The sequence below is a fragment of the Lacipirellula sp. genome (genome assembly GCF_965279485.1).
GTDB lineage: Bacteria > Planctomycetota > Planctomycetia > Pirellulales > Lacipirellulaceae > Lacipirellula.
Genome location: NZ_CBDIIC010000002.1, coordinates 1,897,868 through 1,954,650, shown reverse-complemented (window position 1 = coordinate 1,954,650; position 56,783 = coordinate 1,897,868). Strand labels below are relative to the sequence as shown.

The 56,783-nt window shown below is 62.9% G+C and carries 45 protein-coding genes and 1 tRNA gene (2 of these 46 running past the window's edge); 18 read left to right on the top strand and 28 right to left on the bottom strand.

Annotation, left to right across the window (positions count from 1 at the left end; translation table 11 throughout):
* On the bottom strand, window positions 1–1,186 hold the 5' portion of the coding sequence (locus ACQY7R_RS15465; protein ID WP_428306485.1) for an esterase/lipase family protein. Its footprint begins 47 nt before the window's first position; only the first 1,186 of its 1,233 coding nucleotides appear in the window; its start codon is at window positions 1,184–1,186; its stop codon lies off the left edge, out of view.
* Window positions 1,187–1,410: 224 nt separating this feature from the next.
* Between ACQY7R_RS15465 and ACQY7R_RS15460 the strand changes: the two genes are divergently transcribed.
* Window positions 1,411–1,668 (top strand): hypothetical protein, encoded by a 258-nt coding sequence (locus ACQY7R_RS15460; RefSeq protein ID WP_428306484.1) that lies wholly within the window; start codon window positions 1,411–1,413, stop codon window positions 1,666–1,668.
* Window positions 1,665–2,057 (top strand): helix-turn-helix domain-containing protein, encoded by a 393-nt coding sequence (locus tag ACQY7R_RS15455; RefSeq protein WP_428306483.1) that lies wholly within the window; start codon window positions 1,665–1,667, stop codon window positions 2,055–2,057. Before ACQY7R_RS15460 ends, ACQY7R_RS15455 begins: the two co-directional genes overlap by 4 nt.
* Here the strand turns inward: ACQY7R_RS15455 and ACQY7R_RS15450 are convergent.
* Both ACQY7R_RS15450 and ACQY7R_RS15445 read right to left on the bottom strand, forming a co-directional pair.
* Window positions 2,002–3,081 carry a tyrosine-type recombinase/integrase gene (locus ACQY7R_RS15450; protein ID WP_428306482.1) on the bottom strand — a complete coding sequence of 360 codons (1,080 nt, stop codon included), beginning with the start codon at window positions 3,079–3,081 and terminating at the stop codon, window positions 2,002–2,004. The genes ACQY7R_RS15455 and ACQY7R_RS15450 overlap by 56 nt on opposite strands.
* A 112-nt stretch (window positions 3,082–3,193) precedes the next feature.
* A tRNA-Pro gene (locus tag ACQY7R_RS15445) sits at window positions 3,194–3,268 on the bottom strand.
* Between the two features lie 219 nt (window positions 3,269–3,487).
* On the opposite strand from ACQY7R_RS15445, the gene ACQY7R_RS15440 reads away from it, so the two are divergent.
* The 4 genes from ACQY7R_RS15440 to ACQY7R_RS15425 are packed head-to-tail and all read left to right on the top strand — an operon-like array spanning window position 3,488 to window position 8,245.
* Window positions 3,488–5,350: a sigma 54-interacting transcriptional regulator gene (locus ACQY7R_RS15440; protein ID WP_428306481.1), complete on the top strand. Its 1,863-nt coding sequence runs from the start codon at window positions 3,488–3,490 to the stop codon at window positions 5,348–5,350.
* The gene (locus ACQY7R_RS15435; RefSeq protein WP_428306480.1) at window positions 5,334–6,605 is read left to right on the top strand and encodes a PQQ-binding-like beta-propeller repeat protein; all 1,272 of its coding nucleotides are present in this window, start codon (window positions 5,334–5,336) and stop codon (window positions 6,603–6,605) included. Before ACQY7R_RS15440 ends, ACQY7R_RS15435 begins: the two co-directional genes overlap by 17 nt.
* Window positions 6,606–6,632: 27 nt before the next feature.
* Window positions 6,633–7,925: a phenylacetate--CoA ligase family protein gene (locus tag ACQY7R_RS15430; RefSeq protein ID WP_428306479.1), complete on the top strand. Its 1,293-nt coding sequence runs from the start codon at window positions 6,633–6,635 to the stop codon at window positions 7,923–7,925.
* A complete protein-coding gene (locus ACQY7R_RS15425) occupies window positions 7,922–8,245 on the top strand; it encodes a DUF971 domain-containing protein (protein WP_428306478.1) in 324 nt (107 codons plus the stop codon). Before ACQY7R_RS15430 ends, ACQY7R_RS15425 begins: the two co-directional genes overlap by 4 nt.
* A 67-nt stretch (window positions 8,246–8,312) precedes the next feature.
* Here the strand turns inward: ACQY7R_RS15425 and ACQY7R_RS15420 are convergent, their stop codons facing one another.
* The 3 genes from ACQY7R_RS15420 to ACQY7R_RS15410 all read right to left on the bottom strand — a co-directional run bounded on the left by ACQY7R_RS15420 (window position 8,313) and on the right by ACQY7R_RS15410 (window position 13,881).
* Window positions 8,313–10,142, bottom strand: a complete 1,830-nt coding sequence (locus tag ACQY7R_RS15420; protein ID WP_428306477.1) for a DUF4340 domain-containing protein — start codon at window positions 10,140–10,142, stop codon at window positions 8,313–8,315.
* Window positions 10,143–10,264: 122 nt separating this feature from the next.
* A complete protein-coding gene (locus ACQY7R_RS15415) occupies window positions 10,265–13,024 on the bottom strand; it encodes a Gldg family protein (RefSeq protein WP_428306476.1) in 2,760 nt (919 codons plus the stop codon).
* Window positions 13,025–13,161: 137 nt separating this feature from the next.
* Window positions 13,162–13,881 carry an ABC transporter ATP-binding protein gene (locus ACQY7R_RS15410; protein WP_428308901.1) on the bottom strand — a complete coding sequence of 240 codons (720 nt, stop codon included), beginning with the start codon at window positions 13,879–13,881 and terminating at the stop codon, window positions 13,162–13,164.
* Window positions 13,882–14,401: 520 nt separating this feature from the next.
* Between ACQY7R_RS15410 and ACQY7R_RS15405 the strand changes: the two genes are divergently transcribed.
* A complete protein-coding gene (locus ACQY7R_RS15405) occupies window positions 14,402–15,001 on the top strand; it encodes a Uma2 family endonuclease (protein ID WP_428306475.1) in 600 nt (199 codons plus the stop codon).
* A gap of 19 nt (window positions 15,002–15,020) precedes the next feature.
* Here the strand turns inward: ACQY7R_RS15405 and nadB are convergent, their stop codons facing one another.
* A complete protein-coding gene (nadB, locus tag ACQY7R_RS15400) occupies window positions 15,021–16,628 on the bottom strand; it encodes an L-aspartate oxidase (protein WP_428306474.1) in 1,608 nt (535 codons plus the stop codon).
* A 276-nt stretch (window positions 16,629–16,904) separates the two neighbouring features.
* Here nadB and ACQY7R_RS15395 point away from each other — a divergent pair, with 276 nt between their 5' ends.
* Window positions 16,905–17,651: a TraR/DksA family transcriptional regulator gene (locus ACQY7R_RS15395; protein ID WP_428306473.1), complete on the top strand. Its 747-nt coding sequence runs from the start codon at window positions 16,905–16,907 to the stop codon at window positions 17,649–17,651.
* Between the two features lie 126 nt (window positions 17,652–17,777).
* On the opposite strand, the gene ACQY7R_RS15390 is transcribed toward ACQY7R_RS15395, so the two are convergent.
* Window positions 17,778–21,578 carry a hypothetical protein gene (locus ACQY7R_RS15390; RefSeq protein WP_428306472.1) on the bottom strand — a complete coding sequence of 1,267 codons (3,801 nt, stop codon included), beginning with the start codon at window positions 21,576–21,578 and terminating at the stop codon, window positions 17,778–17,780.
* Between the two features lie 426 nt (window positions 21,579–22,004).
* Between ACQY7R_RS15390 and lpxK the strand changes: the two genes are divergently transcribed.
* On the top strand, window positions 22,005–23,132 hold the full coding sequence (gene lpxK / locus ACQY7R_RS15385; protein ID WP_428306471.1) for a tetraacyldisaccharide 4'-kinase: 1,128 nt from the start codon (window positions 22,005–22,007) through the stop codon (window positions 23,130–23,132).
* Window positions 23,133–23,579: 447 nt separating this feature from the next.
* Here the strand turns inward: lpxK and ACQY7R_RS15380 are convergent, their stop codons facing one another.
* The 6 genes from ACQY7R_RS15380 to ACQY7R_RS15355 form a co-directional block, all read right to left on the bottom strand.
* Window positions 23,580–23,999, bottom strand: a complete 420-nt coding sequence (locus ACQY7R_RS15380) for a hypothetical protein (RefSeq protein WP_428306470.1) — start codon at window positions 23,997–23,999, stop codon at window positions 23,580–23,582.
* Window positions 24,000–24,384: 385 nt separating this feature from the next.
* Window positions 24,385–25,047 carry an adenylyl-sulfate kinase gene (gene cysC, locus ACQY7R_RS15375; RefSeq protein WP_428306469.1) on the bottom strand — a complete coding sequence of 221 codons (663 nt, stop codon included), beginning with the start codon at window positions 25,045–25,047 and terminating at the stop codon, window positions 24,385–24,387.
* 280 nt (window positions 25,048–25,327) lie between these two features.
* Window positions 25,328–26,419, bottom strand: coding sequence for an acyl-CoA dehydrogenase family protein (locus tag ACQY7R_RS15370; protein WP_428306468.1), 1,092 nt, complete (start codon window positions 26,417–26,419; stop codon window positions 25,328–25,330).
* Between the two features lie 193 nt (window positions 26,420–26,612).
* Window positions 26,613–28,817 (bottom strand): alpha-glucan family phosphorylase, encoded by a 2,205-nt coding sequence (gene glgP / locus ACQY7R_RS15365; protein ID WP_428306467.1) that lies wholly within the window; start codon window positions 28,815–28,817, stop codon window positions 26,613–26,615.
* A 341-nt stretch (window positions 28,818–29,158) separates the two neighbouring features.
* Window positions 29,159–30,511 (bottom strand): DUF1552 domain-containing protein, encoded by a 1,353-nt coding sequence (locus tag ACQY7R_RS15360; protein ID WP_428306466.1) that lies wholly within the window; start codon window positions 30,509–30,511, stop codon window positions 29,159–29,161.
* A 104-nt stretch (window positions 30,512–30,615) separates the two neighbouring features.
* Entirely contained in the window at window positions 30,616–33,051 is a 2,436-nt protein-coding gene (locus tag ACQY7R_RS15355) for a DUF1592 domain-containing protein (protein WP_428306465.1), read from the bottom strand.
* A 331-nt stretch (window positions 33,052–33,382) separates the two neighbouring features.
* Here ACQY7R_RS15355 and metF point away from each other — a divergent pair, with 331 nt between their 5' ends.
* From metF to ACQY7R_RS15335, 4 genes are all read left to right on the top strand, one after another.
* A complete protein-coding gene (gene metF, locus ACQY7R_RS15350; protein ID WP_428306464.1) occupies window positions 33,383–34,261 on the top strand; it encodes a methylenetetrahydrofolate reductase [NAD(P)H] in 879 nt (292 codons plus the stop codon).
* Window positions 34,262–34,420: 159 nt separating this feature from the next.
* A complete protein-coding gene (locus ACQY7R_RS15345) occupies window positions 34,421–35,932 on the top strand; it encodes a protein kinase domain-containing protein (RefSeq protein ID WP_428306463.1) in 1,512 nt (503 codons plus the stop codon).
* 404 nt (window positions 35,933–36,336) lie between these two features.
* Window positions 36,337–36,567 (top strand): hypothetical protein, encoded by a 231-nt coding sequence (locus ACQY7R_RS15340; protein ID WP_428306462.1) that lies wholly within the window; start codon window positions 36,337–36,339, stop codon window positions 36,565–36,567.
* Between the two features lie 74 nt (window positions 36,568–36,641).
* Window positions 36,642–36,968 (top strand): helix-turn-helix domain-containing protein, encoded by a 327-nt coding sequence (locus ACQY7R_RS15335; protein WP_428306461.1) that lies wholly within the window; start codon window positions 36,642–36,644, stop codon window positions 36,966–36,968.
* A 17-nt stretch (window positions 36,969–36,985) separates the two neighbouring features.
* Here the strand turns inward: ACQY7R_RS15335 and ACQY7R_RS15330 are convergent, their stop codons facing one another.
* The 4 genes from ACQY7R_RS15330 to ACQY7R_RS15315 all read right to left on the bottom strand — a co-directional run bounded on the left by ACQY7R_RS15330 (window position 36,986) and on the right by ACQY7R_RS15315 (window position 40,938).
* Window positions 36,986–37,636: a bifunctional 4-hydroxy-2-oxoglutarate aldolase/2-dehydro-3-deoxy-phosphogluconate aldolase gene (locus ACQY7R_RS15330; RefSeq protein WP_428306460.1), complete on the bottom strand. Its 651-nt coding sequence runs from the start codon at window positions 37,634–37,636 to the stop codon at window positions 36,986–36,988.
* A gap of 127 nt (window positions 37,637–37,763) precedes the next feature.
* Window positions 37,764–38,546, bottom strand: coding sequence for a 3-ketoacyl-ACP reductase (locus ACQY7R_RS15325; RefSeq protein WP_428306459.1), 783 nt, complete (start codon window positions 38,544–38,546; stop codon window positions 37,764–37,766).
* Window positions 38,547–38,672: 126 nt separating this feature from the next.
* The gene (locus ACQY7R_RS15320; protein ID WP_428306458.1) at window positions 38,673–40,118 is read right to left on the bottom strand and encodes a glycosyl hydrolase; all 1,446 of its coding nucleotides are present in this window, start codon (window positions 40,116–40,118) and stop codon (window positions 38,673–38,675) included.
* A gap of 4 nt (window positions 40,119–40,122) precedes the next feature.
* Window positions 40,123–40,938, bottom strand: a complete 816-nt coding sequence (locus ACQY7R_RS15315) for a formylmethanofuran dehydrogenase subunit C (RefSeq protein ID WP_428306457.1) — start codon at window positions 40,936–40,938, stop codon at window positions 40,123–40,125.
* Between ACQY7R_RS15315 and mobA the strand changes: the two genes are divergently transcribed.
* Complete coding sequence (gene mobA, locus ACQY7R_RS15310) at window positions 40,937–41,653, top strand: molybdenum cofactor guanylyltransferase (protein ID WP_428306456.1); 717 nt, start codon at window positions 40,937–40,939, stop codon at window positions 41,651–41,653. The genes ACQY7R_RS15315 and mobA overlap by 2 nt on opposite strands.
* 19 nt (window positions 41,654–41,672) lie before the next feature.
* Here the strand turns inward: mobA and ACQY7R_RS15305 are convergent, their stop codons facing one another.
* The 5 genes from ACQY7R_RS15305 to ACQY7R_RS15285 form a co-directional block, all read right to left on the bottom strand.
* The gene (locus ACQY7R_RS15305; protein ID WP_428306455.1) at window positions 41,673–42,527 is read right to left on the bottom strand and encodes an anti-sigma factor domain-containing protein; all 855 of its coding nucleotides are present in this window, start codon (window positions 42,525–42,527) and stop codon (window positions 41,673–41,675) included.
* Complete coding sequence (locus ACQY7R_RS15300; protein WP_428306454.1) at window positions 42,524–43,075, bottom strand: sigma-70 family RNA polymerase sigma factor; 552 nt, start codon at window positions 43,073–43,075, stop codon at window positions 42,524–42,526. Before ACQY7R_RS15300 ends, ACQY7R_RS15305 begins: the two co-directional genes overlap by 4 nt.
* A 105-nt stretch (window positions 43,076–43,180) precedes the next feature.
* Entirely contained in the window at window positions 43,181–43,723 is a 543-nt protein-coding gene (locus ACQY7R_RS15295; RefSeq protein ID WP_428306453.1) for a fasciclin domain-containing protein, read from the bottom strand.
* A 273-nt stretch (window positions 43,724–43,996) separates the two neighbouring features.
* Complete coding sequence (locus ACQY7R_RS15290; RefSeq protein ID WP_428306452.1) at window positions 43,997–45,616, bottom strand: formylmethanofuran dehydrogenase subunit A; 1,620 nt, start codon at window positions 45,614–45,616, stop codon at window positions 43,997–43,999.
* A 436-nt stretch (window positions 45,617–46,052) separates the two neighbouring features.
* Entirely contained in the window at window positions 46,053–47,453 is a 1,401-nt protein-coding gene (locus ACQY7R_RS15285; protein WP_428306451.1) for a cytochrome B6, read from the bottom strand.
* Window positions 47,454–47,926: 473 nt separating this feature from the next.
* Here ACQY7R_RS15285 and ACQY7R_RS15280 point away from each other — a divergent pair, with 473 nt between their 5' ends.
* Complete coding sequence (locus ACQY7R_RS15280) at window positions 47,927–48,682, top strand: phosphatase PAP2 family protein (protein ID WP_428306450.1); 756 nt, start codon at window positions 47,927–47,929, stop codon at window positions 48,680–48,682.
* Between the two features lie 155 nt (window positions 48,683–48,837).
* Window positions 48,838–50,610: a DUF885 domain-containing protein gene (locus ACQY7R_RS15275; protein ID WP_428306449.1), complete on the top strand. Its 1,773-nt coding sequence runs from the start codon at window positions 48,838–48,840 to the stop codon at window positions 50,608–50,610.
* Window positions 50,611–50,717: 107 nt separating this feature from the next.
* Here the strand turns inward: ACQY7R_RS15275 and ACQY7R_RS15270 are convergent, their stop codons facing one another.
* Both ACQY7R_RS15270 and ACQY7R_RS15265 read right to left on the bottom strand, forming a co-directional pair.
* A complete protein-coding gene (locus ACQY7R_RS15270) occupies window positions 50,718–52,070 on the bottom strand; it encodes a hypothetical protein (protein ID WP_428306448.1) in 1,353 nt (450 codons plus the stop codon).
* 28 nt (window positions 52,071–52,098) lie between these two features.
* Window positions 52,099–52,872, bottom strand: a complete 774-nt coding sequence (locus ACQY7R_RS15265) for a hypothetical protein (protein WP_428306447.1) — start codon at window positions 52,870–52,872, stop codon at window positions 52,099–52,101.
* Window positions 52,873–53,152: 280 nt separating this feature from the next.
* Here ACQY7R_RS15265 and ACQY7R_RS15260 point away from each other — a divergent pair, with 280 nt between their 5' ends.
* A complete protein-coding gene (locus ACQY7R_RS15260) occupies window positions 53,153–54,412 on the top strand; it encodes a glycosyltransferase (RefSeq protein ID WP_428306446.1) in 1,260 nt (419 codons plus the stop codon).
* A 91-nt stretch (window positions 54,413–54,503) separates the two neighbouring features.
* Here ACQY7R_RS15260 and ACQY7R_RS15255 read toward each other — a convergent pair whose 3' ends face one another.
* On the bottom strand, window positions 54,504–55,250 hold the full coding sequence (locus tag ACQY7R_RS15255) for a tetratricopeptide repeat protein (protein WP_428306445.1): 747 nt from the start codon (window positions 55,248–55,250) through the stop codon (window positions 54,504–54,506).
* Between the two features lie 497 nt (window positions 55,251–55,747).
* Here ACQY7R_RS15255 and ACQY7R_RS15250 point away from each other — a divergent pair, with 497 nt between their 5' ends.
* Window positions 55,748–56,218: a hypothetical protein gene (locus ACQY7R_RS15250; RefSeq protein ID WP_428306444.1), complete on the top strand. Its 471-nt coding sequence runs from the start codon at window positions 55,748–55,750 to the stop codon at window positions 56,216–56,218.
* Between the two features lie 143 nt (window positions 56,219–56,361).
* Here ACQY7R_RS15250 and ACQY7R_RS15245 read toward each other — a convergent pair whose 3' ends face one another.
* The gene (locus ACQY7R_RS15245; RefSeq protein WP_428306443.1) at window positions 56,362–56,616 is read right to left on the bottom strand and encodes a hypothetical protein; all 255 of its coding nucleotides are present in this window, start codon (window positions 56,614–56,616) and stop codon (window positions 56,362–56,364) included.
* Between the two features lie 146 nt (window positions 56,617–56,762).
* On the bottom strand, window positions 56,763–56,783 hold the 3' end of the coding sequence (locus ACQY7R_RS15240) for an FHA domain-containing protein (protein ID WP_428306442.1). It continues 666 nt past the right edge of the window; the window shows 21 of its 687 coding nt (coding positions 667–687); its start codon lies beyond the right edge, outside the window — the gene reads right to left on this strand; the stop codon is at window positions 56,763–56,765.

Here is a 56,783-nt window from a genome sequence, read left to right as displayed (position 1 = left end):
TTAGAATTGCGCCTTGACGATTCGTGCGCTCGGAAATTGTGCCTTCGAGTTTGACGCTGCTGCCGATTGGCAATGAGTTGTTGAACTCGATGGGGCTGAAGCTCGCCATGACTCGGTCGAGCATCGGCGTGTCATTATCAGGGGCGATTGAATAAGCAGGTGCTTCTTTATCCGGCACTATGTCGCGAATGACAGCATCCCAAGTCACAGTCTTGTTGACATACTCCTTCTTGAACTCGACAAGTAAGCCGTTACGCTTTTCGTTAAAGTCGTCGACGAATTGCGGGAAAGAAATGTCGATCCTCTCTCTCGCGATCAAGTGCTCGTTCGCGAAATCTTGCACGGACATGTAAATTTGATCTGTCCGGGCGCCGGGCTTGCAAATCGATCGATGATCGCCGTCAAGTCGAATGGGAGTGACATCATTTATACCTGGATCAGAACTCCCTTCATCAACGATCAGCCCGATGCCAATGATGGGTTTATTCTCGAAGAAGACGAGTGTCTGTATATCGTGATCAGGGATATTATTGCGGTACCAGGTGTTTAGCTTCCTTAACATCGGGGCGTTTTGCTCAAGCTGTTCACCCTGAACTGACTCGTTATAGAGTGGGCCCAGAAGTTTAAGAAACTTCTCCGCGCCGGAGCCCGAATTTGGAGTGGCTATAAAAACTACTCCCTTAGTGTTATCCGCGATCGCTTCCCAACGCTCATTGTCCTGTGTTAGTGCGTCATTGAGCATCTGCTTTACTACTAATCCTCCCATACTATGGGTAACGAAAAGTAGTGGCCGTTTGCCGATCCCGCGAAGTCTCAATTCTTCCAATAGCGTCGTTGCGCGATCTTGAATGGGCATGGAACTGCCAAACCAGTTCGAACTACTCGCTTCGTAATTAACAGACCAAATACCCAAGTCTGGATTGTCGTCGCTCAGCCACTTGGGCCAGTAGTTAGACGAGTCGCTGTCCTTTTGCCAAGTTTCTTGGAAATCTCCTTGCAGCCCGTGCACGAACACCACGTCGGCACGTCTCCGCTCATTTTCTGTTCCGCCTATCGCATTGACTGCTTCAATAGCCTTGACGGGGGGCGATGGCTTGGCGTTCGGCTTCTCCTTGGAGCAGCCACCAATTAGTGCCATTGCTATTAACGCAATAGTTGGTACTGGACTTAACGAACTGTTGACCATGGTCGCGTGCTCCTCGGCGAGAAAAGGTGATCGCGAGAATTGTATACTGAATATGTAGATTGCAATACAGGTGCTGGAGATTTGGGCGGTTGCGTAAGCTGGTCCGGCTTTTACGCATCGTTAACCGATTGATACGGCCCAAAGTTCGTCACATTTTCATTGACAGACTCTTGATCCAGAAAATGCTGGTAGTAGGTCCACTATTCCATTTCTGGAGACTCGCTATGTATACGCTCGTCAAACGTCTCGTCGCTACCCACCCCGCCGCCATCGCCGAAGTCGCCCTGTTTTGCCGCGAGAAGGCCGACACGATCCTGAGTCCAGGCCGCATCCCCAATGTTCGTTGGGGTTCTAACCGGCGTCACCCTGCTGACGAACTGCTGCTGATCACGAACCAGCTCGACGCCCATCAGTTGATTGAGCTGGCGGAATACATCGAAGGCCAGTTGCCGCCCGCGGTCGCCATGAGGGTAATCGCATGAACTTTCACAAGCTCTTAGCCAAGCTTGAAGGCCTCGACGATCGCTGCGCGGAGTTTGTCGCCGCCGGTATCGTCAACGAGGTCAGCGAATGGGCGGCTAAGAATGGCTACCCTGATCTGGTCAGAGAATGGACTCCGGCGGCTCAACCTATCGAAGTGAGGCGATACCTTGCCGCTGCCATCGCTGCGACCAAAACGCAAGTTCCCGAGCCATCAACAGAGGATTATTTCACCGTTAAGCAGGTAGCGGAGAAGCTGCAGATCAGCGAGCGGTCCGTCGCTCGCATGATCGACAAAGGCCTGACCACAGTGAAAGTCGGTAAGTCTATTCGAATCAAGCCAGCGGACTTGGAGCAATTCCTGTCAGACCAAGAGACGGTATTTGATTAGCCGCGCCAGACATGAAGTCGACGTTTGCGTCCAAGTGGCCGTAACGGGTGGCCAGCATTCGCGTGTCGACATGCCCGCATAGCTTACTGACGGTAAGCGCATCCTGTCCGCTCGTCAGGCGGTGATGGGCAAAGCTGTGCCGCAACACCGTGGCGCAAATCTGTGGCATTTTCAGAACCGTCTTCAGACGGCGGAATCGGCAGTTGATGCTGTCGCGATTCCAGGGATTGCCTTCCGAATTGCGGAAGAGCTTGCCTTCGGGCCATTGTTTCGCGAGTCGGTTTACGATTTCCATGGCATCGTCCGGAACGTAGACCACTCGCGCCTTCTTGCGGCCCTTGCTTTGGGTGACCGGCAGAATGAAGCGGCTGCCATTCAAGTGCTGCAATTCAAATCTGACGATCTCTTCCGCCCGAGCGCCTGTCGCGACCATGAATCCCAGGTAGTCCTTGAACTCCTGATCGGTCGCCGCTTCAAACACCTTGGGCCATAGTTCGACCGGAATGAAGAACTCCCGGACTCGGCGGGCGGGCTTGGGCATGTCTGCGATGGGATTGTGGTCGACGTAACCCATGCCCTTCGCCCACGACATGACGCCTTTCACCAGTGCGATGTAATCGCTCGCTGTCGTGGGGCTAATCGGAGTCTCGCTAGACTGCCGTTTGCCCTTGTTTCCCTTGCCCTTTACCGGCACCTTCTTGGTGTCGTTGGCGTCAATCCATTTTTGAACATGAAGCGCCCGAAGCTGCTCCGCCTTCAGGGGTGCCGGGATAGCCTTGCTGAACGATTGCAGCATCGGCTGGCGTCGCTTGCACGTCGACTCGGCGAGGTTCTTCTTGGCCCACTTCCAGTAGGCTTGCAGCACTTGGCGGACGGTGTGGTCGCCCGTGATGCCACGATTCATCAGGGCCTTGAACTTGTCGTGGGCCTTCTTCTCGTTCTTCCCGAGATTGTGTTGTTTGCCGTCAAGACAGACGTACCACGTCTGATTGGCTGATCGGAACCAAGGTTTTGGCGTGCGCATGAAATGGGCCTCCTGGAAAACATAGGTTTCCTAGAAGGCCCGGTACTGTGCACGAACCGTGCAAAAATGCACAGATTCGGAATGTGGGTATCGAAAGAGTCGGTTTTTCTAGTCGGGCTGAGAGGATTTGAACCTCCGACCTCTGCGTCCCGAACGCAGCGCTCTAGCCAAGCTGAGCTACAGCCCGATCCTGGTTTGCCGTGGCGAACCGTAGGGAAGCTACCGAGTTTACTGGAGACGCCCCGCTCCCACAAGGCGGGCTGAGCTGGTCGATTCGGTGAATTTCCGTGGCTCCGCGGCTGCCGTTCCGCCCGCGATTTTGGCGGCTCCGCAGCGGTTCGCTGCGTTTCCAACGCCCTCACGGTGGGTTACGATTGACGCAGGCAATCCCTTCCCGCCGCACGGAATGCGTGGCTTCGCTGTGTACGCTTATCTGACCATCCTTACGGGCAAGCATTCGGGGACGAATTTCCCGCTCGATCCCTCGCGCGACACGCTCCTCGGCCGCGGCACCGATTGCCATATCTCGCTCACCGATCCCCTCTGCTCGCGAGTCCACGCCATCATCCACTACGAGGATGGCGAACGGTGGGTGATCGACGACCAAGGCAGCCGCAACGGCACGATGGTCAACGGGCAGAAGATCTCCGACGCCACGCTCGCGGATGGGAATCAGATCAAGCTCGGCAGCAACGAGTTCGAGTTCCGCCTCTCCGACGAACCGGCTACGGCGCAGGGTGATGGCGGCGGGCAGACGCAGACGATCGTGCAAGATCTGCCGATTGCCGTGCGGCAGAGCAATGAGGAAGTGCTCGCCGCGCTGCCGACGCCTGAGCAGGTGCAGGAGCTGATGCTGCTCTACCAGCTTTCGATTCGCTTGCTCGGCTGCGACGATCCCGATGAAGTGATTCGCGTTTCGCTCGAACTGCTCAAGGTGCGCACGCAGGCGGCGGTCGTCGGGTTCCTGTGGGTCGACGATGAAGATCAGCTCAAGCCGAAGCTGGTGATTCCGGTCGGCGCGGCCGATCGCGTGACGCTTAACAAGAACCTCACTGAGTTGGTGTTGAGCCAGGGCCATGCCGTGTGGGTCGCCAACCAGGCGGCGGGCGGCGAGGCGAAGAAGGTCGAGCACTTCGCCGACGCCGTGTGCGCGCCGCTCGTACGAAAGAGCCGCGACGGCGAACGGCAGACAGTTGGCGCGATTCACGTCTACCTCGAGGCGGGCCGATTCCGGCAGTCGGATTTTGATTTCATCATCGCCGTCGCGAATCTGGTGGTGATCGCACTCGTCCGAGCGCGGGCCCACATTTCGCTGCAGAGCGATTACAAGCAACTTGTACGGGCGTCGCCGGGCTACGACGAACTCATCGGCGAGAGCAAGCCGATGCGGACGCTCAAGAGCAAAATTGAGCGTGTCAGTCGGGCGCCTGGCTGTGTGTTGGTGCGTGGCGAGAGCGGCTCCGGCAAAGAACTCGTCGCGCGGGCGATTCATCGCGGTAGCCATCGCGCCGATCGGCAGATGATTTCGGTGAACTGTGCTGCGATTCCCGCCGACCTGATGGAGAGTCAACTCTTCGGGCACAAGGCGGGTTCGTTCACCAGCGCCGACCGCGACCACATCGGCTTCTTTCAACAGGCCGACCTAGGGACGCTGTTTCTTGACGAAGTTGGCGAACTGCCGCTCGAAGGGCAAGCGAAACTACTACGTATTCTAGAAGGCCATCCCTTCCTACCGGTTGGCGCTACGCAGGAAGTTCGCGTCGACGTTCGTGTGATCGCGGCGACGAATCAGGATCTGCAGACGTACGTCCGCGAGAAAAAATTCCGCGAGGATCTTTACTATCGGCTCAGCGTCTTCGAACTCTACATCCCGCCGCTGCGGGATCGCGAGGGAGACATCGAACTGTTGATCGATTTCTTCCTCAGCTACTATCGTCGAGAGCGCGGCCGCCCGCAGTTGCAGATGAGCGACGCAGCGCGAGCGAAGTTGCTAAGCTACCGCTGGCCGGGCAATGTCCGCCAATTGCGGAACGTGCTTGATAGCGCCGTCGTGCTTGCCGACGAAGATGAAATTCTGCCCCGCGACCTCGGCCTCCGCGATTCGGGGGGCGATCAGCTCGATTCACTGCAGATCGACGTTTGGGAGAAGAAGTTGATTCTTGAGGCGCTCCGCCGCTGCGACGGCAACGTTCCCGATGCAGCCAAGTTGCTCGCGATTGGTCGGGCCACGCTTTACCGAAAGATCGAACTCTATGGGATCGAAAGATAGCTGGAGTCGTCGGTTCGGCCGAGCCGTTGCAACGATCGCGCTCGGCGTGGCGGTTTTCGATCTGCTTGGCGGCAACGTGCACGCTGGCGAGAACTGGACGCGGTTCCGCGGGCCGAATGGATCGGGCGTGGCCGCCGATGTGACGTTCCCCGTCGAGTGGAGCGATGAAGCCTACCTTTGGCGCGTCGATCTGCCGGGGAAGGGGCACAGCAGCCCTGTTGGCTGGGGCGACAAGATCTTTGTCACATCCGGCGATACGACGAGCGGCGCGATGACGCTGCTGGCGATCGACGCGGCGAGCGGCAAGACGCTGTGGAAGCGAGAGTACGCCGCGTCGCCCCACTCGCTACACGCGGCGAATAGCTACGCCTCGGGGACGCCGACCGTCGACGACGAGCGGGTTTACGTTACCTGGACCGCCGACGGCGTGCTGCACGCGGCCGCCGTGACTCACGCGGGCGACGAGGCGTGGCATCGCGAGCTTGGGCCCGCCGACTACAAGCACGGCTCGGGCAACTCGCCGATCTTGCTCGGTGATTTGCTCATCGTCGCGAACGATCACACCGGCGAAAGTTTCATCGCGGGGCTCGATGCGGCGACAGGCGACGAACGCTGGCGGCGACCGCGACAAGCGGGCACTGAATCCTACGCCACGCCGCTCGTGTATGAAGCGGCGAACGGTGAGCCGCAGATCGTCGTTTGCAGTTCGGCCGAGGGGATTGCCGCGCTCGCGCCGGCCGACGGCGCCGTGCTGTGGCAGCTGCCGGGAGTCTACGAAGCCCGCTGCGTCAATTCGCCGTTCCTTGCCGAGGGGTTGATTCTGAGCGGCAGCGGGGAAGGGGGGAACGGCAAACAGCTCACCGCCGTTCGACCGGCGGCCAGCGCCGGCGGCCAGCCGGAGATTGCGTACGAGCTCAAGAAGAGTTTGCCGCAAGTGCCGACGCCGCTCGCCATTGGCGATAAGCTTTTTGTGTGGAGCGACCGCGGCGTCGTGGCGTGTTACTCCGCCGCCGACGGGAAGCCGCAGTGGACCAAACGGATCGGTGGCAACTTCTACGGCTCGCCCGTTGCGGCGGGCGAACGCATTTACTGCATCGACGCTGAAGGAGATGTGGTCTGCATCGCGGCCGCGGACGAATACGAGCTGCTTGGACGTTCTCCGTTGGGGCAGGCATCTCATGCGACGCCGGCGATCCATCAGGGTAAGATGTTTCTGCGGACTGAATCTTCGCTCGCCTGCTTGCCGGCGGAGTGACACGCCGACCTCTGCCGTGTTGGAGCCATGGAATTGAACGTTGACGAACGGCGGAAGTTGGAGTCGCTTGATCGCGCGTCGCTAGAACGGCGGCAACTTGAGCGGCTGAATGCGACGCTCGGTCGTGCCGCGGCGGAGAATCCGTTTTACGCGCGTAAGCTAACGGGCGTTACGCTTCCGCTCGCCTCGCTAGCGGATCTGGCGACGCTGCCGACGACGGCGAAAGCGGAGCTGACCGCGGACTGCGAACCTGCGGACCTGCCGGCCAATCGCACCTGGCCGATCGAACGCTACGTCCGCTTTCACCAAACGTCGGGAACGCACGGCCGGCCGATGCCGGTGTACGACACGGCTGAGGATTGGCAGTGGTGGATCGGCTGCTGGCAGTTCGTGCTCGACGCCGCGGAGACGACCGCCGCCGACCGCGCGATGCTGGCGTTTTCGTTCGGGCCGTTCATCGGATTTTGGAGCGCCCATGATGCGCTCGTCGCGCGCGGAGCGCTTGTCATTCCCGGCGGCGGGATGAACTCGCGGGCGCGGCTCGATCTCATTGAACGCACGCGGCCGACGATTCTGCTCTGCACGCCGACGTATGCGCTGCATCTCGTCGAAGTCGCCGCCGAGTGCGGGTTTGACTTGGCGTCTTCCTCGGTGACGCGGGTCATTGTCGCCGGCGAACCGGGAGGATCGATTCCGGCAGTTCGCGAGCGAATTGAATCAGCTTGGCAGGCGCGCGTCGTCGATCATGCTGGCGCGAGCGAAGTCGGCCCGTGGGGCTACGCTGACGTAGAGCGCCGCGGCGTCCATGTGCTCGAAAGCGAGTTCATCGCCGAGTTCCAATCGGTCGAAACGGGACGGCCAGCTGGTGAGGGCGAGCTGTCCCACCTATTGCTCACGTCGCTCGGGCGGTACGGCTTGCCGATCATTCGCTACCAGACGGGCGACTTGGTTCGACCCTCGTGGCGCGGCAGCGGCGGCAATCGGTTCGTACTGCTTGAAGGCGGGGTGCTCGGTCGGGCGGATCAGATGATGATCATCCGCGGCGTGAATATCTTTCCGTCGGCAGTCGAAGAGATCCTCCGGAGTTTCCCCGACGTGGTCGAGTATCGGCTCACGGCTCGCAAGCGGGGCGCCATGGACGAACTGCTCGTCGAAGTGGAAGATCAGCGATCGGCCCCGGAGCGCATCGCGGAAGCGATGTCGTTGCGATTGGGACTGAAGATTGAAGTGGCATTGGCGCCGCCGGCGTCGTTGCCGCGGTTTGAAGGGAAAGGGCGACGCTTCATTGACGAGCGTCGCAGAGATGAGGAACCAGCGTGACGATTCATCCGACCGAACTGAAACTAACGTCGCCTGAGCGACTGCGAATCGTCTGGAGCGACGGGCAAGTCCGAGAGTACACCATTCGCGAACTTCGCGAAGGCTGCCCCTGCGCCTCGTGCCGCGAAAAGCAGTCAGCGGAGCCGCCGCCAGCGACCACGCTGACGGTCCTCAGCCCTGCTGAAATCCGCCCGCTACGGATCGCCTCGATGGAGCCGGCTGGTCGCTATGCCTACGGCATCGACTTCAGCGACGGGCACGATACGGGGATTTATACGCTGGAACTGCTGCGAGAGTTGGGGACGCAGGTCTCCGGCTAAAAATGTTGAGGGCCACTGGCAAGATCCCAGTGGCCCTCATTTGATGCTCGCTTGAAGCTTGCGACACTTACTCCGCCGGCGGTGCACCGATCGGCAGGTTCGGCAACCCTTGCAGCGGGTTCGCGTCGTCGGCCGGCGCTCCCTCGCCTTCGGCGCCCTTCTTCTTGAAGACCTGATCGCGGCTTAGATGGATCTGCTTGTAGACGTCGTTTGAAATAACGTAGTACCAATCGCCGAACCGTTGGTTCAGCTGGGCGACGCGCTGCTTGCCCTTCTCGACAGTCTCGTTGTACTCGTCTTGCAGCCGTTGATTCTCTTGCTCGATGGCTGCACGCTCGGCAGCGGCAGTATCTTCGCCAGGTTGAGCGGCTGGTTTCTCGGCGGCGGCTGGCGCTTCGTCGGTCGGTTCCGCTGCAACTGCTGGAGCTTCCGCGGGAGTTTCTTCCGCAGGCTTCTTCGCTTCAGTTTCAGCGGCTGCGTCGGCCGGATCGGTTTCGTCGGTCGGTTCATCGTTCTGCAACGACTCCGCCTGATCGCCGCCCGCCCCTTCGGGGTTCGGCTCCGCGGCAGGTTTGGCCTCTTCCGCCGGCGCTGCTTCTTCCTTCGTTCCCTCCGAGTCGGCCGCCGCCGGCAACTCCTTGAGTTGCGGCTTCGGGATCGCGTCTTCGTTGAACCGGGCCATCACGAACAAGTAACGGCGAAGATCCTTGCCATCGCGAGAGGCGGCAGCCTTGGCCGCCTCTTCGACCGCCGTCGGGTCGACCGGGACTTCGCCGTCGGCGCTGTCGGTTTGCACCTGTAGTTGGCCGAACCGCAATACATACTCAACGCCGTCGCGTTGGGTGGCGATCAACTCGCCTTCGCTAGAGAGGATTTCCGGCGGAGCGCCCGCCTTCAATGGCACGGGCGAGAACCCCTTGGCGATCAAGTCCTGGAACGCCTCCTGGTTGGTCATGAAGTCGTTGCCGGCCTTCAGGTCGTCGCTGAGGCCGCCCGGCTTCTTGGCGATGTCGACGATCAGCAGATCGTCGAGGCCAGTGCGAAGCTGATTGATCGCTTCTTGATTGATCTCTTCGTCTTCGGGCAAGGTCTGCTCGACCATCTGCTTCGTCGCCTTGTCGTAGCCTTTGAGATCGCCCAAGTTCCACTTGGCGCCCTCGGCGTCGTAGTCGAGCTTGATCTCGCTGCGGCGATCCCAGCTCACTTGCGGCACGATGCGACCATCTTGCGACATCGCGAAGCCAAGGTCGGCGGAATAGTCGTTGATGTACAGTTGCTGCAAGTCGAACGGCGCCAGTTGCAACAGGTCGTCTTCGATCCAGTCGTCGAAGTTCGTCGACAGGCTCGCCGGGTCGAGTTCAACGATGTAGACGACGTCTTGATTGCTGTTGCGAACGTAACGTTGACCTTCGGCGTCTTTTACCTTCTTGCCGATGATCATGTCGACCAGCGTTTTCCCTTCGGCGTCGCTCATCACGACGCGGGTCCCGACGCCTTCGCTGTTCGAGTCGAGCTTCGCCGACTGCGGGTCGATGACTCCGAGGGCCTCGTGGTCCTGGGCCGTTTGGGCCGCGACGCGGAGAACCTTGCGATCGACGAGCGCATTCGCGGCGGTCGCCATTTGCTGGGCGGCGTCGGCCGGATAATCCTGTTTCGACGGAATCCGCCAAACGCCGTCGGTCGACGCGACTTCGAATTGCTTTGTCTTCGCCGTCGGCTTGTCGAATTTCACAATCTGCAGCCGCTTCGGTTCGTCGACTTCGAAGCCGGTGTTGATCGACGAGCCGACGAGCGTGTTGACGTTAACCGCTTCCGTGGGGCGGTCGATGAAGTAAGCGGCCCCAACGGCGACGACGCCGAGCACGACGAAGGCGATGGTTTTGGCGGATTCAGACATGAAAGACTCCGAGAGTCGATGAATGCGAGTTTTAAGTTGCGAGTCGCGAGCGGCGAGTTACGAGACAAGCAGGGTGGCGGTCTTCTGACTCGCTACCCGCAACTCGTAACTCGCAACTACCTCTACCTCAGCCGTTCGCGGGACACGCCTTGGCGTTCGAGTTCGCGGCGGCGGAAGAAGACCGCCAGCGCCAATAGCAACGGCGGGATCGGCGGGATCAGGATCGCGTACAGCTTGTAGCGATCCTGGACCGTGCGAATCTCCTGATCGAGTTTGTAGTCAATTTCCTTCACCTGACGCCGGCGTTGGCTTTCCAAAGCGCGGACTTCCGAGTCGAGCTTGTTTTGAGCTCGCATCCGGACCTGTTCGACCAGCACGTCTTGCTCCATGCGGTTGATGTCGGTGCGACTGCTGACTCGTTCGATTTCGTCGGCCATCGTCTTGCGGGCCGCATCGAGTTTTTTGTTGATGTCCTCGATGAACGCTTCTTGCTCTTTGCTCGCCTCGGCACGGCTGGCGGCGGTCGCTTCGTCGATCTTGGCGAGCGTGCGATGGACGCGGGTCCGCTTGCGGATGTCCATAAAGCGATCGACGCCGGCGAGCTCGTCGATGATGTTGAGGATGAACGTGACGTTCTGCGTCGCGGGAAGGAACGTTTCCTCGCCCCCTTCGCGAATGAAGAAGAAGCTCGGGATGATCCAGTCGATGTCGGTGACGACGATGACGTTCATGTCGCGCTGCTGCGCCTTCTTCGCCTTGCGGCTTTCTTCTGCGTTTTCCGGAGCGTCGGCCGGGTCGGCGCCTGCCTTCGCGGAGGCAGTGAGCGCCGAGTCGTCTTCCGGAGCTGGGCCGCGAATATGGGCGGCTAGGATGTAGCCATCCTTGGTGGGCGAGCGCGGGATGTTATCAGCGATCGGCGAACGTTGACTCTGCTCCATACGCTGCAGCAGACGGGCCGGCGCTGGGCCCGAGTTGCCGACGCCCGACGCGACGATCTGCTCGAACTTGAGTTTCGAATCATCGACTCGCGTGATGGCGCCTGGGTACAGGAACAGCAGCTGATTGAGCGCGGACGAAACTTCCAAGTTCTCGTTGAACGCCTGCTTGTTGCCGTTCCCCTTGTCGATGAAGACCCACTGCGGATCTTGCATTGAGCGGACGCTCGCCTCGGGAGCGTAATCTTGCCAGATGACTTCCATCGGGTTGACGCGAATGCCAAGGAGTCGCCAGAGCTGATCGATGTCGCCCTTTGGTTCCGTTTGGCCTCCGCCGAACATTCCCATGCCGCCCATCATCGATTGCTTCTCTTCCCCAGTTCCCGGCATCGATGACGGGTAGAAGTAAGGAAAGGGATCTTCGAGAACTGCGGTCGGAATGCCAGAGCGAATCGCGTCGACCACGTGATCAAACGCATCGGGGCTGAGCATCGACGGCTGCACTGCCAGCAGCACGTCGTAGGTGCCGCGGATTGGCTGCGCGGGGTCGACGCTCACGACTTCGTATTGCTTGCGTAGCTCGGTAATCAGCGGCCAATCGCCGCGAAGCGAGCCGTCGGGGTTCATAATGTTGATCCCCGTGTTGATAATGCCAAGCTTGGGGCGTTGCTTCTCGGCGACCGTCATGATCGAGCGAATCAACTCGTACTCGACCGGAATACCCTTGTTGACGAAGGGGGTGACGACCTTATCGAGCCCCGACGTGACGGCGATCCCCATGAAGAACTCTTCGTTCTTATATTCACCGCCGGAAGCGATCGTTTGCTCGCGCGGCACGATGCCGAAGTTCTTCTCGGCCAACTCCGCCTCGGGGCCAAAGTTGGGGATTTCGTGAAGCGCGACCTCAATTTTGCCTCCGCCGAGGGCTTTGAATTCCTCGAGCGTGTTGGTCAGGTTCAACTTGATCGCAGTGTAGTCGGTGGGAACCTGCGGGCTGACGTAGGCGTCGATCTTGATCGATTTGACGTCCTTGTTGTCTCGCAGCTCGCCAAGGAGTTCCCGCGTGTTGGGCGAGAGCGTGCTTAGCTTCTCCCAGCTGACGTCGGCCCGCAGTGAGTTGCGATCTTGAACGATCACGGTCACGCCGATCGCGATGGCCAGCAATGCAACCGCTCGCGTGAGGAAGTGGGCCAACAAATACTTACCGTCGTCGCGCGACTGCCAGTGACGGCGGCCGATGAGGATCATGCTGATGTAAATCATCACCGCGGCGATCGACAGGAAGTAGGCCATGCCGCCGAGGCTGAGGACGCCCCGCTTGAAGTCGCCGAACTGATAGACGGCGCTCCAGCGGCGGATCGTATCGGCCCAGGCAGGGTCCTTCACGAACCAGTTGGCGACGCCGAACAACGCCAGCGGCATATTGAACAACATGCCGGCGATGAAGCCGACGGTGAGATTCGAGGTGAGGAACGATGCGACCATGCCGATGGCGATCATCGCGATGCCCATGAACCAGTACCCAAGGTAGGTGCTGACAAACAGACCGATGTCGGGGTCGCCGAGGCCGTACTGGAACACCGTGTAAATCGACACGCCCGAGAAGAGGAGCGACACGGTAAAGATCGCCACGCCGGCCAAGTACTTGCCGAGCACGACGTCGAAATCGCTCGCCGGCAGCGTGAGCAACAGTTCGTCGGTGCCCTGGCGGCGCTCTTCGGCCCACGCGCTCATCGTGATCGCCGGAATGAAGACCAGCATGATGAACGGCAGCCATTGGCTGAGCTGATCGACGTTCGCCAAGTTGTTGGCGAAAAACTCCGGCGGCCAGAAGGTCGCCAGGGCGCTGAGCACCACGAAAACGCAGATAAACACGTATCCCGTCGGGCTCGAAAAGTAGCTGACGAAATCGCGCTTAAAGATCGCGGAGAGAACGTTCCACTTCATGATATTTGATCGGCCTGGGCCAATGATGGACAGGATAACAGGATGAAATGGATTGACAGGATCATCGTTTCGTAGACACGCATCCTGTCGATCCGCGAAATCCTGTGATCCTGTCGATGATTTATTGAGATTGCCTACTAAGTCCGCCGTGCGTCGCGAGTCAACTCGTGGAAACGCTCGTCAAAGTCGCTCTGATCGGCCGCCAATTGCTGTGGCGTGCCATCGAACACTAGGCGTCCTTCGTTAATGAACAGAACGCGGTTACACATCGCCTCGACCTCTTGCAGAATATGGGTCGAGAGGAGAATCGTTTTCGTTTCACCGAGTTCGCGGATCAATTTGCGAACTTCGCGAATCTGGTTCGGATCGAGACCGGCGGTCGGTTCGTCGAGAATCAGCACGTCGGGGTTGTGAAGTAGCGCCTGGGCCATGCCGACGCGTTGGCGATAACCCTTCGACAGCTTGCCGATCGGCTTGCCGATTACTGCTTCGAGGTTGCAGCGGCTGACGACTTCTTCAATCCGCTTGCGAAGTGCCATCCCCGACATGCCGCGAGCATTGCCGAAGAAGGTGAGCAGGCTCCGCGGCGACATATCGGGGTAGAGGGGGCCGTTTTCCGGCAGGTAACCGAGTCGTTCGGCGCCGAGCAGCCGTTCGCTGCCCATGTTGAAGCCGGCGATCTTCGCCGTGCCGGCCGACGGGGCGAGGTAGCCGGTGAGCAGCTTCATCGTCGTGCTTTTGCCGGCGCCGTTCGGGCCGAGGAAGGCGGCGACCTCGCCCTTATTGATCGAGAACGTCACATCGCGCGACGCGGCGAAGTTGCCGTAGTACTTGGAGAGCCCGATCGCTTCGATCATCGGCTCGCCCGTGGGCTCAACGGGGATAAACTCGGCGACACGCGGTCGGTCGGTCGGCAGTGAACTCATACGACGGCTCGACTCCATGCTAACTTCGTGGACGACGGTGGTTCCGTCGCCGGCCTCGGCAAATCGTTCGCGGTTCCGCCGTCGCGGGAGGGCGGTACGGGGGCGACCGAATCGCGGCCCCTTCACGCTTCCCAGCAGCCGACGGCGAAGCGGCGTCATCCTCCAGGAACGGAGGAACTTGCGGGGCAGGGGAGAGTAGCCCGACAAGCGGTAAGTCGCCGCAGGCGCGACAGTTGCGGCGAACTGAGCGGGGCAATGGCCAAATCGCCCCACGGTCCGCCCAGGGTAGGCTGGCAAGCCTAACCCGGCAGTTTTCGCCTGTCTATACCAGGGGCTACGCCCTGGTGAGGGGCAAGGTTCGGCTGCGGGGTGGAATTTGTAGGTTGCTGGGGGAGCAAGGCGGGGAAAGCTCAGTTTGTGACGGTTGTCGATTCACTCTAAAATGCGAGCTATGAGCAGCGCTTATTCCACCTTTGTCGGACCGCCTGGAGTCGGGGACATTCGCCTACCCGTGGCGCCGCTGTCGACCGAGCAATATCTCCGCATGATCGAAGCGGGGGTTTTTGATTCGTCGGACAAGGTGGAGTTAATCGGAGGGTTCATCACGCCTATGGCCCCCGTAGGACCCGAGCACAATGGCTCGCTCTTAAAGCTGACGAAGCGTTTTGCGGTTGTGGCTGATCGGTTCGAGATCGCCGTGCAAGCGACGGTCTCAATCTCTGCGGGGGAAGTCTTAGAACCCGATTTCGCTTTGCTGACGGAACGCGCGGACGGATACATGAGCGCGCTCCCGCGGGCTGCTGATGTGCGGTTGCTGGTCGAGTCGGCTGCGTCGTCCCTCAAGCACGATCGCCAAGTGAAGCTATCGATTTACGCCGCAGCTGGGATACCTGAGTATTGGATCGTTGATCTCAAGGCGAAAGCGCTGGAAGTCCACCGTGATCCAGTTGGCGATTCCTACCAATCGATTCAGGTTTTCTCGGGCGATGACGTAGTAAGCCCGCTGGCTTGCCCTGAAGTTTCGCTGCGAGTTGGGAGCTTGTTCAGTTAGGCGACTTGGTTGCACCGATCTAGGTTAGGCGTCGATCGCCCAAGCGCACCTTCCAGTGGACGTCGTCCTGCTCCGGAAAATCGCTTCGCAAATGCACGCCGCGGGATTCTTCGCGCCGTAGCGCCGCGCCGATGAGCACGCGCGCGACAGTCAGCATGTTCTGCAGTTCCCAGCCGGCCGGATCGGGGAACTGCTGGGCGAGGGCAAACCGCTGCCACTGCTCGATCGACTTCGCGGCGCTCCGTAATCCTTCGCCGTCGCGGCGGACGCCGGCGGCCCGCCAGACGAGGCTCTTGAGCGCATTGCGCACGTCTTGCAGATCGAGGTGTTCGGTCGCGTGCGCGATGGGCTGGTTTTCGAGCGGAATCGCTTCGAACGAGTCGGGCATTTCAAGCGCCGCCGCGGAGGCCGCATCGCCCGCGCGGGCGCCGAAGACGAGCCCTTCAAGCAAGCTGTTCGACGCGAGCCGATTGGCGCCATGCAGGCCGCTGCTGGTGACTTCGCCGGCGGCGAAGAGGCCGTCGAGCGTCGTGCGACCGTCGTGGTCGACCTTCACGCCGCCGATCATGTAGTGGGCGCCGGGACGAACGGGGATGCGATCAACCGCGATGTCGAGGCCGAACTCGCGGCAACGTTGGGCGATACCCGGGAAGCGGGCTCGCATTGTCTCGGCGTCGAGGTGGCTCAGATCAAGATAGACGCACGAGTGCTTCGTCTTTTCCATCTGATCGGCGATCGCCTGGCTGACGACGTCGCGCGGGGCGAGCTCGGCGCGGGGGTCGTAGTCGGGCATGAAGCGATGACCGAGCACGTTCACCAGGATCGCCCCTTCGCCGCGGACCGCTTCGCTGATGAGGCTGCGGCTGCTGCCGGCGATGTAGAGCACCGTCGGGTGGAACTGCATGAACTCCATGTCGGCGAGTTCGGCGCCCGCGCGGTACGCGGCGGCGTGGCCGTCGCCGGTTGCCACGGGCGGGTTGGTCGTTTCGCGGAAGATCTGCCCCGCGCCGCCGGTGGCGAGGATCGTTTGCTTCGCCCAGACGAAGGTCTTGCCGTGGCGCTCGTTCCAGACGAGCGCGCCACGGCAGCGGTCGTCGCTCGTGAGCAGATCGATCGTGAAGGTGTTCTGCCAGAACTGGGCGCGGAGCACGTCGCGAGCCCGCGCGATCATCGCCCGCATAATCTCCTGGCCGGTCGCGTCGCCGAGCGCGTGGACAATGCGGTTGTGGCTGTGGCCCCCTTCGCGACCGAGTAGCAGTTCGCCTTCGAGCTTGTCGAACGAGGTGCCCCACTCGATAAGCTGGCGGATATGTTCGGGCGCCTCGCGGACGACCATCTCGACCACTTCGCGATCGCACAAGCCGGCGCCGGCGACGAGCGTGTCCTCGACGTGGTTTTCGAATTTGTCATCTGCCCCCAGCACGCCGGCGATGCCGCCTTGGGCGTAGGCGCTGTTCGACTCTTGCAGCTTGTCTTTGGTCACCACGAGCGTGGAAAGCCGCGGATCGATCCCCATCGTCGCCCGCAGCCCCGCGATGCCGCCGCCGATGACGAGCACGTCGACGAAGTGGTGCGAGACGCGCTTGGGGTGAAAGGCGACGAGATACCGAGGAACCACGGGCTGCATACTAACCAACGGCGGAGAAGGTGGTGATAATAAATGAAGCAGGCGGGCGCGCAACTAGCCAACGGTTTGGCAAACGACGCATCGCCCGCGGCCAACGCTCGCGAACTGAGCGAAGGGGGATGGCTCACTATTCCAGCGTAACAGATGGGATGCGACGCCACAAAAGCGCGACCGTTGCTGGCGTGCACCAGCGGCGTCACGGCATAGGGTTTGCAACCGAACTTTCCGGAATCGACGGCCGTCGCGGCCGCCAGTCGTTGCCACGAGGTTCATGCCATGAAGTCCATTGAGAAAGATCGTTACCGTCGGGCACTCGAAGCGCTGCTTGAGCGGATGCGGCCCGACGCCGATTCGATTCACGACCAAACGCGCACCTCCGTCGGGGGCGATGCAAGCCAAGAGCTATCGAACGCGCCGTTCCATCTCGGCGATCGCGGAACCGATGAGTTCCTCTTTGATATGAATACAACGCTCCTCGAAAATGAGGAGTATCTGGTGAATGAAGTTCGCGCGGCGCTCGTGCGAATTAACGGCGGCGATGATGGCTACGGCCAGTGCGAGCATTGCAGCCGATCGATCGCGAAGGAGCGGCTCGAAGCGATCCCCTACGTGCGGTACTGCGTGAAGTGCGCTGACGCTGCCGGCAGCGGCGCCGCGGCGAACTATAACGTGGGCCGTCCGCGCTCGCCGAGCGATACGCTTGCTCCCGAAGGGGAAATGAACGAGTTCCGCGGCCGCGATCTCGATGCACCGTTCACTGATTTGGAAACCGATCGCGATCGCCGCCGTTCGCGGAGCGATCAGCATGCGGCTGGCACGCCCGGCGGCGGCGGAGCGCATGGCGGGCTGGCGGGCAGCAACGACGGCAACGGCGATCCGAACATCTCGGAGCTTGAAGATGAGATGGCGAGCGGGTCGAGCGATCTGTTCGATGCGCGGGATGATAATCCCGATGAGCCGAAGTCGGGGCGGTCCGGCGGGGCCGTTGGGGGGACGCCGGCGAATAAGCGGGCGCGGTCGTGAGCCTTCGCGAGGTGCGAAATTAGCCCCCGGCACTTTATGCCGGGGGGTTTTTGTTTCGTGCCGCAATATTGGCAGCGCCGTTCGCCCCCGGTTTGAAGAACCGGGGGCTAAGTAGCACGCTTCGAATCAATCCTTACGCTGGGACGAAATCCCCTTCGTGTACTCGCGGACGCGGTCGGCGTATTCCGACGGAGGCTTCACGCGTAGCGCGTCGTTCGCCCGCAAGTCATCGGCTTTCGCCTGGCCGCGGAATTTCAGCGGGCCGTTGCTGCGCGGCAGTAGATTGCGGAGTGTGTCGTCCAGTTCTTGCTTCGCTTCGTTGGCCGCCTCGCCTTCGCCGGCGGCGCTCGCCTTGAGGTTCTTCCAGCGATCGACGAAGCGTTGCAATTCATCCTCGGTCCAGCCGAGTTTCTTCAGTAGCGTTGGATCGACCTGCTTCTTCGCGAGTTGTTCGTCGAGCCGTTCGAGCACGAGGTCGGTTTGCTTCTTGGCGTAGTCAAGGTTCGGATCGTCGGCGCCGAGTTGGCCGCTCTCGGTCGAGGGCGAGCTCATGGCGTTCGAACCGGTGCCGCCGCCGATCGGTTGTGAGCCGCCAGTTGCCGTGGAGTTGTTCGACTGTTGCTTGTCAGCGGGATCGCCCGACTTCTCGCCCTCGGACTTTGATTCGTTGGACGACTGCTGCCCGCCGCCGCCCGATTGCCCGCCAGGCTGCTGGTCTCCTTGCGGTTGCTCGCTGCCAGGCTGTTCGTTCGGTTGTGGTTGCTGCTCGCCAGGTTGGCCGGAATTTTGCTGTCCGCCAGTTGAAGGCGACTGCCCCCCTTGCTCGCCGGGTTGCTGTCCCCCTTCGCTCGGTTGGCTCTCGCCCGTCTCGCCTTGTTGGCTGCCGTTGCCGGGTTGGTCGCCGCTCGATTGGCCCGTCTTGCCGTCGGCCTGTTGTTGGTCTCCGGCGTTGGCGCCGGTCTCGCCTTCGCCTTGCTCTTCGGCTTTGCCGGCGCCTTGGTCGGCGGCTTCGTGTTGACCCGCGCCTCCCTTGCCGGCGGCGTCGGCCTTTTGACCGGCGCCTTGCTTCCCGCCGCCCGATTGCTCGCCACTCTGGCCGCCCTTTGAATTGCTTTCCTTCTTGTCCCCTGAACCCGACGGCGGTTCCTGGTCGTCTTGACCTTGGCGATTGTCTTCGTCTTGTTTGTCGCGGCCCTGGCGCATCGATTGGTCGTTGCCGGGGGCGCCCTCTTTTTCGCCGGCGCTGTGACCTGACCCCGAGTTGCCGTTGTTGCGATTCATTTCGCTGTCGGAGCCGGGCTCTTCGCCTGCCTGCTGATCTTCCGGATTGCCGTCGCCCGGCTTCGCTTCTTCCGGGATGTTGGCGCCTTCGCGTTTGCTCGGGTTGTCGCCCGCGTTGCTTGTCTTCTGCTCGGTGTCGGTCGCCTTCTGGTTGGCGCCTTGAGGTTGCGCGCCGTCGGCTTGCGGCTTTTGGTTGGAACCCTTTTGGCTTCCCTTCGCACTGCCAGTCGACGACTGCTCGGGCGATTCGCCGTTTTGCTCGCCTTGGTTCGTTTGTTCGCCAGCGTCTTGCGCTTCGTCGGCCGTGGCGCCTTCTTGCTGTTTGCCTGTAGCGCCAGCCTGCGGCTTTTGCTGGTCCCCTTGGCCGTTGGTTTGCTGGGCGCTCTCGGCTCCTTGTTGCGGCGTGTCGTTCTGCTTGCCTTGTTCGCCGGCGCTTTCGCCTGCTTGGGCCTGCTCGGTTTGCTGGCCTTGGCCTTGCTGCGAGGGGTTCGGCTTCCCTTCGCCGGCGCCCTCTTGCTCGCCCATGTGTTCGGCCATGCGTTGGAAGGCGGTGCCGTCGTCCTCGCCGCCGGAAGCGACCTTCGACTGTTCGCCGCCCGCTTCGCCTTGCTCGCTGTTTTCGCCTGGCTTCGATTCGCCGTTCGACGATTGTTGCTCTTTGCCGCCCGATTGGCCGCTATTGTTTCCCTGCGAGTTGCCTTGCGACGATTGGTTGTCGGGTGATTGCTCGCCCTCGCCGCCGGAGCCGCCGCCGTTCTCTCCCGCTTTGTCTGACGGCTCTTGCGATTCACCCGATTCGTTCTCGCCGCTGCCGCTGCCAGCGCCCCCTTGGCCTTCTTGCTTTTCGCCTTGCGACTCGCCTGATTCGCCTTGCCCGCCGCTGGAACCGCCTTCGCCAGCCTGCGCTTCGCCTTCGCCGCCGCTTTCGCCACCTTGGCCGCCGGCGCCGCCTTGGCCACCTTGTTCGCCGTTCTCGCCGCCTTGCTTGTTGTCGGGCTGCTGTTGGCCGCCGTTCTTCGGCGGCTGCTGGCCTGCCGGCGGTTTGTCGGGACCGAGGATCTTCAAGCGGTAGTGATCGGTGAACGCCGTGTTCGCTTCGGGCCGCGAATCTTCCGCAACGGCCCAGTACTCGAGGACGTCGCCTGGCTTGAGGCCGAGTTCACCCGGCGTGTAGGTCTTGATGGCGCCGAAGCGGCCGGTGTGAATCTTGTCGAGCATCTCGAACAGCGGCTGCTCGGGCTTGTCGTTCACCTTGCCGATGATGGCGACGCGCTTCAGGCCGTAATCGGGATCACGGGCCTCGACGCCGACGGTCAGCAGATCGCTGACGCGCGCGACCTGCTCCTTCTCCTCGGGATCGGTGATCGAAATCTCTGGTCCCAAGTCGCGAGTGACTTCGATCGAGTGGACCGTCGGATCGGCGTTCGTGCGGCCGTCGGCGGTGGTGAAGCGAAGAGCATATTTCGGGTGGAGCGGCGTCGGGCTGTTCTCGCGGAAGCCGAGCTTGAACTTGGCCGTCGCGCGGTCGCCGTTGAACGTCATCGTCAAATCGTTCGTGCCGTCGGCTTCGAAATCGACAGATGCGGTTTTGATCGGCTGGCTCGCGAGGGCGTCGATCGTCACCTCGGTCCCGTCGAGGCCTTTGACGTCGCCGTTCTGCACCGACTCCTTCGGCGGCAAGCCGGTGTAGCGCGGGTAGTCGTAGTGAATCTTCTGCACGACGATGGTCGGCCGTTCGAAGACCGAGAGCTTGAACTTCTCGGTGCGGGCGTCGCCCGCTTCAAGCCAGTAGGTGAGATCTTGCATCACGCCCGAGTCGGTTCCGCGCGGCAAGAACCCCGTGAAGCGGCGGGCTTCGGGCGAGGGACGCTCCATGCGGATCGATTCGTCGACGGTCTGCTCGTCGGCGGTCGAGTAGCGGAGCCGCACCGGTTCGTTGCCGCTCAGGCCGTCGATCTGCGCGGAGATTTCGACGCGCTCGCCGCGGGCGACCGAGATGCTGCCCGGCTTCACGTCGAGGATTTGCACACGGCTCGGGGGCGTCACGTCGGACCATGGCGCGAGGACGCGCACGGTCGAAAGACCGAGGCTCTTCGGCGAGAGGAGGGCGTAGAGCGCGCAGACGGTGATGACCGCGAGCAACACGTAGCCGAGTCGCAGCAGGGCGGAGCGGTCGATCGACGCCTCAAGCGAGGCTTTCGAAAGCTTGGCGGCCGTTTGCTGTTCGAGGGCGTGGTAGACGCGGGCCGAGAGGTAGTTGCGGTGGCTGCGAAAGAGCAGCAGGTTGAGCAGGCTGTTCTTAAGCGACGGGGCGTTTTGCTCGATCGTTTGCGCGGCGTAGACGGGGTTGATCGGCTTGAGCAGCGGAATGAACTGCCGCCAGCCGTACCAGGCAAGGCCGGCGACCATCACGACGAAGAGCGTCGCGCGGCCGGCGACGTTCAGGCCGCCGGGGATGATCCAGTGGTCGAGCAGGGCGCCAACGAGGACGAATGCGAGCAGGCCGATGGTGAGCGTGAGGAGGCCGGCGCCGAGGTCGAGGAGTTTGAGCGCCCGGCGGGTGCGGCGGATTTGCTCGTCGATATACCCTTCGCTGTTGGCGAGGGCGGGGTTCGGCGGCAGCGGCGGCGGTGCGATCGTCGACATAAACCTGAGCAATCCCACGACGGGGAGCGGAGGCCAAGCGGGGCGTTGAGTTTCATTATAGGAGCGGCGCCCTGAAGTTGAGACGCACCTGGGGGAGAAAAGGTCCATCCGGCCTAGTGGATGGGGCTGAAATTCCGGAGAATCGCGAGATTGCCGTTAAATTGAACCGCCAAGGACGCCAAGGAGAGGGTGTCTTTCAATTGCTTCGTGCCTTTGCGTGAAGCAATTTCCCTCTTAGAAATCTCTCGCAAAGGCGCAGAGGCGCAAAGTAAAGACAAATGCAAATAAAAGGGTGGACTGGCGTCTTTCCGTCGTGCCGTCGTGGTTCAGTCTTTCCCCGCATTTCTTTGGTGAACCTTGGCGTCCTTGGCGGTTAATCTTTCAAACTTCACGGTTCTCTGAGTTTCCGAGCAAGCAGCTGCACTGATGATTTCGCCTTCGACATTTCGTGATTTGATTAGCGGGCGGCGGCGCGGGGTGGCGGCGGCGGCGGTGCGGTTGGTGTTTGGGGCGGTGAGCGTGCCCTATGGCTGGGCGATTCGCGTTCGCAACCGCGGGTACGATCGGGGCTCGAAGGAAGCCTACCGGCCGAGCGTGCCGGTGATCAGCGTGGGGAATCTCACCGTCGGCGGGACGGGGAAGACGCCGATGGTCGAGTGGCTCGCGCGGCACCTGCGGGAGCAAGAGGTGCGGGTGGCGATCCTCAGCCGCGGCTACGGGGCGGAGCAGGGGGGGCTGAACGACGAAGCCCTCGAGCTGGAACTGTCACTTCCCGATGTACCGCATTTGCAGAACCCCGATCGTGCGGCGTCGGCGGAGATCGCGATCGACGAGCTCGCGGCCCAGTTGCTGCTGCTCGACGATGGGTTTCAACATCGGCGATTGGAGCGTGATCTCGACTTGGTGCTACTCGATGCGACTGAGCCGTTTGGGTTCGATCGGCTGTTGCCGCGGGGAACGCTGCGGGAGCCGGTGGCGGGATTGCGGCGGGCACAGGGGGTGGTGTTGAGCCGGGCCGACATGATTCCGCCGGCGGCGCGGGAGCAAGTGCGGGCCCGGGTGGCGCAGCTCGCCCCGACGGCGGCGTGGGCGGAGGTGGAGCATCGGCCGGCGGCGCTGCTCGATTCGAACGGCGGGACGTCGCCGTTGGAAACGGTGCGCGATCAGCCGGTGGTCGCGTGCTGCGGCATCGGCAACCCGGCGGGATTTCGGCACACGCTCGAAGGGCTCGGTTGCCGCGTCGAGCGGTGGCGAGAGTTTCCCGACCACCACGACTTCACTCGCGAGGATGTCGATGAACTAGCGAAGCTGGCCCGCGAGGCGAATGCGCGGTTCATCGTCTGCACGCGCAAGGATCTGGTGAAGCTGCGGGTGCCGAGCATCGACGGCGTGTCGCTGCGGGCGGTAGGCGTCGAGCTGAATTTCCTGCGCGGCGAGGCGGAGCTGGCGGCGGTGATCGCGCCGCTCGTGGAGCGGGCGCGGGCGGAGAACAACGCGATGTTCGACGAGGATGCCGGCGACGGCGCGGATGGCGAACTGGGCGGCGACGCGTAGATGTCGCATTGGCTCCAACTGCGCGAATCGCATTTTAGGCGACACTAAGGATCTTCTCTAAGTCGCCTTCTCGAAACGGCTTGCGGCTTAATGTCGCTTTTTGATGTCGCATTTGAGGCGACATCAAAAAGCGACATCAGCAGCGATGGCTGCGTTTTGGGAGCAAGGCTCGCTTGATTGTTGGCGCAGCGTGAACGGGCGTCGGCGGCTTGCAGGGCCGGTCGCTGAGCTGGCGGCGGGTTGCCAAAGAACGAATGGTGGTCGGGTGTTCAGTGTAGGCGAACGGGCGGCCAAAAGCAAGTTGATTTGTGGATTAATGCGAGGGGGCGAGTTGCAGAGACGCGCAATCGCTCGGCGGGGCTGGACTGGTCGCTGAAGCGATCAGTCCGACGTGCTGGCGGGGAAGCCTGAAGAGGGGGCTTGGGCGATTTGCTTGGGCCGCGGGGCTTAGCGGACTGAGTGAACTTCGATTTCGTTCACCAAGCGGCCTAAGAGAATTGTATCCATCGCGGTCATCGCCAGGTGTTGGGCGATTTGCTTCACGTGGTACGAGCGCGAAATGCCGCGGAGGACGAATTGGCCCTCTTCGACGCTGACCGAAAGGTCCCGAATGCGGCCGGTGAGTTGCGATTCGACGACGTCGGCGATTTCGGCGGCGACGGCGTCGAGCTGCGATTTGGCCGGTTGGCGGACGGTCAGGCGGGGCTTGGTGCGGCGTTTCATGGAGGGGCCCGTTGCCTCGGCGTCGCCGATCGTGGTGCTCAGGGTGGCCGCGACGCGGGATTCGTCGTCGCGGAGCGCGGCTTTACGCGTGAGCAGCTCGTCGCTGCCGATCCGATTCACACTACGATCGCTGATTTTGATCATCGACAGAACCTCCTTGCGATCGCGCAGACGCGTTCAACGTCTGGGGCCGACTACTCTGTTCGTTCCAACGGGCAGAGAACTAGTCCTGCGTGCCGCGCGGATGACGCATCCTTGCGCCGCAGATTGCAGAAACCAGCTAATTCCAGCAGAAGGGCGGACGGCAGGTAGGATCTCAGGTGGGCTGTCTTCGGAAGCGGCCGTCGCCCGCCGGATCAATCTATCTTCCTCGATAGAGCGAGGTCAACAGAAGTTCGGACGTTTTGAGAATGCTTGCAGTGATGAAATGCGGCGCGGGAAGGGGTCGGGTTCCTTTTGCCACTGGAGAGAAAACCTCCAGTGGGACGCCGCGAGTGGCAAAAGGAACCCGACCCCATTTTACGCAACCTTACGTAACGTTCAGCTTGCCGGCTTCGGTGAGATAGCGGAGGACTTCTTCCGCGAGGGCCTCGGGGCTGAACTCGGCCGACTTGAGGACGAGCTGCGGCTCGATCGGCGGCTCGTACGGGGCGTCGATGCCGGTGAAGTCTTTGATCTGCCCGGCGCGGGCCTTTTTGTAGAGCCCCTTCGGATCGCGGGCTTCACAAACCTCAAGCGGGGCGTCGACGAAGATCTCGATGAAGTCGCCGGGCGCCAGCGTCGCGCGGACGGCGTCGCGATCGGCGCGGTAAGGGCTGACGAACGCGGTGAGCGTCACGAGGCCGGCGTCGCACATCAGCTGCGAGACGGCGCCGACGCGGCGGATGTTTTCTTCGCGATCTTGTTGGCCGAAGCCGAGGCCGAACCGCTTGCCGAATTCGTCGCCGTAGCGTTCGGCGAGCATCGCCGGCGTGGCGTTGAGGCCGTGGCGGACGTTGTCGCCGTCGAGCAGGTAGGTGCGAACGCCGCGCTCGTAGAGCTTGTGGTCGACGACGTTAGCGACGGTGCTCTTGCCGCAGCCGCTGAGGCCGGTGAACCAGACGACGCAGCCGCGGTGGCCGTTTTGGCGTTCGCGGTCAGCGCGGGAGACGGATTGATTGTGCCAGACGACGATGGGATCGGTTGGGTTCATCTAGGAATTCTAACCACGAAGGCAGGAAGGTACGAAGGGGGCACGAAGGGAGAGGATTAACTGTTCAGGACGCCTGGGTTCGCCAAGGCAAGGGGCATCTTTCAATTCCCTTTGCGCCTCTGCGCCTTTGCGTGAGACATGTATTTCTTAAGAAGATCTCTCGCAAAGGCGCAGAGGCGCAAAGGAATACAAAGACAGGGGGGGTAATGCCCGTTATGCCGCCGTGGTTCCTCTTCGTGAATCCTTTGTGCCTTCGCGTCTTAGTGGCGAGGCATTTAAGTTAGTCGAGGATGCCCGCCAGTTCGCAGAGGTGGGCGGAGACGACTGGTTGGGGGCAGCTCCAGACGAGGAAGAAGAGGGCCTCGCGGCACCAGCGGCCGGCCGGGTGGCCAACGACGAAGCCGGCGCCTTTGGCGGCGACGAGCGCGGCCTGGGTGGCCCGCATGACGATGCTGTTGGCGCCGCCGCGGAGCTCGTCGTTCGTGCAGGTCGGTTCCTGGCGCACCGCGGCGAAGAGGGCGGCTTCGAGTTCCTTGTACTCGCGGAGCAGGCCGTCGCGCGGGGGCAGCAGCTCGAGTCGTTTGTTCGCTTCGGCGGAGATGAAATCGATCGCCGCTTTCGCGAGGCCGAGCGCGAGCGTCGACGTGCCGAGGCCGCCCGTGCCGGCGCCGCTGCCGGAGGACATCACGTTTTCGACGGGGCCGGCGATGAGCCATTCTTCGCTGACGAAGACATTGTCCAGTTTGAACTGGCCGGTGTGGCTGGCGGAGAGGCTCACCAGTTGAGCAGGCGGCGGCGTGCTGACGCCGGGGAGCGTCCGCGGTACGGCGGCGAGGAGTTGCTCGCTCGTTGCCGCGTCGCCATCCATGAGCGTGGCGCCGAGGACGACGTAGTCGGCGTGGTCGGCCCCGGTGACCCACGGACTAAAACCGTCGAGGCGGAAGCCGCCGGCGACGCGGCGGGCTTGCAGCACCGGCTTGGCAATGTGACGACTGCTGGTGGTGAGATGCGAGATGCCGACCGTGGCGAAGAGTTCGCCGCTGGTGAGGCCGGGCAGCAGCCGCTGCTTCAGTTCTTCGTTCGCGGACGATTCGATTCGCCGGCAGGCGCCGTCGCGTTGCGTTTGGATGAACGTCGTCGTCAGGCAGGCGCCGCTGAGGGCGAGGTAGCCGCGGAGGATTGATTCCTGGTCCCAAGATTGGCCGCCCCACTCAGGGCCGGCGAACCACTCGTAGACGCCGTAGTCGGCGAACAGTTGCAACTGCTCGGCGGGCCAATCGCCGGAGGCGTCGAGACCTTCGGCGCGGGCGGCGAGTTTGCGGCAGAGCTCGGCGAGGGCTGCGTCGTCGGGGGAGCGGATGATGGCGGGCATGGCGCTGCGCGGTGAGCAAATACGACAACTAGCCGGAAGGCGGTGGCCTTCCGGCTAGTGTTGTCTGAGTCTCTCTGGCTCCCTCCCCCTTGAGGGGAGGGCTGGGGAGGGGGGAGAAGCCTGGTACACGCTTCAATCACCCCTCCCTATCCCTCCCCGTCGAGGGGAGGGGACCAGAAGGATCATATCGCGGTTAGCGGACGCTCATGTCGCTGCTCACGCCGCCAGCGGCGACGAGGTACGCCTTTTGGACGTAGTCGGTCACCATGCGGTGGGCGCTAAAGCGAGCGGCAAGCGTCGCGATCGAGTTGGTCATCCGGGCGATCCACTCGTGCGGCAGGCCGTCGGCGTCGCGGAGGTAGAACAGCGGGATCACCTCTTCGGCCAGCACGCGGACGAGGTCTTCGCCGTCGCGGGCGTCGTTCTTCTCGACGTCGGTGTGGGCAACGTTGCTGCCGATCGAGAAGCCGTTCATGCCGTTGTAGGCTTCGGCCCACCAACCATCGAGAATCGACATGTTGAGGCCGCCGTTGAGCACCGCCTTCTGACCGCTCGTGCCCGAGGCTTCCAGTGGACGCCGCGGGTTGTTGAGCCAGACGTCGACGCCTTGCACCATGTGACGGGCGACGTTGATGTCGTAGTCTTCAATGAAGACGACGCGACCGGCGAACCGCGGGTCGTGCCGCAAGTTGGCGATCTTCTGAATCAGCTTCTTGCCTGGTTCGTCGGCGGGATGGGCCTTGCCGGCGAACACGAACTGCACGGGGCGGTTCGGATCGTCGAGCAGGTCGACCATCATTTCCATGTTGCGAAGGAACAGGTCGGCTCGCTTGTAGGTGGCGAACCGGCGGGCGAAGCCGATCGTCAGCGCGTTCGGGTCGAGCACGGTGCGCGCGGCTTCGATGATCGCGGGATCTTCGTTGCGGCGGCGCGATTGGCGGCTGACGCGACGGCGGACGAATTCGAGCAAGCGGCTCTTGAGCGCGTTGTGCGTTTCCCAGAGTTCGCCCGGATCGACGGCGTAGATCTTCTGCCAGATATCGGGCTCGCCCATGCGGGTGTGCCACTCGGTACCGAGGTATTTGTCGTAGAGCTGCACCATCGGATAGGCGAGCCACGTCGGAATGTGGACGCCGTTGGTGATGTGGCCGATCGGGATTTCCTCTTCGACGCGCCATGGCCAGAGGTGGGCCCACATACGGCGCGAAACGTGGCCGTGGAGCGAGCTCACGGCGTTGGCGCGGCGGGAGAGCTTCAGACCGATGACGGTCATGCAGAACGATTCGCCTTCGTTCTGCGGTTCGACGCGGCCGAGGCCCATCAGTTGCTCGTACGAGATGCCGAGCTTCTGGCGGAGCGGGCCCAAGTGCTCTTCGATCATGCCGCCGTCGAAGCGGTCGTGACCGGCGGGGACCGGCGTGTGGGTGGTGAAGACGGTGTGGGCGGCGACTTCGCGAAGGGCTTCGTCGAACGACATGCCGTCGTCTTGCATCCGCTCGCGGATGACTTCCAGCGGCGCAAAGCCGCTGTGGCCTTCGTTGAGGTGGTAGACGCCTGGCTTGATGCCGAGGGCGCGGAGGGCTTTGACGCCGCCGACGCCGAGCACCAGTTCCTGGCGGATGCGGGTGCGGACGTCGCCGCCGTAGAGCCGCGAGGTGAGGCGGCGATCTTCCTGGCTGTTGCCTTCGACGTCGCAGTCGAGCAGGTAGAGCGGCACGCGGCCGACGTGCATCAGCCAGACCTTGGCGAGCAGCTTGCCGTGGGTCGTCTCGATTTCGACGGTGATCGGCTTGCCGTTGGGGTCGCGGGCGGGCTCCATTGGCAAATTCTCGACCTTGGTGTCGAGATATTCTTCGTTCTGCCAACCTTCGTCGTTGAGGTGTTGCTTGAAGTAGCCTTGATCGTAGAACAGGCCGATGGCGATGAGCGGTACGCCGAGGCCGCTAGCGCTTTTAATATGATCGCCGGAGAGGACGCCGAGGCCGCCGCTGTAGATCGGCACCGATTCGTGGATGCCGAACTCAGCGGAGAAGTAGGCGACCGGCAGGGCGCCGAGGACGCCGGCTTCACGCGCGCCCCAGGTGGTGCGGGTGTTCGCCATGTACTCCTTCAACCGGCGATGGGCCTGGTTGATGCGAGTGTAGAGGACCATCTCCGAGGCGCGCTCGGCGACTTGGTCGGGCGTCATCTCGGCGAGGAGCGCGATCGGGTTGTGGTCGATCTGCCGCCAGCGGACCGGATCGAGGTCGCGGAACAAGTTCACGACTTCTGGGTGCCAGCTCCACCAGAGATTGCGAGCCAGTGCCATGCACTTGTCGTACAAGTGCTGGGGAGTGATCTCCGACCAGTTGGCCCGAGTGATGTTGGCCGCGGAGCTAGGAATCTCGGTTTGGCTCATGGGGGGCGTTTTCCTTCGTGGAGTAGCCGCCAGTTCGGGTGGGAAATCGCAACGTGCTTGCAGGCCGCCGCTGCCCGCAATCGCGGATTATACCGCAGAGTGCGAGCGATGCGACTGAATTTCACGACGGCTGCGAGAACGCCTCCCTATCAAAGTAGGGAAGGTTTATCGGCCAGGAGGCGGGGCGGCTTCCATGAAAAACCGCGACGAACTGCTAGCCGGCATGGCCGTTTAGATAAAAGCCGCGGGCTTTGCCGGTCGGCCGCAGCGGGGCGACGGTTATCCGTACGTCGTCCACCGGCGGAGCCGGTGGCTCTCATTCTCAAATGGCGTCGAGCTTCTTAGGCGACGTCGATGCGGTCGAGCTGGCCGGTGCTGTCGCCCACGGCGTCGACCCGCACGTCGGCGGCGTGGAGCATCTTGAGATAGAGGTTCATTAGCGGCGTGCCGTTCTCGTACCGCAGGTGGCGGCCGCCGACGATGCCGGCCGAGGCGCCGCCGGCGAGGATGATCGGCAGGTCGTCGTGGTTGTGGGCGTTGCCGTCGCTGATGCCGCTGCCGTAGACGATCATCGTGTTGTCGAGGAGCGTGCCGTCGCCTTCACGCACCGAATCGAGCCGTTCGAGGAAGTGAGCGAACTGCTGCATGTGGTAGTGATTGATCTTGGCGATCTTCGCTTGCTTCTCGGCTTCGTTCTGATGGTGCGAGAGGGAGTGGTGCCCCTCGGCGACGTCGATCATTTGGTAGGAACGATCGCTCCCCTCGTTGGCGAACATCCACGAGGCGACGCGGGTCATGTCGCTCTGCAGCGCGACGGCGAGCAGGTCGCCCATCAGGCGCGAATGCTTTGCATATTCCTGCGGCGTGCCGCGGGGACGCGTCATTTGGTCGTCGATGTAGAGCTCGTCGCTGGGGGCGTTCATCCGCTTTTCGATCTCGCGAACGCCGGCGAGGTATTCGTCGAGTTTCTGGGCGTCGCTTTTAGCGAGCTGGCGTCGCAGGCCGCGGGCGTCTTGCTGGACAAGGTCGAGGATGCTTTTGCGTTCGAGATCGCGCTTGGCCCGCGATTGGGTGCGATCTTCCTCGCTGCCGCCGCCGAAGAGGCGATCGAACAGTTGGCGGGGATTTGTCTCTTTGCCCGTGGGGCTCGTTTCCGAACGCCAGGAGATATTGTTCGAGTAAGCACAGCTGTAGCCACTGTCGCAGCCGCCGGCGAGGCGGCCTTCTTCGATGCCGAGTTCAAGCGACGCGAAGCGGGTCGACTTGCCGAGCTTTTCGGCCGCGACCTGGTCGACCGAGATGCCGGCTCTGATTCCCTTGCCGTCGGTCTTCACCGGGTGGGCGCCAGTGAGGAACGTGGCGGCTGAGCGGGCATGATCGCCGGCGCCGTCGCCGAGAGCGAATCCGTTGGCGTGGGTAAGGCCGCTGAGGACTTGGATCTTTTGTTGGACCTTTGCGAGCGGTTCGAGCGTTTTCGGCAGGACGAAGTTGGCGCCTTCGGTGGTTGGCGTCCAATCGGGCATGTGGGCGCCGTTCGGGATGAACAAGAACGCCATCCGCAGCGGCGCCTTGCCGGCGTTGGCGGCCGAGGCCCAGGCCGAGCGAGGGAGCGCGCTTTCCATGAACGGCAGCGCCATCGCGGCGCCGAGACCGCGGAGGAAGGTGCGTCGCTGGAATGATGGGAGTTGCGTCATACCGTTTTTCTCCGAGCGGAGCTGTCAGCGATCAGCCGTCAGCTTTCAGCCAGGCATGCAAATTGTCGTCTGCGCTTGGTTCAATTGAAAAACTACTCACTCACTCACTCGCCTTCGCCGCTGCCTCGCTGCTGGAACGGCGTCGACTTCGCGACCGCGCGCACCATGCTGGCGAAGGTGTCGCCGTTGGCTTCCGCCGCGGCGACGACTTCGTTCACCGCACAAGTATCATACGGCTCCAGCCCGCGGCCCAGGCTGAAGATGAGCAGTCTTTCAGCCAAACTGCGTCGCACGCGGCCGTAATCGGCGAGCAGCACGTCGCGCAAACTGGCAGGACCGTCAAGCTTTCGCCCATCGGGTAGTTCGCCCGAGGCGTCGATCGGCTGACCGGCGTCGGTATCGCGCCAACGGCCGACGGCGTCGAAGTTTTCCATCGCGAGGCCGATGGGATCCATTCGCTTGTGGCAGGACGCGCAGGTGGGATCGGCGCGATGCATCTCCAAGCGTTCGCGGAGCGTTTTGTGCGAAAGGTCGCCGCTCGCGTCGGGCAGGCTGCCGGCGTCTGGCGGCGGGGGAGGCGGCGGATCGGCGAGCAGGTGATCGAGCACCCACTTGCCGCGGAGGACCGGCGAGGTGCGATCTTCGAACGCGGTGACCGACAGGACGCTGCCGTGGGCGAGGATGCCGGCCTGCCGTTCTTTGGGGAGTGTGACGCGGACGAACTCGTCGCCGGTTGGCTCGGCCATACCGTAATGTTTGGCGAGTCGGCCGTTCACGAAGCTGTAGTCGGCCGAGAGGAGCGTCGGCAGCGGCAGGTTGTTCCGCACGACGTCTTGCACGAGGCGGAAGGTTTCTTCGCGGAAGGCGTCGCGGAGGGCGACGTCGAATTCGGGGAAGTGTTGCGGGCTGCGCTGCATCGTTTCGAGCTTCCGCGTTTCGAGCCACTGTTCGCTGAAGTTGCGGATCAGCTGATCGGCCCGCGGGCTGTTGAGCAGGCGTTCGATTTGCGTGTCCAGCTTTTCGCGGAGTCGGCCCTCGGCGGCGAGCGCGAGCAACTCGTCGTCGGGCATCGAGCTCCAGAGGAAGTAGCTGAGCCGCGAGGCGAGTTCGTATTCGCCGACCGGTTGGCCGTTGGCGTCGGCCGCGATGCGTGGGGCGTCTGCGGCGGATGGCTCTTCCACGGGGAGCGATTCGTCACCGATGAACAGGAACTGCGGCGAGACGAGCACCGCCTGCACGGCGAGCTGCATCGCCCGCTCGAGCGAATCGCCGCGATCGTGGGCGCCGGCGACCAGGCTGAAGATGCGGTCGATTTCTTCCTTCGTGGCGGGGCGGCGGTAACCGCGGCCGAGTAGCCTGGCGACGAGTCCGCGAGTGGCGTCGGCCCATTCTTCGGCCGTCCGCCATTGCTGCAACGTCGGGCCGCCGTCGAGCAGTTGGCGCTGGGCGGCGGACAAATGCTCGGGTTTGAGGGCTTCGGTGGGGCCGACGACGTCGATGCTCAGGATGTAGAGATTGCGGTCGCGGCGGTTCGGGTCGGTCGCCATCGGTTCCCACGCGTCGTTCGTCATTTCGACGCCGAGCTTCGCGACGCCTTGTTCCGCTTCGAACTGAGCGACGTAGGTTTGCGGGTCTTCTTTCAGTTCGGCCGTGACGTCGACGTGGGCGAGTTCGTGGTCGTCGAATAAGATTCGCATCTTGGTCGCTTCGGCGCCGCACTGCGAGGCGAAGGCTTTGACGCGGACGAGATACGTGCCGGCGCCTTGCAGCGGGGTTTCGGCGTGGATGCGTCCGCCGGAGAAGAGGCCGCGCACGCCGCGGGCCGCAGAGCCGCCGTGCAGGTCGCCCCAGGTGAACGATTGCATCGGCTCGGCAATCAACTCGGGCGAGACGATCGCTTTGAGTGAGATTTCTTCAGCGGCCTGCAGATACTTTTCCAGCAGCACGGGCGGCAGCGAGAGGATGTCGCCGTTGTTGTCGAACCCGTAGCCGAGCTCGTCGCGGGGGAAGGTTTTGTGGGCGTCAAATTCGACGCCCAGCAGGTCGCGAACCGTGTTCTGGTATTCGGTGCGGTTCAGCCGGCGGAGGGTTGGCCGGCCGGGGTTTTGCGGCTGCGAGCAATCGGGATCGGCGAGTTCCTCGCGGAGCCAAGCGAGGGCGGCGTCGCGTTCCGCGGCTTCGGGTTGGCCCATGTCGGCGGGGGGCATTTCGCCCGCTGCGATTCGCTCGACGGCCCGCTGCCATTGGAGCCGGCGATGTGGAACGCTGGGGGCGGCCAGCAACTTGTCGAAGTCGAGGCCCGCTTCTGCGCTGTCGCCACTGTGGCAGTCGACGCAGTAGGCCTGCACGAACGGGCCGATGGCGTGTTCCATCGTCGGCCGCGGCGCGAGGTCGGCTTCGGCAGCGGAGGACTCGGCGGCAGCTGGTTCCTCAGCGAGGGCTGGGCGTGGCCCGACAAACATGCCGCCGACGCCGCACGCCATCGCGACCGCGGAGTAGGCGCGAAGGAGGAAGCCGGCGTTGGTCGCGTGGTAGGTCAAGTCGACGTCCGCGGGCGAGGCAGGGGAGCGTGAGGCAGGATGTTCATTATACCCCAATGGCGCCCCTGGCCGCCAACGCCGATCGGGGCGAACTTAGGCGATTGCTCGATTGCGGGACACCGTTGCGGCGCTTAGAGTTAAGTAGGCAAACGGCGCGGCTTGGCGGCGGTTGGTCCGCTCCCTTGATTTGCGCGGGATCGACGCCCCGAGCTCCGCGCGGCCTATAGAATTTGTTCAAACAGTTACAGGATTTAACGCCGAGGTTCGCGACGCGGAGCGTCGGGGACGGCGTCGCCACGCGGAGCGTGGGACGAGGATACAGACCACGCCTATGACACTTCGTGACGCTTACGGTTCGAATCGCTTTGGGCTCTCGTTCGAGCTCTTCCCTCCCAAGACGGCCGAGGGGATGACGAGCCTGTTCCAACACGTCGACGAACTGGTGAAGTTCGAACCGAGCTACATCACCTGCACCTACGGGGCAGGGGGCTCGACTCAAGACCGCACGCTCGACGTCATTTCCGGGGTGCGGGACAAATACGGGCTGCCGGTGGCGACCCACCTCACCTGCGTTGGGCTGACCGAGCCAGAGATTGGGGCGTACCTTGCGCGGGCGCTGGAACGGGGCGTCGAGAATGTCGTCGCGCTGCGCGGCGACCCGCCGAAGGGCGAAACCACGTTCACCGCGACCGCAGGTGGCTTCTCCTACGCGAATGAACTCGTCGGCTTCATCCGACGCGACTATCCGCAGATGGGGATCGCCGTGGGGGGCTACCCCGAGAAGCATCAGGAAGCGGCAAGCTTGGCGGTTGACTTGGAAAATCTCAAGCGGAAGGTCGACGCCGGCGCCGACGTGATCATCACGCAGCTCTTTTACAACAACGACGATTACTTCCGCTTCCGCGATGCGTGCCGCAATTTGGGGATCGAGATTCCGATCGTCCCGGGGCTGCTACCGGTGACGAACCTCGCCCAAATCCAGCGGATCGCCTCGCTGTGCGGCGCCAAGCTGCCGCAGCGGTTTGTGGCGGCGCTCGAACAGCATGCCGACGATCCGGCGGGGCAGTTCTCGGCCGGCGTCGACTTTGCGATTGAACAGGCGCTCGGGCTGTTGGAGGGCGACATCCCGGGGATTCACTTCTACGTGCTGAACAAGTCGGAAGCGACCAGCCGCGTGCTGAGCGCCTTGCCGCAGTTTGCCGAAGATTGATGCGATCAATCGGGGCCCGAGCAGCGTATCCATAGCGGCACAATACCTACCGGCCCTGCGATTGGGCGGGCCGCCAAAAGCTGAAGCGTCAACTTACCCGCCGCAGCGACGGCGGCCGTCATGCTCTGGACGTCTCCTGCACCTCACTAGCCCTTTCGCATGAGCAACGATCCCCAGGCCAGCGCTGATTTGACGGATCGCGAGATCGGCGACTATCGAATCTTGCGGCGGCTGGGCGCCGGCGGTATGGCGGAAGTGTACCTGGCCGAGCAACGCTCGCTGGGGCGGCAAGTGGCGTTCAAAGTGCTGCAGCCGGTGCTGGCCCGCGATGCGAGTTACGTCGCGCGGTTTCAGTACGAAGCCCGCGCGGCGGCGGCGCTCGTGCATGCGAACATTGTGCAAATCTTTGAAGTCGGGCATGTGGGCGGCGTGCACTTCATCGCCCAGGAGTATGTGCGCGGCAGGAACTTGGGCGAGGTGCTCAAGCGAGACGCAGCGCTCAACCCGCGACTCGTGCTCGACGTGCTACGGCAGGTGACCGCGGCGCTGTGCAAAGCGGCCGAGGCGGGGATCGTGCATCGCGATCTGAAGCCGGAAAACATTCTGCTCGGCAATTCCGGCGAGGTGAAAGTCGCCGACTTCGGCCTCGCGCGGATGGAGAGCACCGACGCGAAGACGCTCACGCAAGTCGGCGTCGCGATGGGGACGCCGCTATACATGAGCCCCGAGCAGATTGAGGGGCGGGCGGTCGACGCGCGGAGCGACGTTTACTCGTTGGGGATTACAAGTTACCACTTGCTTGCCGGGACGCCGCCGTATAACGGCGAGACGGCGCTCGCGATCGCGCTGCAGCATCTTAATTCTTCGCCGCGGGCGATCGAGAACGTGCGGGCCGATGTGCCAAGCGGGCTGGCGCGAATCATTCACCGCATGATTGCCAAGCGGCCCGAGCAGCGACACCAAAATGCGGCGGAACTGCTGGCCGATTTGCGGAAACTCGCGGGTGAGGCTGCGGCGCAAGGCTGGGGCGAAGGGCTCGAAGATTGGCCGCTGGCCGATCTCATTGCTTCGGCCGATTCACGCAGTCGCGCGGCCGCGGAGTTGGGGCGGTTGATGAAGGAGAGCGCGAACCTGGAGCCGCGGCGTTGGCGGCCGAGTCGCGCACTGCTGGTACTGTTTGGCGCCGTGGCATTGGGGCTCTTAGGCGCGTTTCTGTTCCGCTCACGCGGTTATCTCGACGGCCGGCGAGTGGCGAACGTCGAGCGGCGCGATTCGGCGTGGGCGCAGCTGTTCCAAGCGAACATCGCGCCGAGCGAAGAGGCGTGGCGGGCCGTGCGGCGCTATTTCCCCGGTCAGGATCAATATATCTACGATTTGGCCGACGTGGGGCTCGTGCGATATTACCTCTTTTACTCGCAGTCGCCCGACTATCGCGACGCGCTGCCGGTGTTGCAATCGCTGTCGCAGACCAGCGAGGCGCAGTCGCCGAATTCTTCGCTGCGGCCATTCGTCTACGCGGGGCTGTGCGTCGTCAATCAACAGCTTGGTCGCGACGACGAAGCGCTCGCCGCGGCGAATGAATTGAACGGCGCCATGCGCGACGAACTGCGGCGGACCGATGCCCGCATGTACGACATGCTGCGCGAGTCGCTCGATGAGTTAGGGCAGTAGGTCGCTCTATCTCAATTGGTTGCCGTTGTATTCCTAGCCCCGGGCTCCGCCCTAGGGTGGCGTAACGTTACGAACGACGGAGCCCACCGGAATGGTGGCCGACCCCCGGGCGGAGCCCGGGCTAGGGGAAGCGTTGCGACGATCTCGGCAGCGCATCATTCGCGATCGCGAGACGCGATTTCTTTACTGCGCAGAGCGGCTAATTCCGCGGCCATGCGCGCTCACTTTTTCGACAACAGAGGGCGAAAAATCGGCCATTTAGAGGGGTACAAAAAACCCACAGGAATAGTGAACAAGTGTATAGTTTTCGGCCGCGCGGTTTGTTAGGTTTTTGCTCAGCGACGCAGCGCTGCTGGCGCTCGCTTTGAAGACCTTTTCAAACCTGTTTTTCCTGGAGCCGAACCATGCCACGCCCCGATTTTTCCGCCGACGATGATGCGATTTTCCCCTTCGATGACGGGGCGAATTTTGACGACGAGCAGATGGAGTCGTTACTCCATCCGACTTTCGACGAGGTCGACGACGAGACGCTGTTGGAGTTCGACGACGAGTACTGGGAGGCGCTCTTGCCCGACGACGACTACGAGACGCTCCCGGACGAGCGCGACTTCTGGACCGACCAGGAGGCGGCGTAGCGGCGCGAGTGGGCAGAGCGAGCCGTCCGTCGTCTTTCCTTTAGTCGTACGTCCCTCGAAGAAAGGTCGAACTCATGCTGCCTACCGTGCTGATTTTGGAAGTCCGCCGCCTGCTTGATGCGGGAGGAATGTCCCACCGCGCGATCGCCCGCAAAGTCGGGGTGAGTCGCGGGACGGTGGCCGACATGGCGCACCACCGCCGCGGCAATCATGGCCAGGATCCGGAAGAGCGTAAGATGCCAGGGATTCGCGCGCGGACGATTCCCGTGCGTTGCCCCGACTGCGGGGGCCTGGTCTACGCGCCGTGTCGGTTGTGTGATGCGCGCGAATATCGGGAGCGGATTCTGCAGTTTAGACGCGAGGAGTCAGAGCCGTCGCGCGGACCACGCCGCGCGGCGTGAGCCTGCAGTGTTGCGGACTAGCCGCGACGGGCGGCGGCAACGATGTCGACGTACTGCTTCGCAAGCGATGACAGGCCGTCCCAGTTGGCGGCGTTGATGAGCTCTTTCTTTACCAGCGATGAGCCGACGCCGATTGCGACGGCGCCTGCCTTGATCCAGTCGGCGGCGGTGTTGAGGTCGACGCCGCCGGTGGGGGTGAGTTTTACCTGGGGGAGCGGGCCGTGGATGTCGCGGAGATATTGGGGGCCGAAGTGGTTGGCGGGAAAGACTTTCACGACGTCGGCGCCGGCGGTCCAGGCGGTGGCGATTTCGGTCGGCGTCATGGCGCCGGGGACGGCGACGCAATCGTAGCGGTGGGCCATCGCGATGACGTCTAGGTTCAAGATCGGCGAGAAGATGAAGCGGGCGCCGGCGAGGATTGCTGCGCGGGCGGTCTCGGCGTCGAGCACCGAGCCGGCGCCGATGAGGGCCGACTTGCCAAGTTCGCGGCTCGCTTGGGCGATGGCGTCGAGCGCTCCGGGGGTTGTCATCGTAATTTCGCACGCCTGGACGCCGCCAGCGGAGAGCGCGCGGCAGACGTTCACCAGTTGATCGCCCGAGTCGGCGCGGATGACGGCGATGACGCCGGTGTCGATGAGTTTTTGAAGTGTAGTAAGTCGATCAGCCACGAGTTGCTCCGATCAGTGCATAATAATTGGGTGCCACTGGCATCTTGCCAGTGCAGACGTGGGTACTCGCTTGGCACTTCTCACTGGCAAGATGCCAGTGGCACCCACAAATAAATTCTCGAGGCAGCTAGAGCCGGCCGATCGTCATGCCGCCATCGATGTGGATGACTTGCCCCGTCGCGTAGCTGAATTCGCCTCGCGCGAGAGCGGCGACGGCGAGGCCGACATCTTGCGGTTCCCCCTGCCGCGGTTCGAGCGTCAGGCCGTCGGCGATCAGGCGATCAAATTTTTCTTGGGAGTCAGCCGTTATGTCGGTCGCGATCATTCCAGGCCGAATTTCGTAAACATGAATGCCAAACTCGGCGAGCCGGACAGCCCACAGCTTGGTCGCCATGCCGATCCCTGCGCGGGCCATTGAGTCGTCGCCGCGGTTCACCGGTGCGAGGTCGGCGGAACTTGGGGAGATGTTGACGATGGCGCCGCGGAACGTCGCGTCGGCTTGGCGTTGCTCGACCATCCACTTCGCCACGGCCTGCGTCAGAAAGTATGGGCCTTTTAGGTTGGCGTCGATCATTTCACTCAACGACTCCTCCGTCGCTGCGAGGAGGTCGGCGTCTGCACGAGGGGCGATGCGGGCGTTGTTCACGAGCAGATGGAGTTGGCCAAATGCCGAGCGAATTTGCTGAAGGCACGCGGTGCGATCGGCGCTACTGGACACGTCGCCGCGGACGTAGATCACTTCGGGCGATGATTTGCGGAGCAGCGCGAGCGGTTCTTGCACGTCGCTTTCGGGGCGCATGCCGTTGATCGCGAGTCGCCACCCTTCGGCGGCGAGCGACTGGGCAATGCCGAAGCCGATGCCGCGACTGCCCCCGGTGACGAACGCTGTCCTATTGTGCGAGGTCGTCATTGTTTTCGAATTCTGTTGTTTCTCGCAAAGACGCTAAGACGCTAAGACGCTAAGACGCAAAGGGAACGCAAAGAAGAAGGGCGTGCGACTGGCGTCTTCGGCGTGTCGCTAAGCCTGTGCTGAAAGTCAGTTGGCATTTAGAGGAAGATGGAACGCATAGTACGGTTGAGCCTGGGCCAAACGTGATACGTAAAGCGCCGCTTCCAATAAATGATAATCGCCCCACATGCAGGCTTCGCCGTGCGGCACGCGGGAGTCAGGGGGCGTGTAGTCCCAGTTGCGGGGGCGGTGGTAGATTGTGTGGAGGAGCAGGCCGTCGTGTTGCGGATCGGTGGCGAGGTAGGGCTCTTGGAGGAGTGACCGCAGCGTGGTGAGGCCAGCCGACCAGTAGCGATCGCCAGCGTCGCCCTCGCCCGCTTGCTGCAACCGGCGGCCCAAGCGGAGCAGGCCCTGGCAGGCGATGGCGGATGCGGAGCTATCGACCGGTTCGTAGGCGTTGAACGGATCGGCTGGGTGATCGAGATAACTGCCGAGTTCAACGAGCCCAGGGGCGCCGGTATCCCAGTACGCGACGCCGTCGGTTGGGGTCTGCTCGATGAAAAAGTCGCACGTCGCCCGCGCGGCGTCAAGCATCATCGCTTCTATCGCTACGCGGCCGCCGTGCGGTGCGAGGTCGGCGTCGCTGAGCACGTCGAGAAATTCGAGCTGTTCGGCGTAGCCGAGCATCACCCATGCCAGACCGCGGGTCCAGGTGGTAAACGGCGAGTAGCCTTGTTGCGTGCTCGGGCAACGGTAGCGGCCGTCGTTGACGTTGAAGATGCTCTCGTGAACGACGCGGCCGCGGATGTCGTAGGCGTCGCGACCATCGCCGAAATAAATGTTGTAGGTCGCGTTTGCTTGGGCGTGCTTCACGAGCCGATCGAGCATGTTGATCGGCGCGTCGTTCTCGCCAAGGGCTTGGGCGCCGACGAGATGCCCGATGGCCAGCACGCGGAGCGAACGCATCGTGTCGCTGAACAACGAATGGGGGCCGTTGAACGAATAGATGTGGCCGCCGCCGTTTTCGATTCGGCTCCACCGCGACGCCTGCACGGCGGCTGACGCCTTCAGTGCGAGGTCGTAATATTCCAGCTGATTCGCGTCGCCCGGCAGCTGGCCCTCCAAAATAAGGCGCCGCATGTTGCCGTAGGTGCTGACGTTATTAAACCCGTGGTCGTGGACGCCGAAGTGGGTGACGTGCGAAGCCATATCGCGGCGGGTGCCGTCGCGGCCGATGGCGAGCAGCGATTCATCGCCCGTGGCGTCGAACGCGAGTAGCGCCGAGCCATATTGAAAGCCGCGGGTCCATTCGGTCCAGCCTTGCGGTTCGTAACGGCCTGCCTTCGTGATGACGGGCGACGGCGCTGCGTGCGGGAAGCGTTCGGCGATGCGGCGGATCTTCGGCGCGGCCACTTGCCAGAGGCGTTCGGTCTGCGGGAGGAGCTTTGCTGGCGAGAGAGAAGAGTCGATCGTGATCATCGCTGAATGATGTCTGCCGCGGTTGGGGATGTCTAGGGCGAGTCGGTTCCTCATTCGATCAGCTCAGCAGCAATTCGCCGCGGCCGCTGTGGAGGAAGTCGCCGTGGAAGAGTTCGACCGCGGCGGCGAGTTGCGGCAGACGATCGACGGCGAACGATTCCGCGGCGAGTTGCGATTCGAGCAATCGCAGCATTGGCAGCGGCCCGCGGTAGCCCGATTTGAACGTCGGCAGCGGCGCGGGGCGGGGGCTTCCGAAAATGCCAATCGTGCCGCGCCGCATCGCCGTGCCGGGGGCGCCGTCGCAACGGCCGAAGACGAGGATCGTGCCGGCGAGCATTTGGTAGCCAAGGTTGGCGCCAGCCGAGCCAGCGATGGCGAGGAGTCCGCGCCGCATGCGGAGGCCAGCTTCGCTGCCGACGTTGCCGTCGATAAGAATCGTGCCGCCGCTCATGCCCCGCTTGGCCCCGGCGGTTGCGGCGCTGACGTGGGAGCCGGCGTTGCCGCGAACGCGGATGAGCCCGCCGCGCATTTCGGCGCCGAGCCAATCGCCGGCGTCGCCGCGGATTTCGAGTCGGCCGCGTTGCATCTCCTGCCCGGCGCGCGGGCCGACCGATCCTTCAACGGTGAGCGTGCCGGCCGTCAGGCCAGTTCCGAGGCCGTGCAAATTTCGGCACTCGCCCGCGAAGGTCCAGTGGTCGCCAGCGGGATCGCCCTCGACGCGGAAGAGCTCGCCGAGCGGAAGCTTTCGATTGCCGTGGAGTAAGGAGTGGCGGAGCAGGGCGTCGCGCGATTGTCCTGCAAACGCCGCGGGCGCGAGGCCGGCGCACTCGATCGGGATTTGATCGTCGGTGAGGTTGGTCAAACAGAGCGTCATGGCACACAATGGCGATGGAGGAGCGACTCGATCGGGCGTCGCTCTAGTGTACCGACTCTGGCGACGGGTGGCGCGGGTGAGCGATTCCGACGAAACAAACCGAGCGACGCGCGGCGCCCTCATTCTGTGCGGCGGCGGCAGCCGGCGGATGGGGCGCGATAAGGCGTCGCTGCCGTTCGGCACCGAGACGATGCTCGCCCGCGTCATTCGCATCGTAGGCGAGGCCGTTCCGCGGGAGCAGATCGTCGTGGCAGCTGGCGCTGATCAGGCGCTGCCGCCGTTGCCGTGGGCAGCCATGGTCGTTCGCGACAGGGACGCCGACCGAGGGCCGCTGCCGGCGCTGGTTGACGGACTCAAGTCGCTGCCAACGAATGTCTCCGCAGTGTTCGTCACGGCATGCGACGCACCGTTGCTGGAGTTGGCGTTTGTCGAAGCGCTGTTTGCGGCGTTGGAGCCCAGAATTGATGCTGCAGTTCCCAGCGATGGCGAACGGCTCTATCCACTGACGGCCGTCTACCGGCCGAGCTGCGTGGCGGCGTTGCAAGCCGCGCTCGAAGAGGGGGACTCATCGCTGCAGCGGGCGTTGCGGTCGTCAACGTTTAGGCTTAAATCGTTGCCGCTTGAGCAGCTTCGCAGCGTTGATGCGGAGTTGCGGTCGCTAGTTAACTGCAACACGCCGGAAGAGTATCAAGCGGCGTTGGGGCTGTTTCGATGATTTGAACGAGGTCACGCCATTACTTGGCTTCGTCTGCCTTCACCGCCTCATCCTTGAGCTTCGGCACGGGCGCCAATAGCGGTAGCCGTTTGCGGTCGGAGACGACGACGCCTCCTGGCTTCTCCACTGTGATGGCGAAGAGAGTCGCCTGCTTGATCGGCAGCCGAGCGTCGACTGGAATCAGCACTTCTTTCTTGCCGGCGGGAATATCGAACACGCCGCCGTCGACCGGCGTCGCTTCGGGGCGATCGGCGTCGAAGATCCAGAGCTGGTACTGGTTCTGCTTGGGGTCGTTTGGCTCGAGCCCGGCGAACTCCATCACGCCGCGCTGCAGTCGGTCGGACCATAGCACTTGACCGCTCGCGTTTTTCGACGTTGGATCTTCGCCCTTCGTCCAGACAACGTTCACGACGCTCGTCGGATCAAGCTTCGCTTCGCGGAGCAGTTCAGCGCGCCACTCGATCGGCGACGACTCGCTCAAACTAGGCTGACGAGTGAACGAGAACGCGGCCACGGCAATCGCCGCCGCGGCGACGGCCCAGCCGAGCCAATCGCGGCGTGTCGTTTCGGACGCGGTGCGGCGTTCCAGCGAGCCTGGCGACACGGGCGGGGCCAACTTGCGGTCTTCTTCGGCCGTTGTTCGCACCGCGTCGAGCGTCGCCTGCCGTAGGCCGGGAGGCAGCGCTTCGTGGGCCATCGCATCGCCATGCAACCCGAGGTCGAGCGCCGCGGCGGTGATCGCCAACTCGTCGCCCGGCATGTTGTGACCGCCCAGCATCGAGAGCTCGTGCGATTCTTCCGGCGTCAGGCCGAAGATGGCTCGATCGGCGAGCAGTTCCTGGCGGCGGCGTGGAGAGGAAGGTGCGTCGCTCATGCTACGCCTCCTTTCCCGGTAAGCTTACCGGCGCTGGCGGTCAGCAATTCGCGCAGTTTCATGAGCCCGCGTCGTGCGTGCGTTTTGACGGTGCCGAGCGGAAGTTGCAGTCGCTCGGCGATTTCGGATTGCGAGCAACCTCCCTCAAGCGCGAGCGTCAGCACTCGCTGTTGTTCATCGGAGAGCTCCGACATCTTCTCACGCGCCAGCTGCGCATCGTCGCAGACTTGCAACCATTCAGCGGGATCGCGGTTCTCCTCGGGGAGGACGCTTTCATCCCAGGCGCTAGTGCGCGGCTGAGCATCGCGGCGGCGTTGCCGATCGATGAGTCGGCGACGAGCAATCATCGCGATGAACGTCGGTTCCGACGCGATCGACTTGTCGTAGCGCTCGGCATGACGCCAGACCTCGATGAAGACTTCCTGAACGGCGTCTTCCGCGTCGGCGTTGGTCGGCGAGAAGCGGCGCGCGAGCGACCAAACCAGCCCGCCGTAGCGGTCGAGGCATTCGCCCATCGCGGCCGGGTCTCCGGCGGCGATACGAGTCATCACGCTATTTTCGGACGCGGCCAACGGCTTTCTCTGGAACGGACTGGCGGCCCAATTGCGGAGCGAGCGAAATAGTCTCTCGCCCCGCAACGGCCGCTGCGCAATCTATTTCGGCATGAGGACCGAGTCAATGACGTGGATCACGCCGTTGGAGCATTCGACGTCAGTCTTCACGACTTTGGCGTCGTTGATCATCACTTCATCATCTTTGACGGTGACTGCGACCTTACCCCCCTGAGCTGTTTTGGCTTCCTTAATCTTCACCACGTCTGCGGCTAGCACTTTGCCGGGGACGACATGGTACGTGAGGATGGCGATCAGCTTCTTCTTGTTTTCTGGCTTGAGCAGCTCTTCGACCGTCCCCTTCGGGAGCTTGGCAAACGCTTCGTTCGTGGGAGCGAAGACCGTGAACGGCCCCTTGCCTGAAAGGGTTTTCACGAGGTCGCCCGCTTTTACGGCAGCGACGAGCGTACTGAAATCTTCGATGCCAGCGGCTGTTTCGACGATCGTCTTCGGCTTCTCGGCCTCGGTGGCGACGAACGACTTCGAGATTTGAGCGACGCGGTTGCTCGCGCATTCGGCAGCTGCGGCTTGGTACGCAGCGCTGGCGCAGAACGCGAGCGCTAGCATGTTGATGCCAAGTTTCATGGTAAAGTCCATAACGGTGATTGCGGTCGGAAAGTTGCGAACGCCGCGGTCGGCGGCTCGCCTACGACGAAACAGGGCCCTGCGTTGAAGAGTTCGGCGGGGCTGGGGGCGCGGATTCGCGCCGGGGAGAAATTAATCGCGCCTGCCGGTTTTCGTGGGCTAGGCATTCAGCCTGACGGGCCTGTCGAACGATGGCCGACCACTGCGAATGGTGGCGGCGAACTGCTGCGTGGCGCTGTCTGGCTGGTGGCGCTGTCGGACTGAAAGCCCAACCTACGTGAGCGCGTAATGCTTGAAGCGTAGCGAGTAGTGGCTCTCGAACCACTTTTCAACTTCCGGTAGACGTTCGACGTCGAACGCAGGAGCGTTGTGCAGCGCGACCCCCGCAGGCGTCGCGCGGATTTCGCCTTGGTCGACGATCGTCTCGCCCGCTTTGAGCACCATGCGAGGGAGCTCGAACATCTCCTGGTAGTTCTCGTTCGGCGTGTAAATCGTCACGTCGGCGTCGGCGCCGGGGCCGAGATGGCCTTTTTGCTTGAGGCCTAACGCTCGCGCGGGGCCGGAGCGGGTGATGATCGCGATTTCGCCCAGCGTGTACTCGCGGTCGAGGTCGCCGAGGATGCAGCGTTCGCGGACGGTGCCGGGGCAGCGAGCGACCGTTTCGCGGCGGAACTCGCGGTCCATCAGCAGGCGGATGATTTGCGGATACGCGAGGAACGAGCCGCCGTTGGGGTGGTCGGTGCTCATCATCACTTGCCACGGATTGTCGACGAGCAGATACCATTCGAGGCCGATCGCCCATTGCAGCGCGTGGACGACCGACTTGCGGCGGTACTCGATCGGCGTCACTCCGCAGCCGGCTTCGACTTCGACGTCGCAGTTGAACCAGCGGTTGCCGTAGAGCTTGTGGAGGAAGTAGCCCGCGGCGCCGTCGCCGGTCATCGCCACTGCGTCGCCGAACATTACCTGGCCAACGTCGACGGTGAGATTGGGATGGGCGTTCACATAGTCGGCCAAGTCGCGGACGCGGCTCGACATGCTGAACTCGTCACCCTCGCCGCCGCCGTAGCTGTGGAACTGGATGTGAGCGAAGTGGGCGCGGCGGCTTTCAACCGCTTCCATCGTCGCGAGCGTCGTGCGCCAGTTGCCCGGCATGCCGAGCTGATTGCAGTGGATGTGCGAGGGGTGAGGGAGGCCGAGGTCGTTGGCCGCGGCGACGATCTCGCGGATGACGGCTCGCGGGGTGATCGCGTAGCCCGGAATCGGATCGTCGAGTCCGTGACCGCGGGCGGTCGACGATTGCTTCCAAACTTCGACGCCGCCGGGGTTCACGAGCTTGGGGGCGTACCCCTTTGTGGCGCCGAGGAGCCAGGCGATGAACATCCGCAGCCGCTCGGGATCGTTCGCTTCGATCGCTTCGAGGGCGTACTGGTTGTTCCCCATGAGGATGAAACAACCTTTGTCGATGCACGGCGTGTCGGCAAACTCGAGGTGGGCGTGCCGCGAGCCGAGCGGGGCGATCGCGGCGTCGAACGCGGTGGTGTAACCGAGGCCAGCGTACTTGTAGCCCGTGGCGAACGTACTGGGGACCGAGCCGAGCGTGCCGCTGCGGGTGAATTCCGTACGCGGCAGGACGTTGCCAGCGCCGCGGCGTTGGTCGGGGGTGATGATTCGCGCGGCGTTTGTGGCGGGGCCGGCGATGTGGCAGTGAATGTCGACGCCGCCCGGCATGACGACGAGGCCCGTGGCGTCAATCGTCTTGGCCGCACGGAGCGCGGGGTTGGCCGGCGCGGCGATGATTCGGCCATCCTCGATCCAGAGATCGCCGACTTCACCGTCGACGCCATTGGCGGGGTCGTAGATCGTGCCGTTGGCGATTTTAGTGAGGGGCATTGCGGCGGGCGTCAGTTGTCAGTGGTCCGTTGTCAGTTGCTGGCGATGGGGTGAGCGTAGCTGATTTTTGAGGAGATTTGAACTGCCAAGGACGCCAAGAGCGCCAAGGGGGAAATGCATTTTTGCCACGAAACACACGAAAGGAACGAAAAGAGTTCTTGTTAAGTCCGCTCTATCCATCCTCCTCTGCGTCTCCGCGCCTCTGCGAGAGGCTTCGTCTTGAGGGAGTTTTCTCGCAGAGGCGCGGAGACGCAGAGAGACGATGGCAGACCGTTTTCTACTTTCGTCCTTTTCGTGTGTTTCGTGGTTAATATCCTCGCTCCCGTATTTCCTTGGCGCTCTTGGCGGTTCAAAAAGGGAGTAAAAAAAGAGCCTGCGATGCGCTGGGCATCGCAGGCTCTACTAAGTGTCGCTCCGGCGGGTCGTTGACCCGCGGCTACAGGGCTCGCATGAAGGCGGTGAGGTCGGTTTTTTCTTGCTGGTTCAACTTGAGGCCGAGGATCAGGTTGAAGTATTCGACCGTGTCTTCGAGCGTTAGCAGGCGGTCGTCGTGGAGGTAGGGCGGCGAGTCCTTGATGCCCCGCAACGGGAAGGTTTTGATCGGGCCGTCGGCGGATGCTTTGCGGCCGTTGATCATCACTTCTTTGAAGAACCGTTCCGTCTGCAGATTGTGCATCAGGTTGTCGGTGTAGTATGGCGGGATGTGGCAGGTGGCGCACTGGCCCTTGCCGAAGAAAATTTCTTGGCCGCGGAGTTCACTCTCGGTCGCCTTCGCGGGATCGAGCTTGCCGAGCAAGTTCAACTTTGGGGCCGGCGGGAAGTCGAGCAGTTCTTGGAACTCGGCCATGAACTGCACTTGGCTGCCGCGCTCGAGCGGGTTGACGCCCTTCTTCGCGGCCATCGCGATGTCGCCGTCGAAGTAGGCGGCCCGCTGTTCGAACTCGGTAAAATCTTCCACCGTCTTCATCGCACGTTGCGAACCGAACAGTCGTTGGATGTTCAGTCCGCGAAGCGTCGGCGTGTCGATGCGGTGGCGATGTTCGTTGGGGCGAATGTCGCCAACGGTGTGCGTCGACGAATTCGTGTGGCCGTTGGCGTGACAGTCGAAGCAGCTCACCCCTTCGTGCGGGTGGAGACTGCGGCGGTCATCGGTGGCGTTGAATTGCTGCTGCGGGAAGGGTGTGACGAGCAACCGCAGGCCGTCGAGTTGTTTGGGGTTAAGGCAATCCTTGAACAGCTCGTAGTAGTTAGCGAGCGTGACGAGCTGCCCCTTCGAGACGTCGCCGAGGTCGGGCCGCGTCGTGAGGTAGATCGGCGCCGGGAATTCGGGGAGGAAGTGCTGTGGCAGGTCGTAGTCGAGATCGAAGCGGGTAAGATCGCGGCCCGTTTGCCGCTTCAATTCGTCGATCTGCACCTTCGTGAAGACCATGCCGCCAGTTTCGTGATGCGGATGGGGCAGGGGGTAGAATCCGGGCGGCCAAAGCGTTTTGGCTTTGATTTCTTCGGGCGTCAGGCTCGCGAGTTTGTCCCAAGTAAGGCCTTCGGGAAGCTTGGCCCGCACGCCCGTTTGGATCGGCTTGCCAAGCGACATCTTCACGTCGGGCGAGGGCCGATCGGCGAGGTCATAGCGGTACTCGAGCAGCCGTTGCTGGCGTTCGGCAAACTTCGGCTTCTCCGCTTCGGTTTGCTTGATCACCGCGGCCGTGTCGACGGGCGGGAGTTGAGCTTGGGCGACGGAGGCAAGCTGTGCGGCGAGGGCTCCGAGTGATAAGAAAGTGGCCAGCGCGGCTGCAGAATTAGCAACGCCGCGCAGCGGGGAGACAAATTTGAGTGACATCGGAACGCTCCTGGCTGGGAGATGGCTGGGATCGCGGAGGCGATAAGTTTAGTTTTAATGCGAGCGCTGCGAGGTGTGAATCGGAGACGCGCTATGAGTCGGATTGAATTTGGCTATGGCAAGAGAGTTGCGGTGAAGTGAACGCTTCATGTGATTAAGCAAATCGTGCGCCCGTTAGTTGTTCTCGCTGATGAAGTGCGGGAGGAAATACGTGAACCACGAAACACACGAAAGGGACGAAAAAGATTCTTGCTGAATCATCCCCATTAATTCCTCTCTGCGTCTCCGCGCCTCTGCGAGAGTATTTACTCAAGATTTGGATATCTCGCAGAGACGCAGAGGAACGTTGGCAGGGTTGTCTTCTCCTTTCGTCGTTTTCGTATGTTTCGTGGTTAATCTCTCCGCTCTCGGATTTCCCTGGCGCTCTTGGCGTCCTTAGCGGTTAAATTTTCTGAATTAGTGCGGAGCGTCGAATGGTTGAGAGCGACAAGCAGAGCGTGGCGAGTGAGTCGTTGGCGGCGCATCGGCGGTGGACTTGGTCGGCGCTGGTGCTGGCGGCGATCTCGGCGGGGTTGGCCGTCGGGTTTTTCAGCTTGTCGCGAGCGGTGGTGCGCGGTTCGACGGGGGATCTCGACGAGCGCATCTTGTTGGCGATGCGGCAGCCCGACAACTTGGCCGATCCGATTGGACCTCGCTGGGTCGAAGAAGTGGGCCGGGACGTGACGGCGCTTGGCGGCGTTGCGGTGTTATCGCTCATCAGCGCGACGGCGGTGGCGTTTTTTTGGCTCGCGTCGATGCGGCGGGCGGCGGTGTACGTCGGCATCGCGAGCGTCGGCGCTATTTTGCTCGCGACGGTGCTCAAGCAATCGTTCGATCGGCCGCGGCCTGATCTCGTGCCGCATGGATCGGTGGTTTACACGTCGAGCTTTCCGAGCGGGCACTCGACGATGGCGGCGGCCGTGTACCTGACGCTGGGGATGGTGGCGTCGCGGTTCGTGCCCCACTGGCGGCTGAAGGTGCTGCTCATTGGCGTGGCGATTCTTGTTACCGGCGCCGTCGGCGTCAGTCGCGTTTATCTCGGCGTCCACTGGCCGAGCGACGTGCTGGCCGGCTGGGCGGTGGGAACGTCTTGGGCGCTGGTGTGCTGGTGCGTGACGATTTGGCTGCAGGATCATGGCGTCATCGAGCAAGACCTGGGGCATCCGGTGGAAGTGAACCGTGTGGCGTGACTCGCGAGAAACGCCGGAAAAAGAATGTCGGGTCTGGTAATATCTCTCTGCGTCTCCGCGCCTCCGCGAGAGGGTGGGTTCTTGAATAAATTTTCTCGCAGAGGCGCGGAGACGCAGAGGGGTGTCGAAATCAACCAGTGATGAAGGTCAACGCAATGATGCGATTGAGAATGCTCGTGGTATTTTTGGGACTGTTCTTGTTGTCTCAGCCGCAATGGGTTGTCGCTGAAGAAGCTACACCGAGTGCCCAGCTCACGGCGCTACTCGATGAGATTTGGGAGTTCGGGCTCGTCGAGAGTCCGACGTTCGCCACGTCGCTTGGCGATCGGCGGTTCAATGATCGGCTGGCGAAGGTGTCGCCGGCTGACAGTCAGCGGCGGTATGAGCAGAGCAAAAAGTTCGCTGAACGGCTCGCGTCGATCGACCGTACGAAACTCGCTGCGGCGGAGCAGGTGAACTATGACATGCTCGCGCGGCAGCTGCGAGACGATGCGGCGGAGTTCGAGTTCAAGAGCCATCTGACGCCGATCGATTGCCGGTCGGGGTTTCACATCGAGTTCCCTGAACTGCGCCGCGACGTGCCGCTGAACACGGTCGAGGACTACGAGAACTACATCGCGCGGCTGCGGGCGTTTGACGACTACGCGACGGGGCATATCGAGTTGCTGCGCGCCGGGATCGCGGCGGACGTGACGCAGCCCGAGGTCGTTCTGCTGGGGTACGAGGGGACGATTACGCCACATATCGTCGATGATCCTGAGAAGAGTCTGCTGTACGAGCCGCTGACGAAGTTTCCCGCCGGCGTACCGGAAGCTGAGCAGGAGCGATTGCGGGCGGCGGCCCGTGCGGCAATTGCCGAGGGAGTCGTGCCGGGGTATCGGCGGTTCTTAAAATTCATGCAGGACGAGTATGTGCCGGCGGCGCGGGGTTCGATTGGCGCCTCGGCGCTGCCTGGCGGCCGCGATTTTTACCGCCATCGCGTGCGGCGGTTCACGACGCTCGACACGACGCCTGAAGAGGTTCATGCCCGCGGGTTGGCGGAGGTGAAGCGGATCCGCGCGGAGATGGAGGCGATTAAGGAGCAGGTTGGCTTCGAGGGCGACTACGCGGCGTTCGTCGAGCATCTGCAGAACGATCCGCAGTTCTACGCGAAGACGCCGGAGGAGCTCATGGAGCGGGCGTCATTCATTCTCAAGAAGATGGATGGACAGCTGCCGACGTTGTTCGGCAAGTTGCCGCGGATGCCGTACGGGCTGCGGCCGGTGCCCGACTACGTGGCGCCGCGGACGAGCTCCGCCTACTACAACGCGCCGGCGGGGGATGGAACGCGCGCAGGGTTCTTCAATCTCAACACTTACAACTTGAAGGCGCGGCCGTTGTTCGGGCTTGAGGCGCTGGCGCTCCACGAAGCGGTGCCGGGGCATCACTTGCAGATTGCGCTGCAACAAGAAATGGAAGAGCTGCCGAAGTTCCGCCGCTATTCCGATTGCACGGCGTTCATCGAAGGTTGGGCGCTTTACTCTGAGCGGCTGGGGCTGGAGTGCGGATTCTACGAAGATCCCTACAGCAACTTCGGGCGGCTCTCGATGGAGATGTGGCGAGCGTGCCGGCTAGTCGTCGACACGGGGATGCACTACATGGATTGGCCGCGGGAGCGGGCGATCAAGTTCATGGCCGAGAATTCGGCTCAGCCAATCCATAATGTGGAGGCGGAGATCGACCGCTACATCGGCTGGCCGGGACAGGCGCTGGCGTACAAGACGGGCGAGTTGAAGATTCGCGAGCTGCGGGAGCGGGCGGAGCGGGAGCTGGGTGAGAAGTTCGACGTGCGGGCGTTTCACGACCGGGTGCTTAGCGGCGGGGCGGTGCCGCTCGATGTGCTGGAGGCGAGCGTGGTGGAATGGATTGGGGAAGTGCAGAAGAATTGAACGAAAGAATCAGGTGGACTTGGCTGCTCACTCTCTACGCCTCCGCGCCTCTGCGAGAGCATTCATCTAACGAGCAGATTTCTCGCAGAGACGCGGAGGCGCAGAGGTTAGTTCAGCAGGTTGAGAAGTCGCTGCAGCAGTTCTTCGGCTGCGGGGAGTTTGGGCCTGATCGCGGCCGTTAGCGGCAGCGCGATGTTATCGCAGCGGAAGACGTTGCCGGCCGTTTCGATGCCGAAGGTGGGCGTGAAGAGCGTGACGGCGGCTTGCTGCGTGGCGTCGCTCGCCTCATTGGTCAGCAGGATGATCGGGATCTTACCGAGCGTGGTTCGCGCGGCAGGCGGTAGGTGATCGCTTGGGCTGCTGCCGATGATGATCGCCGCATCAGTTTCGCCGCGTTCGAGCATGCTGGCGGCAGTGGCCTCGCCCGGCAGGTGTCGCGGGTGGCCGGCGGCGAAGTTTACGGCCGAGGGAAAGCCGGTTTGCCATGTGAGGACTTGCGCGGCGCCGGGGGCGTTGCCGGGCGAGCCGAGCGGCAGGGCTACCGCGCGCGAGTGACGGTGATGCTCGCGGACGAGTTCGGTGATCGATTGCACGATGGCATCGGGGCCGTCGGTGTTGCTCGGACCAGCTGGTTCGCTCGCCGCGTCGTTGCCGACGGGCTGCCAACCTTCCGCTCGGCCGCTTGCTGCGAGTTGCGTTGGATCGTAAAAGATCGCCGTGTACTTGGCCGCTTTCAACCGTTGCGATAGGTAAGCCCATTGCGCGAGCGGAGCGCCGGTTTGGCGTTCGATTGTCGCTTCGTCGCCGAGCGGCGCCACTGCGAGGATCGCACGGACGACCGCGAGCGCTGCGAGGTCGCCGCCCGTGCGGAGCGTGAGGGCCTCGTCGGCTTGCTTGCTCGTCGCGTTGCGGCTCGCAGCGACGACCACGACGCGACGCGGCGTTGGGTGCGCGCCGGGCGTCGTGTAGGGATGGCGAGCGATTCGTTCGATGTGGCGGGGATGAGTCGCGGCGGGATCGCAGTTCCAGTAGACGATGAGGTCGCTGCGACCGGCGACTTCGCCGAGCGTGGCGGTGACGGCGCCGAGCGTTTGGATCGCGGCATGATTGCGGCTGCGGCCCGCGTCGTCGGTTGGGTCGAGCGTGGCGCCAAGTTTGTCGGCGAGCGCCACGGCGGCACGCTGAGCGTCGACGGTCGCGCGTTCGAGGCCGCAGATGAGCGGCGACGCGGCTGCCTGTAAAATCTCAGCGGCGCGGGCGAGCGCCGCCTCGAGCGTTGCCGGCTGGCCGGCGATCAGCGCCGCGGCGGGCGGTTCGGGTCGCTCTTTCAGGAAGAACGAAGCGGCGACAGGGCAGGGGGGCTCGACCCGGGTGATGCGGCGGCCCTCGACCGTCAGCGTCAGATCGTCGCAGAGGCACCCGCAGGCGGTGCAAACGTAGTCGGTAATCGTTTCAGGCATTTCTTTGTGCAATCGTCAGCGTGGCGCGCTAGGGCTTGACTGGCATCATCATGGTGACGAAGCCGTAGCCGACGTAGATCACCATGAGCGCTCCCCAGGCGAGCACGACGAGGCGGTGGGGCTTAAAGTTTGCCGCCAACGACGCGAGGCCGGCCAGAGCGATGAGGCCGAATACTTTGGGCGAGTGCCCCTTCGTGATCCAGGTGAGCAGTCCAAAGGCGACCGCGACTGCCGCGCTGGTAATCAGCAGCTCTTGCATCGAGTAGGCAAAATCAACGTCGAAGAAGGGACGCTTCTCCGGTCCGTCTAGCGGCGCTCCATCGTCGAACGGCGAGGCGGGTTTCGACTCGGGAACCTTCGCCGTCGCCGCGGGCTGGGCGGCAGGGCTGGCGTGAGGAGCGGCCATGCGGGCCTGGAACGCTTCGCGGCGGGCGAGCCGTTCGGCTTCTTGCTTACGTTCGAGGATGCTGATCCAGTACCAGCCGAACGCGACGGTCGCAACCATCGCGATGAAAATCACCATGCAGCCGTCGTACATGAGCCGGATGGTCATCCCGACGGCAACGACGGCGGTGATCAGCAGCAGCGTCCGCGTCGTGAAGCGAAACGACTTCAATCCGCTGAGGTCGAGTTCCAGGTCGCTGTAGTCGCTGCGCGGCTCGTACAGTTCGTCGACGTCGATCTTCTTAGCCGCAGACTCGACGGTCTGCTGCACCCGCTCCTGGCGATGGGCGATGATCTCAGGATCGACCGGTTCGAGTTCGAGCTCGAAATCGTCGTCGTCTTCGGGCGGTTGCGGCATGGTGAAGCTGGCTGAGCGGTGATTGGGAAGCCAACCACCAAGACACGAAGAGACTAAGAAAAGCACCAAGGATGCGAGTGAGGATCATCCATCAGCCGATTGGCGTCTGATGGCATCTCGGTGAACTCCTTGGCGCCTTCGTGTCTTGGTGGTGTGTTTTTATTGTCATCGGAACAGTGAGCAATCGCAACGCCGGTCCGGGGTTGTCGGATGGCGCCGGTCGGGGGATGATTGGGCGCTCTCAGGCGGCGGTTCGCGGCGGAATGACGGGCGACAGGCGATGCATTTGATTCTCAGCGCGTTTGGCAGCTACGGCGATGTGCTGCCGATGGTCGGGCTGGGGGCGACGATGCGCGGCCGCGGGCATCGGGTTCAGGTGATCGTGAACCCCTACTTTCAGTCGGTGGTCGAAGGCGCCGGCCTCGAAATGCTCCCGCTCGGGACGGCCGACGAGTATCGCGAGTTGATGCTCCACCCCGATCTGTGGCATCCGCAGCGCGGGTTGAAGCTGGTGATGACGCGCGGGGCCGCCCACTACATGGGTGAAGTCTACTCGCTGCTGGAAGAACACTACACAGCGGGCGACACGGTGCTCGGCGCCCATGGCCTCGACTTGGCGAGTCGCATCTTCCAGGAAAAGCATCGCGCGCCGCTCGCATCAATTCACTACGCGCCGATGGCGCTAATGACCGTGCACGAGACGTCGCGCTACATGGGGACGCCCAACATGGCCAAGTGGCCGAGGTGGGCCAAGCGCGCGATGTTCTGGGCGGCTGATCGTTGGATGGTCGATCCGCTGATCGCCCCGACGGTGAACGAATTGCGGGCGCGGCAAGGTCTGTCGCCGGTGGCGCGGATCTTCACATCGTGGAACAACTCGCCGCAGTTGGTGTTGGGATTGTTCCCTGATTGGTTCGGCCCGATGCAGCCCGACTGGCCGGCGCACACGGCAGTGGTCGGGTTTCCACTGTGGGATCCGCCGGCGGAAGAGGCGCTCAGCGCCGAGGTCGAGGCGTATCTCCGGGCGGGTGATCCGCCAATCGTGTTTGCGCCCGGCTCGGCGAACATGCAGGCGACGGAGTTCTTCCGCACCGCCGGCGAAGTGTGCGAGCGCCTCGGTCGCCGCGGCCTGCTGATGACGAAATACCCGTCGCAACTGCCGCCCGGCTTGCCGGCGTGCGTGCGGAGCTTCGGCTTCGTTCCGTTCAGCAAGTTGCTGCCGCGAGTTGCCGCGCTGGTGCATCATGGCGGCATTGGCACTTGCGCTCAGGGACTTGCCAGTGCGTTGCCCCAGGTGGTGATGCCGATGGCGTACGATCAACTCGACAACGGCTCGCGGTTGGCGCGACTCGGCGTCGGGGCCGTCGTGCCGCAGGTGAAGTTCAAGACGACGCGCGTCGCTGCGGTGCTCGGAGAACTGCTCGGTTCAGCCGACGTGCGGGAGCGGTGCCAGGATCTCGCCAGTCGTTGCGATGGGCCGGCGTCGCTCGATGCGGCGAGTGATCTACTGGAAGGCTTGCACGAGCGGCGGATTCGATAAGCGTCAGTGGGCAGTGGGCAGTGGGCAGTTGCGAATAATTGATCAGTATTTTTCAGCAACTGACGACGGGCAACGGACCACTGACAGCCATTTAATACCGCACCGAAGATTGCCACTGATTTGCCGTTTGCGTTCCCGGGGTCGGGTTTGCGAGCGGCGACGTAGGCACGCCGACTCCGGCCCCAGAGGCTTGCAATGCGGCGACGCGGGCCGAGATTTCGGGCTGGTACCGATTCACCGCGAGCGAACGCTGGTAGTTGGCGAGGGCCTGAGCCCGATCGCCTTGCACTTCGCGAAGGCGGCCGAGCGCCGTCAAAGCACGGGGATTGGTCGGCTCGATCGCCAGGGCTTCGACTAAGCGAGCCGACGCAAGTTGCTGGTTGTTTTGCTCTTCCGACAGGCGTGCGAGCTCAATGCGCGGGTCGGCGAGCTGCGGGCTGCGCGTGGCCCAACCTTCTAGCAAGCGAAACGACGCGTCGGTGCGGCCCGTTTCCACCAGCAGCACGGTGAGGCCGCGGTAGCATTCGGTGTGGTTCGGATCGTACTCCAGGCACTGGTTGTAATACCGTTCTGCCTGGGCGAGATCGTTCGGGTTGTTGGTGAGCTTGCCCGATTTGTGGAGCGCGGCGGCCAGATTGTAGTAGCTGGTGGCCGAACGCGGGTCGTTGGCGATGGCCCGTTGGAACGAATCGGCGGCTTGCTGGTAGTTGCCGGCCTGATAGAGGCGGACGCCTTCGGAGTTGAGCGCGGTCGACTGCACCTGGCTGCAGCCGGCAGCGAGCGCCACGGCCGCGGCGAGCCCGACGGCAAGTCGGCAGTAGGTGAAGATGATCGGCATGGGAAACTCCTCGGCGAGGGGGCCGGCAGTTTGAGAATGCGGGACCGGCCGGTCTGCTCGCGCGGGGATGGTAGCGAGGCGGGAAAGTCGTCGCAACCTGAATTGCTCGTTGAGCGGAAGGCGAGTCTCGGAGAGTTAGCCGGAGGCCACGCCCTCCGGGCGGCGGCGGTGGAGGGATTGCCGCAGCGAACAGCCATCACAAATGGCCCACTGCCCGAACCGCGTGGCGGTCCGGCTGGGACGGTTATTGGGCTCGTTGGCGGGGCTTCGGGGCCGCCTGTGACGGCCGCGACAGGCCCTCAGCCGCAGGGCCGGAACGGTTCGCTAATCCGCACTAGCCGACCAAGCCGGCAAGATCCCTTAAATGTGCTATTTTTCCTAGTCGGTCTACTTTGTCGCCCTGCTGGGTCGATGACTGCTAGCGTCAGGGACACCTGTCCGCTGCGAACGCCGACTGCCCGCCACGGGCCTTCCCCACTGCACGGAGATCAGACGCCATGCCCGCCAAGAAGACCGCTACCGCCACCGTCGCTCGCAAGTCGTCCGCCGCGAAGGCCTCGACCGCCCCGAAGCAACGGACCGCTGCGACCCCCCGCTCGTCGTCGCGGAAGAGCACGAAGGCTGGCGAAGAGTTGGTGACGATCGATCGCCGTCGGGAAGAGGCCTCGACTCCGGCCGCGCCGGCTTTGGAGCGTCGGGCTAAGGTGCAGCGTCGTCGGCAGATCGACCCCACCACCTGCGAGCGTGATTACTCGGTGGAAGAAGTCGAATTCATGAACGCGATGGACGACTACAAGCGGAAGAATGGCCGGATGTTCCCGACCTGCAGCGAAGTGCTGGAAGTGATCCGCGGCCTGGGTTACGTCCGCCTGTCGCCGGCCGGCCGGGCGATGCTCGCCGCTGAAGGCGAAGTGCTGGGCGATGGCGCGATGAGCCAGGAAGAGGAATTCGAAGCGGCCGGGTTCTAGTAGGTTGGGCTTTCAGCCCGACAGAACCCACCCTCTCAAGATTCAGTTCAAGAACTAGCAAGCCCGGCAGCGCGAAAGCGATGCCGGGCTTTGTTTTCTTTGCGGATGCCGTATAGCCGCCGCCGTCGGGCTGAGAACCCAACCTACTTGCGGATATCCGCGACGATGTCGCGGAGCTCGTTCACGGAGACGTCGGCGAGGCGTTTGCCCGCTTTGTCCAGCCGCTCGTTGATTTTGATCGCCGTCTCCTGCATCATGCCGTGCGTTTCTTGCGAACCGCCGGCGAGCAGGAAATTTTTGCCGCGGGTGATGCGCTTGTGGCCGTCGTCGGCGTCGAAGCCAAGGCCTAGCAGCGCAGCTTGCGGTTTCTGGGGGCGAGATTGGCGTTGAATATCCATGGTTGAACTACTCGGGTACGTCGGCGAACGGCAATATGAAAGCCACCGGCTCCGCCGGTGGACGAACTCACGCCAATCATTTTTGGCGGCTCGTCCACCGGCGGAGCCGGTGGCTTTTATTGTACGAGGGAACGTCGCCAGTTGTTCTAGCGACGTCGGCTCCAGGC

What these genes read in the sequence shown, in the direction of transcription:
- ACQY7R_RS15460 (WP_428306484.1), top strand. Translation starts at nt 1,411, where the DNA reads ATGTATACGCTCGTCAAACGTCTCGTCGCTACCCACCCCGCCGCCATC.
- ACQY7R_RS15455 (WP_428306483.1), top strand. Translation starts at nt 1,665, where the DNA reads ATGAACTTTCACAAGCTCTTAGCCAAGCTTGAAGGCCTCGACGATCGC.
- ACQY7R_RS15450 (WP_428306482.1), bottom strand. Translation starts at nt 3,081, where the DNA reads ATGCGCACGCCAAAACCTTGGTTCCGATCAGCCAATCAGACGTGGTAC.
- ACQY7R_RS15440 (WP_428306481.1), top strand. Translation starts at nt 3,488, where the DNA reads ATGCGTGGCTTCGCTGTGTACGCTTATCTGACCATCCTTACGGGCAAG.
- ACQY7R_RS15435 (WP_428306480.1), top strand. Translation starts at nt 5,334, where the DNA reads ATGGGATCGAAAGATAGCTGGAGTCGTCGGTTCGGCCGAGCCGTTGCA.
- ACQY7R_RS15430 (WP_428306479.1), top strand. Translation starts at nt 6,633, where the DNA reads ATGGAATTGAACGTTGACGAACGGCGGAAGTTGGAGTCGCTTGATCGC.
- ACQY7R_RS15420 (WP_428306477.1), bottom strand. Translation starts at nt 10,142, where the DNA reads ATGTCTGAATCCGCCAAAACCATCGCCTTCGTCGTGCTCGGCGTCGTC.
- ACQY7R_RS15415 (WP_428306476.1), bottom strand. Translation starts at nt 13,024, where the DNA reads ATGAAGTGGAACGTTCTCTCCGCGATCTTTAAGCGCGATTTCGTCAGC.
- ACQY7R_RS15410 (WP_428308901.1), bottom strand. Translation starts at nt 13,881, where the DNA reads ATGATCGAAGCGATCGGGCTCTCCAAGTACTACGGCAACTTCGCCGCG.
- ACQY7R_RS15405 (WP_428306475.1), top strand. Translation starts at nt 14,402, where the DNA reads ATGAGCAGCGCTTATTCCACCTTTGTCGGACCGCCTGGAGTCGGGGAC.
- nadB (WP_428306474.1), bottom strand. Translation starts at nt 16,628, where the DNA reads ATGCAGCCCGTGGTTCCTCGGTATCTCGTCGCCTTTCACCCCAAGCGC.
- ACQY7R_RS15395 (WP_428306473.1), top strand. Translation starts at nt 16,905, where the DNA reads ATGAAGTCCATTGAGAAAGATCGTTACCGTCGGGCACTCGAAGCGCTG.
- ACQY7R_RS15390 (WP_428306472.1), bottom strand. Translation starts at nt 21,578, where the DNA reads ATGTCGACGATCGCACCGCCGCCGCTGCCGCCGAACCCCGCCCTCGCC.
- lpxK (WP_428306471.1), top strand. Translation starts at nt 22,005, where the DNA reads ATGATTTCGCCTTCGACATTTCGTGATTTGATTAGCGGGCGGCGGCGC.
- ACQY7R_RS15380 (WP_428306470.1), bottom strand. Translation starts at nt 23,999, where the DNA reads ATGATCAAAATCAGCGATCGTAGTGTGAATCGGATCGGCAGCGACGAG.
- cysC (WP_428306469.1), bottom strand. Translation starts at nt 25,047, where the DNA reads ATGAACCCAACCGATCCCATCGTCGTCTGGCACAATCAATCCGTCTCC.
- ACQY7R_RS15370 (WP_428306468.1), bottom strand. Translation starts at nt 26,419, where the DNA reads ATGCCCGCCATCATCCGCTCCCCCGACGACGCAGCCCTCGCCGAGCTC.
- glgP (WP_428306467.1), bottom strand. Translation starts at nt 28,817, where the DNA reads ATGAGCCAAACCGAGATTCCTAGCTCCGCGGCCAACATCACTCGGGCC.
- ACQY7R_RS15360 (WP_428306466.1), bottom strand. Translation starts at nt 30,511, where the DNA reads ATGACGCAACTCCCATCATTCCAGCGACGCACCTTCCTCCGCGGTCTC.
- metF (WP_428306464.1), top strand. Translation starts at nt 33,383, where the DNA reads ATGACACTTCGTGACGCTTACGGTTCGAATCGCTTTGGGCTCTCGTTC.
- ACQY7R_RS15345 (WP_428306463.1), top strand. Translation starts at nt 34,421, where the DNA reads ATGAGCAACGATCCCCAGGCCAGCGCTGATTTGACGGATCGCGAGATC.
- ACQY7R_RS15340 (WP_428306462.1), top strand. Translation starts at nt 36,337, where the DNA reads ATGCCACGCCCCGATTTTTCCGCCGACGATGATGCGATTTTCCCCTTC.
- ACQY7R_RS15335 (WP_428306461.1), top strand. Translation starts at nt 36,642, where the DNA reads ATGCTGCCTACCGTGCTGATTTTGGAAGTCCGCCGCCTGCTTGATGCG.
- ACQY7R_RS15325 (WP_428306459.1), bottom strand. Translation starts at nt 38,546, where the DNA reads ATGACGACCTCGCACAATAGGACAGCGTTCGTCACCGGGGGCAGTCGC.
- ACQY7R_RS15320 (WP_428306458.1), bottom strand. Translation starts at nt 40,118, where the DNA reads ATGAGGAACCGACTCGCCCTAGACATCCCCAACCGCGGCAGACATCAT.
- mobA (WP_428306456.1), top strand. Translation starts at nt 40,937, where the DNA reads ATGGCACACAATGGCGATGGAGGAGCGACTCGATCGGGCGTCGCTCTA.
- ACQY7R_RS15315 (WP_428306457.1), bottom strand. Translation starts at nt 40,938, where the DNA reads ATGACGCTCTGTTTGACCAACCTCACCGACGATCAAATCCCGATCGAG.
- ACQY7R_RS15305 (WP_428306455.1), bottom strand. Translation starts at nt 42,527, where the DNA reads ATGAGCGACGCACCTTCCTCTCCACGCCGCCGCCAGGAACTGCTCGCC.
- ACQY7R_RS15300 (WP_428306454.1), bottom strand. Translation starts at nt 43,075, where the DNA reads ATGACTCGTATCGCCGCCGGAGACCCGGCCGCGATGGGCGAATGCCTC.
- ACQY7R_RS15295 (WP_428306453.1), bottom strand. Translation starts at nt 43,723, where the DNA reads ATGAAACTTGGCATCAACATGCTAGCGCTCGCGTTCTGCGCCAGCGCT.
- ACQY7R_RS15290 (WP_428306452.1), bottom strand. Translation starts at nt 45,616, where the DNA reads ATGCCCCTCACTAAAATCGCCAACGGCACGATCTACGACCCCGCCAAT.
- ACQY7R_RS15285 (WP_428306451.1), bottom strand. Translation starts at nt 47,453, where the DNA reads ATGTCACTCAAATTTGTCTCCCCGCTGCGCGGCGTTGCTAATTCTGCA.
- ACQY7R_RS15280 (WP_428306450.1), top strand. Translation starts at nt 47,927, where the DNA reads ATGGTTGAGAGCGACAAGCAGAGCGTGGCGAGTGAGTCGTTGGCGGCG.
- ACQY7R_RS15275 (WP_428306449.1), top strand. Translation starts at nt 48,838, where the DNA reads ATGATGCGATTGAGAATGCTCGTGGTATTTTTGGGACTGTTCTTGTTG.
- ACQY7R_RS15270 (WP_428306448.1), bottom strand. Translation starts at nt 52,070, where the DNA reads ATGCCTGAAACGATTACCGACTACGTTTGCACCGCCTGCGGGTGCCTC.
- ACQY7R_RS15265 (WP_428306447.1), bottom strand. Translation starts at nt 52,872, where the DNA reads ATGCCGCAACCGCCCGAAGACGACGACGATTTCGAGCTCGAACTCGAA.
- ACQY7R_RS15260 (WP_428306446.1), top strand. Translation starts at nt 53,153, where the DNA reads ATGCATTTGATTCTCAGCGCGTTTGGCAGCTACGGCGATGTGCTGCCG.
- ACQY7R_RS15255 (WP_428306445.1), bottom strand. Translation starts at nt 55,250, where the DNA reads ATGCCGATCATCTTCACCTACTGCCGACTTGCCGTCGGGCTCGCCGCG.
- ACQY7R_RS15250 (WP_428306444.1), top strand. Translation starts at nt 55,748, where the DNA reads ATGCCCGCCAAGAAGACCGCTACCGCCACCGTCGCTCGCAAGTCGTCC.
- ACQY7R_RS15245 (WP_428306443.1), bottom strand. Translation starts at nt 56,616, where the DNA reads ATGGATATTCAACGCCAATCTCGCCCCCAGAAACCGCAAGCTGCGCTG.